Genomic DNA, 57671 nt, shown 5'->3' with positions numbered 1-57671 from the left:
TTTTTGTTATCCTACAAATTCGTCGAGTGTCGCAATCAAAATCCCGATTTCAGGTTTCGTGATTTGAGCGTTCGCCCCGACGGCCTCACCCTTATGTTTCAAGTCGTCTGAGATGAGCGACGAGAAGATGATGATTGGGAGGGACGCGTAAAGGTCCATTTCTCGAAGACGCTTTGTTAAATGGAGTCCATCCATTTGTGGCATCTCGATGTCCGTGATGAGAAGGTCGCACTCTACGCCATCTTTTTCGAACGCATCGAGCGCCTCTTTCCCATTGTTGAAAACGGTCGTGTTGAAGTAACCCGCATCATCCAACGTATCGAGAATGAGTGAGCGTAGCATTTCCGAATCTTCAGCAATCCAAATGTTTTTATTCGAACGTTCGCGAGCCCCGAGGCGTTTGACCGATTCGCGGGCCATGATATCTTTACGAGAAAGTTCGAGTGCGATTCGTTCATAATCAAGTAAGATGATCATTTGGTCACCTGTTTTGACGACACCATTCGTGATGCCTTGGACGCCGCGTGCAAGATCGGAAGGCGTATCAATCTGCTCCCATGAGATGCGTTTGATTTCCGTCACCTGGTCGACGCGAAGAACTGATTTTTCCCCGTTAAACTCACAGACAATCAATCGATCGTCACTTCCGACCTCACGCGGATGATTAATGACCATCGGAAGGTCGATGACGGTCATGACTTCGCCCCGTAATTCAATCAGTCCCATAATTGCCTCTGGTGTGCCCGGAAGAGGTGTCAATGGAAGCATCGTGATGATTTCACGTACTTTCATGACGTTGATACCGAATAAAAACGGTCCAGCTTGGAAGATGACGATTTCAAGTTCGTTCGTTCCAGCCTCTAGTAAAATATTATGATCAGTGCTCAATGGTTGTCCCTCCTATTTCACGTACTCTCTCCTTTACTATCGGTTTCAGATCATCAAATCTATAGTGAAAAGTTGTTGAACTCTCGTCAGAATTCACAAAAAGTTTCATAGTAACCGTTTACATCTCATAAACTGAATCGTTATAGTTGTCCAATGCAAAAAAATCTGCTTACAATGGGGTTGGCAACGAGATATTACAGCTTACTCAGGAGGCAGATAGAGATGATGAGTATGAACACATATCCATATTTATTGAATGGTCAATGGCAGGAATCATCAAGTCAGGAAACGATTGAACTCGTTTCACCATATAAAGACGAAGTCGTTGGTCGCGTTCAGGCGATGTCACGCGATGAAGTCGATACAGCCATCCATGGCGCAAAACGTGCACAACATGAATGGGCGGCGCTTCCGGTCAACAAGCGCGCTGAATTGTTGTATGCATGGGCAGAGAAACTCGAAGAACGCGTCGATGAGATTGGTCAAATCATCATGCAAGAAGTCGGGAAAAACTTGAACGATGCGAAAAAAGAAGTCGTTCGCACAGCTGAAATCATCCGTTACACAGCGGAAGAAGGCATTCGTTTCAATGGTGGATTCATGCAAGGTGATTCGTTCCCTGGTGGTTCGAAAAACAAGATGGCCATCATCAAGAAAGAGGCGCTTGGTGTCGTGCTCGCGATTTCACCGTTCAACTACCCGGTCAACTTGGCAGCGGCAAAAATTGCACCTGCTCTCGTCACAGGTAATGCGGTCGTCTTCAAACCAGCGACTCAAGGTGCAATCAGCGGAATCAAGATGGTCGAAGCCCTTCATGACGCAGGACTTCCAAAAGGTCTCTTGAATCTCGTGACAGGACGCGGTTCGGTCATCGGGGACTACTTGACGTCTCACCCAGGAATCGACATGATCACATTCACAGGTGGAACAGGTACAGGTCAACATTTGTCACAACAAGCGTCAATGGTACCGGTCGTGCTCGAACTCGGTGGGAAAGATCCGGCACTCGTCCTTGAGGATGCGGATTTGACACTTGCGGCAGATCAAATTGTCAGTGGTGCATTCTCGTACTCAGGTCAACGTTGTACAGCCATCAAACGCGTCTTCGTTCTCGAAGACCAAGCGGATGAGCTCGTTGGCATGTTGAAAGAACGCGTCGCGAAACTCTCGGTCGGTTCGCCTGAAGAGAACAGCTTCATCGTTCCTTTAGTCGATGCGAAAACGACAGATTACGTTCAAGGTTTGATTGACGATGCGGTCAACAAAAAGGCGACGGTCGTTCATGGAAATGAGCGTGAAGGAAACCTCATTTATCCGACATTGCTCGATCATGTGACGACAGACATGCGTGTCGCATGGGAAGAACCGTTCGGACCAGTCCTTCCTGTCATTCGCGTGAAATCACTCGAAGAGATGATTGAACTCACGAACGAATCTGAGTTCGGTCTTCAAGCGAGTGTCTTCACACAAAATGTGAATAGCGCCTTTACAGTCGCTGACAAGTTAGAAGTCGGTACGGTTCAAGTGAACGGACGTACGGAACGTGGTCCAGACCACTTCCCGTTCATCGGCGTGAAACAATCGGGACTTGGCGTTCAAGGAATCGGACGTAGCCTCGAGACGATGACACGCGATAAAGTGACGGTTATCAACTTATAATATTCACCATTCGTGAGGGGGAGATGTCCCCCTCTTTTTTGTTTGATTGAAAACGCATCTTTCAGACGGGTATAATGGAGAAAGACAGGAAGAAGGGGTGGTGATGACGTGGCGGACTGGATTTCAAGCCAACTGGCAAGACTCGATATTCCGACACCGTTCGAAGTTGGAAACGTGAACGTATATATCGTTGAACATATGAATCGCTTTTTTATGGTCGACTGTGGACCAGATACAGAAGAAGCGTGGACTTCATTGAATCGGCAACTTGATGAGCTTGAACTATCGTTGTCTGACATCGACTTTTTATTTTTGACGCATCATCATGCCGACCATGCGGGGCAGGCGTGGCGACTTCGTGATGCATCGATTCCGGTGTATGGGCACGAGAAGCTCGTTCGATACTTAGAACAAACCCCGAATTTTTTAAAACGGGGCAACCACTTTTTACATGAACTAGCCCTCTCATTTGGAGCACCGGCACCACTCGTGGAAAAATTGCCAGACTATCGGGAAGCGTTACGTTGGATTGGGCCGACGACCGTCACCATGACGTTCAGTGACGGACAAGCTTTGACACCGGACGGGGCGTGGCAGACGATTCATTTGCCGGGACATGCGAGTGACCAACTTGGATTGATTGGTCCTGGCGGCGTTTTGATTGCAGGAGATCACTTGATTGATAAGGTCGAACCAAATCCACTCATCGAACAGCCGTATGAGGGTGAAGGGTTTGCCTCACCGGTTATTCTCTATATCGATTCACTTAAAAAGTTGCGTGGAATCGATTTGAAACTTGTCGTCAGTGGACATGGTGAACCGATTCATCATCCGAACGATTTGATTGAGAGCCGAATCCGACAACGGTATGAACGCAGTGAACAATTGCTTGCTGAATGGGAAGATGGACTTAGTGTCTTTGATTGGTCGATGAAATTATATGGAAGAAAGATGCGAAGTGGTATGCCACTCGTCTTTAGCGAGGTGTTCGCACGACTCAGTTTACTCGAAGAGCGTGGCGACATCGAGAGACGCCGGGATGACCAAAAATGGATTTATACAAAGAAAGAAGCGATGTCATGAAACGGGTAGTCATTACAGGTGCGTCAAGCGGACTCGGTGCCGCATTGGCGCATTCTTTTTATGAAAAAGGATATAGCGTGTTATTGATTGGAAGAAATGAAGAACGTTTGAAAACAATTGCGACCACGTGTGAGGGAGAATGGATGCGCGCGGACGTCACGAAGGCGGATGCTCTTGTCGATGATGTGATCGAGCGATTTGGGAAGTTTGACATTTGGGTCAATAATGCAGGAATGGCTGAATTTGATTTCGTGACCGATCAATCGACTGATGTGATGGAAGAGACGATGCATGTGAATGCCGTCGCTCCGATGTTGTTATCGAGGAACGCTGCCCGAGTGTTAGGACGTGGAGGTGTCATCATCAACATCTGTTCGCAAGCTGCAAAAGTTCCGACACCGAAATCAGCCGTATACGCAGGATCGAAAGCGGCACTTCTTCAGTTTTCGAACGCCCTTCGACTCGAATTGAAGCCACATGGGATTCATGTCATGACTGTCAATCCGGGGCCGATTGCCACGCCATTCTTTAATCGGGCCGATAAGAGTGGTACATATGCCCAAAGCGTTAAGGGAATCATGCTCGATCCGAAACGATTGGCCGACGCGATTGTCAGAGGGAGTTTGACGCGCAAACGCGAGATCAATTCACCGTGGTGGATGAACATCGGGGCGAATGTGTACGCAATCTGCCCAAGTATGTTCGAAATGCTCGCAAAACGGGGATTTGAGAAAAAGTAAAAAGGGGGAGAACGATGAAGAAATGGAGAGTATTGTTCGTAACGTTTATGCTCACATTCGTTGCAGCATGTGGGAATGAAGAGGCGGTTGAGTTTTCGGACTCATTCGATGATGCGGTTGAGTCAGCGAGCGGGTCGACCGTCAATCTATATATGTGGGGTGGGGACGAGGGAATTAACAGCTATATTGATGACTACGTGGCACCCCGGCTTGAGGAATCTTACGATGTCGAATTAAATCGTGTCGCGATGGATACGGCTGAATTCGTTCGTCAGCTATCGCTCGACAAAAAAGCGGACAGACAGGTCGGAACAATCGACGTCGTCTGGATTAACGGCGATAATTTCCGAAATGCGAAAGAAGCAGGACTCCTTCGGGATGGACTGATGGAGCGTGTCCCAAACGCTACATTATTAAATGAAACGGCTCAACAATCAGATGCCGGTACACCGACAGATGACTTGGAACTCGCTTGGGGAAATGTACAGTTTATCTTGCATTACGATGCAGCGAAAGTAGACAATCCTCCTGAATCGTTTGAGGAATTACGTCGCTGGACCGAAGACAATCCAGGTCGTTTCACGTATCCTGAAGTCACAGATTTCACCGGAAATGCTTTTGTCCGCCATCTTTTATTTGAGCGCTACGGTGAAGAATTGAACAAAAATGCGACCGTTGAAGAGTCGTTCTGGGATGATTTGAAAGCGTGGTCCCCGAATTTATGGAAAGAAGGACAGACGTATCCGAAGACGCTTGAACAACTCGATCAACTCTATGCATCTGGTGAAGTGTGGATGACGATGGGCTTCAATGAACGCCGGGCTGAAGCGGAAGTGAAGGAAGGCATTTTCCCGAAAGAGACACGTGCACTTCTCTTAGATCACTCGATTGCCTCGACGCACTTCTTGGCCATCCCTTTCAATGCACCAAATCCAGATGGGGCGCTCGTCCTCATTCAAGAACTGTTATCGCCTGAAGCTCAGCTCGTGAAACAAGGTCCTGATTACTGGGGAGATGGGACATCACTCGATTTGACAAAACTTGACGCTAACGACCAACAAGCCTTCGAAGAGCTAGGAGACGGCGTGACGTATCCGAATCCGGAACAGTTGCTCGAACGTTCAATTCCAGATTACGGGCCGAACATCATTGATGCCGTACGCGAGGAGTGGCCGCGTGTTGCGAAGTAGTGTCGCGTTAACGATTCTCGTATCTTTTTTGCCGCTCGCTGCCCTCCTTTTTCTAGGAATGGAGGCGCTAGGGACGGATTGGGGCGCACTGCTGACGGACGAAACGTGGCGAGATAGTTTGTTCACGACGCTTTATGTCGTCAGTGTGTCAACCATCCTATCACTCTTCTTCGGAACGTGGGTTGCACGAACGGTTGTAAAACAAAGATGGCGATTCACATCGACTGTCTTGAAAATCCCAATGTTCGTCCCTCACATCGCAGCGGCGTATTTGTTTTGGCTATTATTTAGTGGGTCCAATGGTTTTTTGGGGATTGAGGCGAACGAGCGAGATTATGTGACGGTCATCCTGACATACGTATGGAAGGAGACACCGTTCGTCTTTTTAATGATGCTCGGGACATATGAACAATTGAATCGGGGTTACGTAGAAACGGCGAAGACGCTCCAACTTTCTCCCTATGCACAATTCAAACATGCAGAGTTCCCGTTCTTGATTAAACCGTTGCTCGACTCGACCTGGATTTTAATTGCTTTCATCTCATTTGCGTATGAGGTTCCGGCACTGCTCGGTGTGACCTATCCAAAACTAATCGGTGTCCTCGCTTACGAACGACTCTCTACGGGACTCTATTTGGAGGCAACAGAACCATATGCTGTCGCCCTTATTTGGACATGTCTTGTCGGTTTCGGTGTATTCGTGTCTTACGTGATGACCGCATCTGTTCGTCGACGAATTGAACGGGGGGTGAGGCGATGATTCGTCAAGCATTCCTCCTACTTATTGTGTTACTCCCGTTCGTCAGTTTATTTTTAGTCGCTCCGTCATTGGAAATCGGAAATATTGAGTCCGTTGTTCATACGGTTGGATTAACCATTATTCTATCTGGCATCAATGTTTGGCTCGCAACGACATTTGCCTGGTGGCTCTTATGGACAGAATCGAGATGGAAAAGTGTCATAGAATGGCTCGTGTTTTTACCGTTGTTCATTCCGATGCTTGCCACACTGTTTGGGCTTTACCTGATCTTAGCTGAAGTTGGACTAATCGGGACGTATGTCGGAGTCATACTTGCCTTGCTCGTCGTGACGATTCCATATTCAATCCGTCTCGCTTATAACGGAATGGCGGTCATCGGTCGTCCACTTTTAGAACAGGCCCGACTATTGCCAATGAGTCGACGAGTCGTCTATGTACTATATCCGCTCTTCTCTAGAACGATGCGAACTATCGCGTTATTCACGACCGTCATTTTACTCAGTCAATTCGCACTCATTCAGCTGATCGGTGCAGGATTGATCCCGACGGTGACGACAGAATTGTATCAATCTTATGCGGGAAACAATAGGAGTCTCGCGCTCTCGAACACATGGATGCTCATTTTATTCCCCGTAGTCATCTATTTCCTGCTTTCCGGATGGAATCGATGGATGTTGCGTATGCTGAAAGGACGTCTGTAATGAGTTTGAATGTACACGATTTACGTAAACAATTTGGATCAAGACAAATACTAGACGGTGTCGATTTTAAAGTCGCACCTCACGACATTCACGCAATCGTCGGGGTGAGCGGCTCAGGGAAATCGACAATTCTCCGAATCATCGCAGGCCTCGAGACGGCTGATGGAGGTGATGTATGGTGGAATCATCGCTCCTTAAACAACATTCCTGCCCATAAACGTCGCGTGACGATGCTATCGCAGACTGCATTGTTGTTCCCACATCTGACGGTAGGAGAGAACGTCACACTCGCGACACGTGGGCGTTCACGTAAACAAGCAGAACATTGGTTACAAGTCGTTCGCCTCGCTGACCGGTACGATGCTGAAATACACGAACTATCGGGTGGCGAACAGCAACGCGTGAGCCTTGCCCGGGCTCTAGCAGCAGAACCGGAACTTCTGTTATTGGATGAACCGTTCACAAACCTTGACCCGAAGCTAAAACTTGATTTGCAACGTTTCATCCGTGACTTAGTCAAAGAGCTCGGCCTCACGGCAGTATTGGTCACCCATGACCGAGAAGAGGCCATGCTCATGGCAGATCGAGTGACACTGCTTGAAGCTGGCAAGGTGACGCAGACAGGGACCGCAGAGGAGTTATATGACTCCGCACCTGGATTCGGAGACTTTGTCATGCTCGATGGCAAACTTCGACCATTGTCCGAGGTGGAAATATCCGAAACGATTGGTGAACCGGTACAATTGATGAAGAAAATTTATCGGTTCGGTCAGTGCTTTGGAGAATATCATTTCGAGGATGGGCGGTCGGTCATGTTACCGACGCATGAATGGTTCGTTATCGGAATGACATATCGAATCAAACGAAAGGAGGAATACCATGCTTGATACGTACGGGAGTCGTTACGTCCAACCTGTCATTGAACGGGGGGCGAATCGACTGCTCAAATGGAACTTTACACCGAATGAAGTAACCATTTTAGGCGGAATCATAGGGGTTTCGACAGGAATCTTTATTTATAATGACATGCACTGGACGGCCGTTATCTTATTGTGGCTATCTGGTTTGTTTGATGTCTTGGATGGAACGATGGCACGAAAATCCAAAACGACTGGTTTTGGAACGGTGCTCGACCTCGTCTTAGACCGGTTCGTCGAATTATCGGTCGTGATTGCCCTCGCACTTCGCTATCCGGAATATATGCCAATCTTTCTCATATTGATTGGATCATTTGTCATTGCGATGACGCTATTTTTGGCTGTTGGTGCAAGTAGTTCAAGGCGATCAGAGAAGACATTTTATTATCAGCCTGGAATCATTGAACGAACGGAATGCTTCATCTTGTTCACATTGATGATTCTCTTCCCGAACTGGGTCGGTGTGATTGCGCTTATCTTTTTAGTACTTGAAGTGATGACAATCACGCAACGATTCATCGAGGCGCGGAGAATTTTGCGATGAAACCAGTATTGATGTTGGCAGGACTCGGTCACGGTCAGCTTGAAATTTTGGACCGTCTTGATGAGATTCGAGAGCATTACGAAGTTCAATTCATCGGAGAACGTCAGACGGTGTATACAGGTGCCTTCCCACAAGTGATTGCCGGGCTCATGAACTCCGCGACAGTCCAATTGACACGACTTGAACCGGTCGCAGAACGGGTTATCTCAATTGACCCTCATCAGCAAACCGTTCAAACGGAACAGGGCTTGTTTCACTACGATCAACTTGTGCTGGCGACTGGTGCAAAGAGTAGAGGCATTGGGACACCGCTTAAACCGATGTCACAAGCTTTACTTGACCGTATCGATTCGAGTCAGGTAGTGACGATTGTCGGTGGGGGCAAGGCCGGTGTAGAATTGGCGTTTACGTGCGCAAAAGCGAAAGACGTGACGCTGTATGCGAAAAAGATTTTGCGAGACGTGCCGCTTCATAGACAGAAGCAAATTGAACGTCTTTTAGTCAAATCAGGCATTATGGTCGTGAAACAACAGCTTCAAGATGACGCATCGGAGGGGCTCCTGCTAGATGCGACGGGCGTTGTTCCAGTAGATTGGTGGGCTGAATCCGGGCTTGCAAAACCTGACAATTTTATAGAGACGGATGAATATTTGCGTCATCATCAGTTTACGAATATATATGTAACAGGAGATATGGCATCCTGCTTAAATGGAGGCGTCCGATGCTGTTTTGTCGCCAAGCACTTACTCGGTGAGACGAGTCAACCATTTCGAAGACGTCAATCGATGAATATACTATTGACGACACCAGGTCGTGCCTTGCTTACATTTGGACAGTTCACGTGGCATGGACGTCTTCCATATTATGTGAAGCGTTTCATTGACTCGCGATATGTTCGGCACTACAAGTAGTCGGAGGTCTAAAGCGTCATTCGCTCGGCAAATAGCCAATCACTTCATTCGATTCTGATTCAACGAGCACTTGTGGAATCTCGACCGTGCGCTGTGAATCAGAAGGGAACGTGACGAGCCAGGCCCTTGACCCTTCAAAGTGTGAATCAATTAATTCAAAACGATCGTCGACTGTGATGGATTGAATCGTGGCCTGTTTGCCATCTTCATCGGTTGGTAGCCAATCCATATTGTTTAGATATTCAATTGCATGATTTATGATGACCTTCTCATCATCCGGTGGTATAGGTGATGAGGTGGATGATTGTGTACAGTCGACTAACATGAAGATAGTGAAACAAAGTGCGGTAAAAAGGCGAGTTCGAATCATGATCATTCTCCTTTCCTGTTTGGTTATTTCTTACAGTATAGACGAGGATGACATAAGCGTGTACAAAAAAATCCTGCAGCCGATAGGTCTGCAGGAATCAGGTTATGCTTGAATCGTATCGAGGAATGAACGAATTTGCATCTCCGTCTTGGCGTTTGCCGAATGGAGGTGTTCTTGTTTTACCCCGTCTTTATAATAGAGAAGTGAAGGGATGCCGCGAACTTCTTGAGCATCAGATAATTCTGGTAGTTCGTCGCGGTCGACGACATGCCAGTTAAACTGTGGATAGTCTTTGACGAGCTCGTCGACATACATGTCGAGACGTTTGCAGTCCGGGCACCATGACGTGGTGAAGACTACCATTCCATGATCTTTTGTGGCTTCGTCAAATTGTTTTGATGAATGAATCGGTTGCATAGACAACTCTCCTTTCTTCTATCTATTTTGTCGGGTTTTAAACGAGTCGTCAACAGATTGGCATTCTCGAATTCTTAGAAGAATGTGATACACTTATAAAAATAGCATGATAAGGAAAAGGTGATGGATATGGCGTTACGTCACGCATTGCTCGGGTTATTGACCCACCAGCCTGCGACCGGGTATGCCCTGAACGCGACGTTCAAGGCGCAGATGATTCATTTTTGGAACGCACACCATACACAGATTTATCGGGAACTGTTAAAGATGGAAGAAGATGACCTCGTCTCAGCGGAGCATATTTCGCAACAGGAGTTGCCAGATAAGAAAATCTACTCGATCACGGACCAAGGACGTGAGGAGTTGATTAACTGGCTACGTCAACCGACATCGTTTCAACCAAAAATGAAAGATGAGAACCTTTTGCGAGTCAGTTTGCTTCAGTTGCTTCCAGTCGAAGAAGCGGTCCGATATATCGAAGAGACAAAAGCCCATCACGAACAAGTTGCCCAACAAATTCGAATGTTCCAGGAAGAACATCAATCTGATGAAGATACGCTCGGTTATTTATTGACGAGTGAATACGCGATTCGGATGATGGAAAACTATGCCGGATGGGCAAACTGGGCAATCGAACAGATTAAAGCGCGTAATGAAAAACAGGGACCTGAAACAGTTCAGGTCACGTGTTTTGTATAAGAATGAATTGGCAGACGGGCGAGTAGTCGGTCAAGCGCTTCTTCATCGATTTCAGTCTCGTACGCGCGAATCGTCTCGTTCAATTGCTTCACTGAAGAGGCACCCGGTAAGACGACGTCACAGAACCGCTTAGCGGCTTCGAGTGCATACGCCTGAATCGGATTAGGCATCATCGCCAATTCACTGGCAAGTTCCTCTTTTCGCCACGCCTCAAATCCTTTATCCCCGAGTCGTGTCTCCCATTCATCCGTCAGTAATCCTTTGGCAAGAACACCACGTCCAACGATTGGAATCGACAAATCAAGCGTCTCTGGTCGTCGGTCAAGAAGGGAATACGGCGTCATGAGCACATCGAGAGCTCCAGAAGCGATCCAATGTTTGATGACGTTCGGTCGAATGGACGAGAGTCCGATTTGTCGGATGAGACCGTCACGCTTTTGTTTTTGAGCCCATTCAATCGTTGCGTCGAGATCGTCCTCGAGCGTACCACCGTGAATATAATATAAATCTAGATAATCGGTTTGTAATCGTTCGAGCGATCCGTGTAACGCTTCCTCTAAGTACGACGGATTAGGATTCCAACGCATCCCGTCTTCAGTCAGTTCGTTTCCACCTTTACTCGCTAAAAAGAGTTGTTTTCGTTCCTGACCTAGCGTTTCCCCGATTACGCGCTCGACAGCTTGTCGTGCATAGACATCTGCTGTATCAATATGACGAATCCCTGATTGAATGGCCATCTCCAGGATTTTCTTCGCCTCAATCTCCCCATGTTTCAAAATCGTCATCGTTCCGAGTCCGAGTTCACTCATATGGATTCCTCCTTGTTCGAAATGTTGGTTTGACTCATAATCAGAGTATATCGAAAAGTGAGGAGTAATCATATGGAAGAAAAAACGATTGAGCGGGAAGTCATCTACGAAGGTAAGATTTTCGATGTGGAAAAGCATGTCGTCTCCCTTCCGAATGGAAACACGTCTGTGCGCGAACTCGTCTATCACAATGGTGCTGTTGCCGTGCTCGTCATCGATGAATCGGACAAAATTGTCATGGTAGAGCAGTATCGAAAAGCGTTTGAATCGATGTCGCTTGAAATCCCAGCAGGCAAACTTGAAAAAGGGGAAGAACCGGTATCGAGTGCCGAACGTGAGTTAGCTGAAGAAACCGGATATACGGCGGAGTCGCTCGAAAAGATTTTCTCTTTCTACGGAGCCCCGGGTTTTTGCAGTGAGCGAGTCGATGTGTTTGTCGCGAAAGGATTATCAGCGGGTGAGATGAACCTTGACGAAGATGAGTTTTTAAACGTGAAACGATATTCTTTTGAAGAGGCGGTTGATTTGTTAGACAGAGGTGTCATCACCGATGCGAAGACAATCATGGCGATTCAGTGGTGGCAATTGTCTAGATTAAAATAATTCTAATCTGAAATTTTATATGGTAAACTTACATAGTAATGATTTTAAATTGAAAATTGATTAAAACTTCGGTATGCTTTGTGTAGTGAACTATGTAAAGAGGGGGCGCCTTATGGAAACGCGAATTGAACGAATTAAACAGCAATTGAGCGCCAAAGGATATAAATTGACACCGCAACGTGAATCGACGGTTCGCATCTTACTTGAGAATGAGAGTGACCATTTGAGTGCCGAGAACGTCTTTATGCTCGTCAAGAGCATCGCACCAGAGATTGGACTCGCAACGGTGTATCGCACACTTGAGTTATTGACTGAACTCGGTGTTGTCGACAAAGTCAACTTCGGTGACGGGGTCGCACGCTTTGACTTGCGCCCAGAAGGAGCGAATCATTCGCACCACCATCTCGTCTGTGTCGAATGCGGCTCGGTCGAAGAAATCATGGAAGACTTGCTCGTCGATGTCGAGAAAAAAGTCGAGAGCAAATACGAATTTCTCATTAAAGACCATCGCTTGACGTTTCACGGCATCTGTAAAGTATGCCAAGCAAAAGGCGTCACGCTCGAAGGTCATAAAGCAGTGATTAACGGTTAACAGATGAAGGACAGACGGCCCAATCGGGTCATCTGTCCTTTTTTCAATGTGTGATGTATCGTTCAAGAACTCTTGAAATCCCGTCTTCATTGTTTGATGTCGTGACTTCACTCGCTATATCAATCAATGCATCGACGGCATTTCCCATGGCAATCCCGACTCCTGCGTATTCAATGATCGAACGGTCGTTATGACCATATCCGAAAGCGATGATCTGTTCACGGTCAATCGACAATTCTTCAAAGACGTGACGAAGCGCTTTCGCTTTATCGATTCCTAAATCGGTGAATTCGTAATACATCGCTGCCGTAAACATGCTTGTGACAGAATCAGCAAATGGGTCTGCCATAGCAGGTGCGACTTCTTGTAAATAATCAGGTTGAGCTGCGACAAGGATTTTATGGACAGGGAACTCGATGATGTCTCTTAAATTCGGCTCTTCGCGTAGTTGGAATCGTCCGCCTCTCGACTCGTATTCGATGATGTTAACGAGTTGTCCGTTCACCTCAATCATTCCGGCAAATACATCTTTTACATACATATAGGTTTCATCGTTAATCATCGGAATGACGTCGAAATTCTCTAAATGCTTTAAAATCGAGCGAACATCCTCGATTTGCATCGCTTGTTCAAACAACGTATCACCTGTCGTAGCGTCCGTGACACAAGCTCCATTTGAAGAAACGATCAGCCCATTGTACTCGTGTAGTCTCAACTCTTTAGCATATGGCAACATCCCGCGCTTCGGACGGCCAGAGGCAAGAACGACTTTGACACCTTGTCGTTGTAATGCCATGAGCGTGCGCTTCGTTTGTTCGGTAATCAATTTTTGGTCATTCAACAGCGTTCCGTCTAAATCAAGTAAAATAGCCTGAATCATATTGTTCGCTCCTTTTCAAATTAGATGGTCAACTCTATTTTATTTCCTTCTGGGTCGAGACAGACACTTTCGTAATAGCCGTCCCCGGTCGTCCGTGGTCCGTCTACATGTGTATACCCGTCGAGTCGAAGACGCTCTGTCCACACATCTACCGCTTGTTTACTTCCGAGTGAGAAAGCGATGTGTGCATACCCAATCATTTCATTCGTTTGTATCTCAAGATCTGGTCGGTGCATCAATTCGATTCGGCAACTTGAATCAGGAAACGTCAAAAAGTACGATTCGAAGCGCTTCGATGGATTCTCATATTTCTCATTCGATTGGGCGTTGAAGTAGGTCTCATAAAACATGCGCATCTTCTCAAGATTTTCGACCCAAAGCGCAATATGCTCGATACTCATGTAGACTCCTCCTATGTTGTTCGTCTAATCCTTTGATTCAATCGCTCTGTACTAAAAAGCATCCCCATCATGATCATGACTGTCACGAGTGGCAGGAAGCCAAGTGACGTTTAAGAGACGAGCAATCCAAACAATGGGGGTAAGAACGTACTTCCGGTATAAGCGAATGCCATTTGATAACCCATCAATCGTTTCGATTGTGCTGAGCCAAACCGGTTCGGTGTATCGTGAAGCATACTCGGATAAATCGGAGCCAATCCGAATCCAATCAAGATCAAGCCGACTAACATCGTCGCGGATGTCGGAATAAAAAAGAAGATACTACCGAGAAGGGCAAGCGATTGTCCCATCCGAATCATCTGTTTGTTTGTGAAACGAAATGAGAGAAACCCGCTTACGAAACGACCTAATGTGATGCTTCCGTAGTAAATCGATACCCATGCCGCAGCTGTCGCAATGGAGAATTGTTTCATCTGTACAAAGTAACTGCTTGTCCATAAGCCGATCAATGCTTCGACCCCACAATAAAGTAAAAATGTGGCCAACGCATAGGACACTCCAGTCGGTAACTTGCGATCGAGCGTCGTGACGGCTGTTTCTTGATGCTGTGAAATTGACTGACCTTTCTGTTTCCAGAGTGGGAAGGACAGCAATAACACGAGGGCCAAACCGAACTGAACTGCAGCGATGATCAAATAGCCATCACGCCATCCATTCTCTGTCAACACTCCCGCCATGACGAGTGGTCCACCGGTTGCGCCAATCCCCCAAAAACAGTGTAACCAATTCATATGATGTGCTTCGTAGTGCTCTGCAACGTAATGATTGAGTGCGGCATCGACGGCACCTGCCCCTAAACCAAGCGGAATGGCTAATGCGAACAGCCAACCAATTGAAGGCGCCCAATAGAAACCGAACAGACAGAGCGCGGTCAGTAGTGTTGAACCGAAAGTGACTTGTTTCGTGTCAAAGTGCTCTAATAGTTTGCCGCTGAGTAAACTCGACAGAATCGTTCCGCCAGCAATCGTCATGAAAATCCATCCGGCCATCGATAATGGGGCTGAAAACTCTTGATGCATGAGTGGCCAACCGACACCGAGCAGGGCATCCGGGAGACCGAGGCTGATAAACGCGATATAAATTACGGCCAATAATAAAATCGTCATACGTCACCTCGTTGTATGGTTTCGAGCGTCAATTCAATGCCGAGCCGGGCCAGTCCTGAAAAATAATCTTCCTCCCATTGCCCGATTCGAAGGACGGGGATGTGACGGGATGGGAGATATCGTTCGCACGCATGGTTAATGTGAAGCAAATCATCTTGAACGAGATCGACATCTGAGAAAATGAATGCATGGGGGTTGAGTGTCGCAGCAAACGTAGCGACGAGACGTCCCAATGCATCAATTTCTTCTTTCTTCAGAACGTTTGGTCCATAAGGCTTGTCTTTAATACGGTCATAAAACGATGCATCATCATAAAGCGGAAGAAATGAAACTTCTCCACTAAACCCGGATTGTCCACGAGCGACGTGTCCATCAAACAAGATACCAGCACCAGGACCATTCTTCCCGAGACCGAGATAGACGATGGACTGATATGTTGTCGTCTCATCTCGTTTAGAAAATCCATAAACGGCGGCATTCATATCATTTTCAATGACGACGGGAAGTCCTGTTCGTTCCATCAACCAGTGTTTTAAATCTAGGTGTGCAAGCGACGGGTATTCTGGGGCGAAAACAATCCGACCCATGTCTACAGCAGCAGCAACTCCGACAGAAATCGCTCCGATTTTTGTCTTGTCCTCAATAAACGGATCGACTAGTTCTCCTAACGCTTCTAAATGACTGTCGGTGACTAGGGACACTCCATCTTCTACAATCTGATGTTGACAGTCAATCAAGCGGTAGCGAATCTCTCTCGCTTCAATATGTAACGTCAAACAGTGACGGAATTCAGGATTATACCCATAACTTTTTGCAGGGCGCCCACCTTCTGGCGCCTTCTGACCATGTTCGATGACTTCCCCGCGTACAATCATGTCATCGATCATCTTTTTGACGGTAGGGAATGAAACGTATGTGACTTTACTCAATTCAGAGATTGTCGATACGTTGTGCAGAACCATCAGCTTTCGGATATCGACTAGTAATTCATGTTGTAGATCTTTCAACACAACCACACTCCAGTCTACTTTTTAAATTATTTTAATAAGTCATTCGTAGTATACTGCCTCTTTTTGAAATATGCCAGAAAAATAAGAAATTAAGATGCATGTATATCACATCAACGTTCACAAAAAAGTGAATAAAAAATGAGGTCAGACATCTTCACAACGGTTTACATAAGTGATATGCTGTAAGCGTATTCAGGTGAAATGAGGAAGGAGGAGGGTATGATGCGTTCGCATATCGAGTCATTTCTTCAGTACATGACGGTTGAAAAGCGGATGTCCGCTAACACGAGACAGGCGTATGCGAGCGACTTGACGCAGTACGCATCAACCTTAAACCAGTTGGGGGTGAAAGATTGGAACGACGTGACACGTTCTCATATCGTTAAGCATATCGAAGAACTGTCACAGGCGGGACGTGCTTCGTCCTCTTTGAGACGAGCTGTCAGTTCAATCCGGATGTTCCATCATCATCTAAAAATGACCGGGGTCACGACAACCGATCCATCTCTGTATCTAGAGACGCCGAAAGCAGAAAAGCAACTTCCGGATACTTGGTCGCAAGCGGAAGTCGAGCGTCTCTTAGATAGCGTCCCGACATCCGACCCCCTCTCACTTCGGGACCGTGCGATGCTCGAGTTGCTTTACGGGACCGGAATGCGGGTCAGTGAACTTTTAGGTCTTGATTTGGATGATTTGCAGTTCGAATTGGGGTATCTACAATGTGAAGGGAAAGGCGAGCGCGCTCGAATCATTCCGGTTTCGTCGGTCGCGCAAGGGTTTGTTGAGCGATATATTCAACAAGCTCGAAACGGACTCGGCGGCAGAGAGACCGAAGCGCATGCCAAGCTTGCTGGAATTGATAAGGAGATCACACCTCACGTTCTCCGTCATTCCTTTGCGACACACTTGCTCGAGAACGGCGCAGACTTACGTGCCATTCAACAAATGCTCGGTCATGCGGATTTAGCGACGACGCAAGTGTATACACACGTCAATAAGTCGCGGCTACATGATGTGTATCGCAAGCATCACCCTCGTGCCTAGACATTGAAAAGGAGGAATTTTTTGTGAAGAAGTTTAAACGTATTTTTTTAGTGGTCATGGACTCGGTCGGTATTGGTGAAGCACCGGATGCTGAACAGTTCGGTGACAAAGGGGCCGATACGCTCGGACATATCGCTCGTGAACATAACGGATTAAACATGCCGAATATGGGAAAACTCGGACTCGCGAACATTAAACCGATTCAAGGAATCGACGTGTCGGAGACGCCAAGTGCATATGGTCGTATGGAAGAAATCTCGGCTGGTAAAGATACGATGACAGGGCACTGGGAAATCATGGGTCTTCATATCGAGACGCCGTTCCGCGTTTTTGAAGAATTCCCGGACGATTTGATTCATCGTCTAGAAGAGTTCAGTGGCCGTAAAGTCATCGGAAACAAGCCGGCATCAGGTACGGCCATTCTAGATGAGCTCGGTGAAGAACATGTCGAGACAGGCGCGCTCATCGTTTATACATCAGCAGACTCGGTTCTACAGATCGCCGCGCACGAAGAGATTGTGCCAATCGACGAGTTGTACCGGATTTGTGAATACGCGCGTGAGATTACACGTGAAGACCCGTATATGCTCGGTCGCATTATCGCCCGTCCGTTCATGGGCACACCGGGTGCATGGGTACGTACGGCAAATCGTCATGACTACGCACTCAAACCTTTCGGTAAGACAGTCATGAATACGCTCGAAGAGGCTGGGAAAGATGTCATTGCTCTCGGGAAAATCAGTGATATCTACGACGGTGAAGGTGTGACGAAAGCGGTCCGTACGAAATCGAATATGGACGGGATGGACAAGTTGGTCGAATCACTCGAAGAAGATTTCGAAGGGCTTTGCTTCTTGAACTTGGTCGACTTTGACGCATTGTTCGGTCATCGTCGCGATCCAGAAGGCTACGCCGTCGCGCTTGAAGAATATGATGCCCGTCTACCTGAAGTGATGGAACGTCTCCGTGAAGACGACTTGCTCATCATCACGGCGGACCACGGGAATGACCCAGTACATGCTGGGACAGACCACACGCGTGAATACGTACCGCTCATCGTGCATCACACTGGAGCGAAAGCAGTTGATCTAGGTATTCGAGGTACGTTCGCAGATATCGGTGCGACAGTAGCTGACAACTTTGACGTTGCGGCACCATCAAACGGAAAGAGTTTCTTAAACGAAATTTGAGGAGGCAATATTCATGGTAAATTGGAACGAAACAAAAGCGTTTTTGCAGGAGCGTATGGGCGATACACCAGAAATCGGACTTATTCTCGGGTCAGGTCTTGGGGTCCTCGCGGACGAAATTGAGAATCCGGTTGCAATCCCTTATGAAGAGATTCCACACTTCCCAGTATCAACCGTCGAAGGACATGCAGGACAACTCGTGTTCGGGGAACTTGAAGGAAAACGCGTCGTCGCGATGCAAGGACGGTTCCACTTCTATGAAGGATACTCGATGGAACAGGTGACATTCCCTGTTCGTGTCCTCAAATTGATTGGTGTCGAAATACTCATCGTCACGAATGCAGCGGGCGCGTGTAACGAGTCGTTCAACCCTGGTGATTTGATGATCATCACGGATCACATCAACTTCTTCGGGACAAGCCCACTCATCGGGAAGAATGCGAGTGAATTCGGGACTCGCTTCCCAGATATGTCAGAAGCGTACGATAAAGAACTCGTGAAATTGACAGAACGCGTCGCTTCAGACCTCGGTCTCACTGTTCAAAAAGGGGTTTACTTCGGAAACACAGGTCCAACATACGAAACTCCAGCAGAAGTAAAAATGGCACGTCTTCTCGGTGGTGACGTCGTCGGGATGTCGACGGTACCAGAAGTCATCGTCGCGCGTCACTCGGATATGCGCGTCCTCGGGATTTCGTGTGTATCGAACATGGCGGCAGGGATTTTAGATCAACCACTTAACCATGAAGAAGTCATTGAGACGACAGAACGTGTCCGTCAAGACTTCCTTTCACTCGTGCGCGGCACGATTAAAAGCATGTAAGTAACTTATTTCTAGGAGGACGACAGTTATGCGTATGGTCGATTTGATTTTGAAAAAACGTAACGGTGGAGAATTGAACGAAGAGGAGATTCGCTTCGTCGTCGAAGGGTTCACGAACGAAACAATTCCTGACTATCAGATGTCGGCATTGTCGATGGCCATCTACTTCAACGGGATGACTGAAAACGAGACGGCAGCCTTGACGATGGAAATGGTGAAGTCTGGTGATACAATCGATCTTTCGAACATCGAAGGGAAGAAAGTCGATAAGCACTCAACGGGTGGCGTCGGTGACAAGATCAGCTTGATCGTCGCACCACTCGTTGCGTCAATCGGGATCCCGGTTGCAAAAATGAGTGGTCGTGGACTTGGGCATACGGGTGGTACGATCGATAAACTCGAATCGTTCCCAGGTTTTAACGTCGAATTGACAGAAGAACAATTCACGAAACAAGTAAATGATATTAAGATGTCGATTATCGGTCAGACGGGGAACTTGACGCCAGCTGACAAACGTCTTTATGCGCTACGTGATGTGACGGCTACCGTTGAGTCAATTCCACTCATCGCGAGTTCAATCATGTCGAAAAAGATTGCAGCTGGAGCTGACAGTATCGTCCTCGACGTCAAGACGGGTTCTGGTGCGTTCATGAAGTCGTTCGATGATGCGAAAGCACTCGCAGAAGAGATGGTCGCAATCGGGAAGAACGTCGGTCGTAAGACGGTCGCTGTCATCACAGATATGGACCAACCGCTCGGCTTTGAAATCGGGAACGCGAACGAAGTAAAAGAAGCGATTGAAGTTCTTTCAGGTAAAGAAGTAGAAGACTTGAAAACAATCGCGCTCACGATTGCAGGTCATATGGCTGTCCTCGGTGATTTCTATCCAACGTTTGACGAAGCATATGCAGACCTTGAAAAACGAATTGCTGACGGTCACGCCCTCGAGGTGTTCCGTAAGTTCGTCGAAGCACAAGGTGGGGACGCGTCGCTCGTCGATGACGTGACAAAATTACCACAAGCTTCATACGAGACGACATTCGTCGCAAAAGAAGCGGGTTATGTCGAGTCGATCATCGCAGACGAAGTCGGTGTCGCAGCGATGCTTCTCGGAGCAGGTCGTGCGACGAAAGAAGACAAAATCGACTTCGCGGCAGGCATCACGCTCGAGAAGAAAGTTGGCGACCGTGTCGAGGCGGGCGATGTGATTGCCGTACTCCGCTCGAACATGGAAGACATGTCTTCGGCTGTCGAACGTTTAGATCACGCGTATACAATTGGTGCGACGAAACCAGAAGCTCGCCCACTCGTTCACGCTGTCATCCAATAAGGCAGAACGTCTGTTTCCACAAAAAAAGTGGAGACAGACGTGTTTTTTTGATAAGATGGGTAATGTGAGTGTAAAACAGCAGGATACATATTCAAATAAAGGGGTTGCTTGAAACATGAAAAAAGGTTCTATGAAACTTGAAAATGGCGAAATGATTGAATTTGATTTATTCCACAACGAGGCACCAATCACGGTCGAAAACTTCGAAAAACTTGCGAACAGCGAGTTCTACAACGGATTAACATTCCACCGTGTCATTCCTGGATTCGTCAGCCAAGGCGGTTGCCCGGATGGTACTGGAATGGGTGGCGCTGGTTATACGATTCCATGTGAGACATCGACTTCTTTCCCACACAAACACGAAGCGGGATCACTCTCGATGGCACACGCAGGACGTAACACAGGGTCTTCACAGTTCTTCATCGTCCATGAGCCACAACCACACTTGGATGGCGTCCATACAGTTTTCGGTAAAGTGACATCTGGTCTTGAACATGCCGTCAAACTTCGTCAAGGAACGAAGATGGCAGAAGTGAAGGTTTGGGACGAGAATTGATTTTTGCCTGAAGGTTATGGCACAATGAACCATGTCTCTCACGTCTTCACATCGTGAAACTTGAATGACTAAAGGTGGTGAACCCAGCGATGCTGGTCAAATATAAACGTTCTTATGAAAAGACGGCGATGGGTCTACTCGCATTCTCATGCAGTGACAAATCTCCGCTTAGCTTGCTTGAACTCGTCCGATCGTATGACGAGGAAGAGTCGAAGTTCCTCTATTTGTGGAAAGTCGGTGAAGACTTCGTCGGCATCATTGGAATGGAGCAGCAAGGAACGACGATGGTCATCGACCATATCGCCTTGTCGCCATCATTCCGTGGCGAGAAACGTTCTTACGAGCTTCTAGACGAGGTGAGAAACGTACTTCCACTTGATTTGACGTTAACCGGTACAGGCAAGACGGGCGATTTATTGGATAAATGGAATCAATTAGTCGTCTGATGACAAAAACCCCCGTAATCACGATTGTGATTATGGGGGTTTTGCATATTGCATGGAGTAAATCAAAAACCCGTTATAATGAGGTGGATTCATGAATCGAGTAACAATCGATGAACTGATCAATCGATTGGAGCAAGTGCTCAGGCAAGAACGAACGCGAGAAGAAATTTCTGACTGGGCATATCAGTGGATGGAACAGTATGAAAATATAGATGGATTTGATTGGACAGCTTCTGACGAGGTGGTTTGGTCCTGCTTACAAACGATAGTTGGCATGGATTTACTTGAAACCCCTTCTGAATATTTACATGATCGGAGCAATCTCGAGAGTTGGGTGACGGCGTTTAAGAAGGTGAACTACTCGCCACTTATTTGCTTCGCAAATTGAAGGGGGAGCTTCTTGGGAAGACCGTGCTCTTACCAGCCACGATTGTTTACCAAGCTCGTCGGGTGGTTCCCACCCTGAAGGAATTCGTTTTAGTTTGCCAACATCAACAGATTGATGCTCGCGTTGATGTCTCGGTCATGATGCGCGCCACAGGCACACGTCCATTCACGCACGTCCATCGCCTTCTTCTCGCCTTTCACGCCACAAGAAGAACAGATCTGCGTCGATGCGTACCAGGGGTCTGCCTTGATAAGCGTCCGTCCGTAGAAGTTTGATTTGTACTCGAGTTGCCGGACGAACTCGTACCAACTGACGTCCCCGATGGACTTCGCGACCTTGTGGTTTTGCATCATATCCTTCGATTTCAATGTCTCCACGACGATGACTTGGTTCTCGTCAACGATCCGTCTCGACAGCTTGTGAAGGAAATCCTTGCGTTGGTTGGCGATTCTTTCGTGTTTCTTGGCTAAGATCAGCTTAGCTTTTTCACGGTTCTTGCTCCCGATCTTCTTTCGTGACAAAGCGCGCTGCGCCTTCTTGACCTTCGCTTCGGATTTACGAAGGAAACGTGGGTTTTCGATTTTCTCCGACAGCATCGCGTCGTTCGTCATGACGGCGAAGTGTTCCAGACCGAGATCGATCCCGACCTTGTTCTCGGCTGGGATCCGTGGTTCATCGTCCTGTTTGACGAGGATGGAGACGAAGAACTTGCCCGTCTTGGTCATCGAGACCGTCGCCGACCGGATGACGCCCTCGAATGAACGATGTTGGGTGAACTTTACGAAGCCGATTTTAGGAAGTCTCACCTTGCCGTCCTCGATGCGGATCGTGCCATGCTGGTTGTTCGTCGTGTAGGAGGCACGCGACCGTCGTCTCGATTTGAAGGCCGGGAAGCCGCCCGTCCCGGCGAAGAACTTCGCGAACGCGGTGTCGAGGTTCAGCTTCGCATTCGCGAGCGCGAGACTGTCCGCCTCGGCGAGGAACGGGAACAGGGGCTTGTAGGAGGCGGGTGTCGCCGGTTTCCGTCTCGTTCCGCTCCCCGTTTTCGCCTCCTCGCGGATGGCGATGCGGTCCTCGAGCAGCTTGTTGTAGATGAACCGGGCGCAGCCGATCGTCTTGATGAGGAACTCGGCCTGTGCCGGCGTCGGGTGGAGCCTGTATGTATAGCCTTTCAGCATGTCCGTCCCTTCTCCCTCCAGAAGATCGTGATGTGTCTTCCTCATCCGTTACCCGCGGAGGGGGAGGGAGAATCTGACGGAATCACGAACTTTTGTTCGTCATATCTGTCACAGGAGGAGAAGACTATTGGACCGGGCGATTCATCTCCCGCCTACGCTGGGCTACGCCCCGGGACGCTTAGAGGAGGGAGAATTTTCGCCTAATTTAGTTAAAAAAGATCATCATTGATTATGAAAAGGAGACGTCTTGAATCTTGACGTCAACTTCTTGCACGTTGCCTTTTTAAAAGTGCTAGCTCCCGTTCTGTGATGACCTCACTCCGGTCACGGTGCAGATGCTTGTGGACCAATTCCTCGAACGACAGGTCCGTCGATGGGAATGTCGGTTTTAGTGATTCGACCGTGTCACGAACATCCTGTTGTAAGGGGAGCTTCGTGTGTAACGGCCATTCATCAAGCTGTGCGATGAAGGAGTCGACATCCAGACCGAGCTCATGTAAATAGGGGGAAGCGATGTCCATCTTTCGACGTAAGAGTCGCAAGCTCTTTTTCGCGCCGATGAGATTGTCTCGTCGTAGATGATAGTGAATGACGGCGTATTGGATGAGTGCCGCATAGCCGTGATGACGACGTCCGTCTGCCTGCCACGCTTCTTCTAATACCTCATGACATTCGAAATAATCAGCATGACATTCAAAAAGCAACGTATAATGAATAAAAGGGGTCATGAATCATTTTTCTCCTTTCGTGTCCACGGTGTTATAAAACATGTTATACTAAAGCGCAAAAATGTAAAATGGCAGGTGTCTCTATGGAAGCCTATAACGTTAAAATCGATACGTTCGAAGGTCCACTCGACCTGTTGCTCCATTTGATCGGAAAAATGGAGATTGATATCGTCGACATTTCCGTGGCAGAAGTCACTGACCAGTATGTCGGCTATATTCGCACGATGCAAAAATTTGAACTCGACGTGGCCAGTGAATACTTGGTCATGGCGGCGACGTTGCTCCAGTTAAAGAGCAAGCAGTTGTTACCGCCTGTTCAGGTCGAGGATGAGGATGTTCCAGACTTCAGCGAAGAACCGACACGTGAGGGACTCATTCGTCAATTGATTGAATACAAAGCATATAAAGAAGCAGTCGTTTTTATGCGTGAACAGGAAGAACATCGTCTTGAGCTTTACACACGACCGGGAGAAGATTTGACGAACTACATGTCAGAGGAAGTGTCGAAGTACGACGGACCGCTGAACTTCTCAGACCTTCTTCATGCCTATTCTAAAATGATTGAACGGAAACGTTGGAAAGAACGACGCAAAAAGACGATTAAACGGGAAGAGCGAACGCTCGAGGAACAGATGACGAGACTTCATGAGCACGTTTCTTCTACGCGACAGACATCGTTTTTCGCCTTCTTTGTAGAACGACCGAACGTCTCAGATCTCGTCGTGACGTTTATGGCGCTTCTTGAGCTGATCAAGCTACGGGTCGTCGAAACGAAACAACTTGACCAAGACATTCAAATCTCGTTCATCGAATCATCAAAGAAAGGGGATGAAGCGGTTGCTGTCCTATGAAACGATTATCGAAGGATTGCTATTCGTCGTCGGGGACGAAGGGATGGAAGTCCGAGCGCTCGCAGAGACGCTCGACATCTCAGAGGCTGCTGCGCGAGAACAGCTCAGTAAGTTAGAAGCCTCGTTTAAAACATCGAACCGACCGTTCCAACTCATGGAATCGGCAGGTGTGTACAAACTTGTGACCGTTCCAGACGTGTCTCCCTACATTCAAAAATATGTCGGGACGATGGCGGAGCAGGCACTTTCACGCGCGGCGATGGAGACGCTCGTCATTATCGCCTATAAGCAGCCGGTCACGCGGGCGGACATCGAAGAGGTTCGCGGTGTCAAAGTGGAGCGAGTCATTCATACACTATTATCAAAAGGGTTAATCGAATCAGCCGGTCGTGCTAAAACAATTGGTCGTGCCAAGTTATATCGGACGACAGAGCATTTCCTCGACCACTTTGGATTTAATTCGCTCGAGGAATTACCACCATTAACATTTGAGGATGAACTGACAGACGAAGGCGATTTGTTCTTCGGTCAGGAATCACCGAAGCAAGAAGAGAGATTGGAGAAGGATTAATCATATGGAACGTTTGCAAAAAGTAATCGCACAAGCGGGGGTCGCCTCGCGTCGTAAAGCGGAAGAAATGATTTTGGATGGTCGCGTCCGCGTCAACGGAAAAGTGGTACGTGAACTCGGGACGAAAGTCGGACCGAAGTCAGAGATTGAGGTCGATGGCGTCAAAATCGAGCAAGAAGAGCATGTCTACTACGTGCTTTATAAACCGAGCGGCTATGTGTCGACGGTAGAAGACGATAAAGGACGTAAAGTGATCACGGATCTCGTGCCACCAGGGGCACGTGTTTTCCCGGTCGGACGTCTTGACTATAACACGACAGGACTCATCATCTTGACGAATGATGGAGAGTTCTCGAACATGATGACGCATCCGAAATATAAAATTCAAAAGCGCTATGTGGCAAAAGTGAAGAACATCCCTTCTTACTTGGCAATCAAGCAACTGGAGTCAGGTGTTCAGCTCGATGACGGATTCAAAACGGGTAGTGCGAAAGTGAAGATGAAGTCTGTCGACCAGAAAAAGAACACGGCCATCCTTGAGATCGTCATCTCGGAAGGACACAATCGTCAAATCCGTCGCATGGTCGAAGCTATCGGTTCTGAGGTCATCAAACTGAAGCGTGAACAGTTCGGTTTCTTGACGCTCGACGGTCTCAATACCGGCGACTGGCGTGAACTTTCACACAAAGAGATCAGCAAGCTTCGTGAACTCGCGAATCCGACGGTTCCACCTAAACCACGAGGCAAAAAGAAGAAAAAATAACAACAAAAAATCGTCCTGAAATAGGATGATTTTTTTGATTGTGTAAATTGTGTGACAAAAAAATGAAAAAAGTCTGTTAATGTGCGTTTTTAATGTTTTTTCAGTACAATAGCAACTGAAGGATGGTGTGAAAACGATGACAAAAGATCACGACCGCATGGAACAAGCGGTCGCGAAAAAGAAAAAGAGGTCATTTTGGCGCTTGATGATTATGACGGTCGTTCTCTTTGCGGGAGCCATCACCGTCATGCAATTGTTCGACCAAGCTGGTAATGACGGACGCATCGAGGCAGGGGACGAGGCACCGAACTTCAAACTCGTCACACTCGACGGTACGACCCTTTATGAACGTGACACATACGAAGGAAAAGGAATGCTTCTTAACTTCTGGGGTACGTTCTGTGAACCTTGTAAGAAAGAAATGCCAGTCGTACAAGAAAATTACGCAACCCTCCAAGACATGGGTGTCGATTTTTGGGCGGTGAACGTCGGTGAGACCCCGCTACGCGTCGATAACTTCGTGAACGACCTCGGTGTCGGTCTCGATTATCCGATCTTGATGGACACGAAGAGTGAAGTCGAGAAAGCCTATGGCATTTATAACTTACCTGTCACATTCGTCATCGATGGTGAAGGAAACGTAATTGAAAAATATGAAGGTGAACTCACGAAAGAAAAATTGATGGAGCTAGCCGAGAAGTCATTGTAAGCGAACGGGGGACGCACAGATGCTAGATATGAAATACGAAGGCGCTGATTTACGGTCGAAGCGTCGTCCTAAATCGGTCATTGACCGGGTGTGGAACTTCTTCGCATCGGTCAAAGTGGGATTGTGGTTGATTGCGCTGATTATTGTCGGCTCGGCAATCGGGACGATTTTCCCTCAAGAAATGTACATCCCACAACAGTTACCTCCAGAGCAATATTACTTGGAGGAATATGGGACGCCAGGTTCGATTTATTATGCACTTGGATTCCACAACCTATATACGTCATGGTGGTATATCGGTCTCATCGTCATGTTGACGCTCTCGCTCATCGTTGTATCGATTGACCGTGGCGTCCCGCTCTATAAAGCGCTCAAGAATCAGCCGGTTAGACGGACAGAGCGCTTTATGAAAGGACAACGCCTCTTCGGACAAGGCGAAGGAACAGACACTCAAATCGATGAAATGGAAGCTTCGCTCAAGAAAAAACGGTACAGTGTCAAACGGGACGGAGATGCCTTGTTGGCTGAAAAACACCGTTTCGGTCGTTGGGGTCCATACGTGAACCACGTCGGTCTCGTCATCTTCTTTCTCGGGGCGATGCTCCGCGTTTTCCCGGCATTCCACACGGATACACTCGAGTGGATTCGCGAAGGAGATACGGTCTCACTAGAGGCGACAGATGGGGAATACTATTTACGGAACGACCAGTTCATTCTTGAAATGTATGACCCGGAGAACAATGAGGAAGATGCGAAGTTCGCAGCTGCCATTGAAAAAGCCGGAGCCGTTCCAAAAAACTATGAGACGGAACTGACATTATTTAAGAAGACGGGAACGAACGAGGACGGATCGCCGCAACTCGAACAAGTCGATGTCGGTTCGACAAAAGTCAACCACCCGTTTAAGTTTGAAAAATATGAAGTGTATCAAGAGCAATATTCAAGTCGTCCGGAATTCTTGTCGATGTCGTTCATGCTTGCCGATAAACAGACAGGTGACGAGTATGGACCGTTTAAAGTCGACCTCGAGAATCCGGAAAAGTCGTATGACTTAGACGGGGTCACGGTCACGTTGAAAGACTTGTATCCTGATTTTGAGGTGAAGGATGGACAACCGAACACGAAATCACCACGTGCACTGAATCCGGCCTTCTTCTTCAATGTTGAATCACCAGAAGGAGAAATGGAATCAAACTTGATTGGTATTCGTCTCAACGTCGCCGATGAAGAAAACCGGTACGAGGTGAAATTTGCGGGCACAGAAATGGCAAGCACGAGCGGTCTTCGAGTGAAGAGTGACTCGACGTACCCGATTCTGATTGTCGGTGCGACCATCTTTATGATTGGAATTGTGATGGGTATGTATTGGCCTCACCGCCGTGTCTGGATTCGTCGTCATGAAGATGAGGTACTCGTCGCAGGCTTTACGAATAAAAACCCGTCCTCGCTCCGTCGAGAGGTTTCGCCATTATTAGAACAGGCCGGTTTACCGATGTGGGAAGATCAGGCGAGATTTACTTCGAAGTCGGAGAACGAGTCAACAGATGAAAGAGGGGAATCTTGATGGAATGGATTGAATGGAGCAGCCGAATGCTGTTTATCGCATTCTTCCTTTACGCGATCTCAACGGTTCTCTTTACGATTGCCGTTAGTGGTATGCGTAAGGATCGAAACGTCAACCGTGTCGCCTATGGGAAGTATGCCTTCATCTTGGCAATTATCGGATTTATCGCCCAAATGACATATTTCTTTATGCGTTGGGCAGGTGTCGGCTATGCGCCGGTATCAAACTTATATGAATATACGACGTTCTTCGGCATGATGATGGTGCTCGGGTTCCTCGTCGTATACGGGATTTATAAAAATGATGTACTCGGTTTGTTCGCGATGCCAGTGGCGTTACTCGTCATTGCTTTCGCCTCGATGTTCTCGAGTGAGGTCGCACCGCTCATTCCGGCACTCAACAGTGTCTGGTTAAAAATCCACGTCACGACGGCAGCGCTCGGACAAGGAATTTTGGCCATCAGTTTTGCGTCAGGTCTCATTTTCTTATTGAATGAGACATCGATGAAAGAACAGTCTAAATCACGGACGTGGCTTGAAGTGACGATGTTCGTTCTCATGTGTACACTCGGGTTCATCATCGTGTCGATGCTCTTCAAAGGAATCGGTGCCGGTGGAGTCGTCGAATTTACGAATGACCGCGGTCAAGTCGAGACGTATGAATACTTCATGCCAATCCTATTCGTACCAGAAGGGGCACAGCTCTTGTCAGGAGCGAGCGGTTTGTCACTTGAGTTGCCGAATTGGATCAATACACTCAAGTTGAACACGCTCATCTGGTCGGTTATCGGTGGTGTCGTGATTTATGCGTTGCTCCGTTTCGTCATTTTGCGAAAACGCATTGCTGAAGCGCTTCAACCGCTTGCGAAAAAGGTCGACCTCGACCTTGCTGATGAGATCAGCTATCGCTCGGTCGCAATCGGATTGCCGGTCTTCATCCTCGGCGGTCTCATCTTTGCGATGATTTGGGCACAGATTGCATGGAACCGCTTCTGGGGTTGGGATCCAAAAGAAGTATGGGCCCTCATTACGATGCTCATTTATATTTATTACTTGCATATGCGCATCCAGCGCGGGTGGACCGGAACGAAAGCGGCTTGGTTATGTGTCGGTGGATTTGCCATCATCATGTTCAACCTCGTCTTCGTCAACTTGGTCATCGCCGGTCTACATTCATATGCATGACGCGAAAGAAGTCACAATTGTGACTTCTTTTTCATTTGGTCCATCAAATCATCGTTGTGAAGCGAAATAATAGAGTGGTATAGTTATGGCAGGGAGTGGAATGTTCACAATTGTGCAACATTCGCTACAACTCGTAATGGGTCTTAGGAGGGTTTCTGGTATGGCTGAGAAAACGAAGATTTTAGTAGTCGACGACGAAGAGAGAATTCGCCGACTTTTGAAAATGTACTTAGAACGTGAACAGTATGTGATTGAAGAAGCGGTCAATGGAGAAGAGGCACTCTCTCTCGCTCTTGAAAACGAATACGACGTCATCTTACTTGATTTGATGATGCCGAAAATGGACGGAGTCGAAGTGTGTACAGAACTCCGGAAAACGAAAGCGACACCGGTCATCATGCTTACAGCTAAAGGTGAAGAGATTGATCGTGTCCAAGGATTTGAAGTCGGGGCGGACGATTACATTGTGAAACCGTTCAGTCCGCGTGAGGTCGTTCTGCGCGTCAAGGCACTCCTTCGTCGTTCTGGCTCGACTAAGTTTATGCAGACGAGTGAGAAATCAAAAGATTTGATCGTGTTCCCGCACTTGACGATTGACAATGATGCGCACCGTGTCACGGTCGACGGAGAAGAGATTGCCCTTACACCGAAAGAATATGAATTGCTGTTCTTCCTTGCGAAGCAGGTCGATAAAGTCTTTTCTCGTGAGCAGTTGTTGAAAGAAGTATGGAACTATGAATTTTTCGGAGACCTTCGGACCGTTGATACGCATGTGAAACGTCTTCGTGAGAAATTGAATCGTGTCTCACCAGATGCGGCTCATATGATCACGACTGTATGGGGTGTCGGGTACAAGTTCGAAGCTGCTAGTGAATGATGATTCGTCGAAACAGCATCGTCACGAAACTGTGGCTGACGATTCTCGTTTTGGTCAGTGTCATCTTATTCATCGTCTCGGTATTGATGCTTGAATTTTTCAACTCTTTTCACATCGACCAAGAACGTGGTCATCTCGCCAAGCTTGGCGGACAGGTCCAGTCGGTGTTGTTGAATGAAGGTGACACGTCCCAGACGATTGATCAAATCATTGAAGTATATGGTGCGAACTATATTTTAGAAAACGGGACCACGCGTTCAAATTTCGGGAATCAAGTGGACGGGCTGATGGTTGAACTTGAACGTCAAGATTGGGAAACCTATCAGGCAGTCGGGGAGACGGCCATCGGTAATTTCTCTTCTTTCGACGATCAAGCTGCTCTTGCCTACCGGACGACGTTTTCGTTATCGACCGGACAATATACACTCTACTTACTTGAACCACTCGATGCGATTTCGAGTGCAAATGCTGGTGCACGAACAATCATTTTTTGGACTGTTGCTTCTGCCATCATCGTGACGACCGTGTTCGCCTTCTTCTTGTCGACGCGTATCACGGCGCCGCTCCGAGCGATGCGGGATGCGGTCAATAAGACGGGGAAAGGACAATTTGACTTGCGTCTTGAGACGAAGACTCGAGACGAAATTGGAGAACTTGCCGCCTCGTTCAACGCGATGAGCAGTCAACTGGCGAAATATGTCGATGCGTTAGACCGGGAACGTCTGCAACTAGCTTCGATTCTTCGTTCGATGGCGGACGGTGTCATCACGCTCGACCGTCACGCAAACGTGATCGTCACTAATCCACAAGCTAGTCCGTTGCTTCAAGACGGTCAGCCGCATGAAGTCGTACTGTCACTGTATGAAGAAGTGATGGAAGGGACGGCTGAGAAGACGATTGAAGTGAAACAAGATGACCGTTACTATACGTTGACGGTCACGCCGCTCATCGGGGAGGATGATTTCGAAGGAGCTGTCGTCGTCATTCGCGACACATCTGAAAGCCACCGTCTCGATAAGATGCGGACCGATTTCGTGGCGAATATTAGCCATGAACTTCGGACACCGCTCGTGACGCTACAAGGTTATTCAGAGGCAATCATCGACGGGATGACAGAAAGTGACGAGGCGACGAAAGAGTTTGCGTCAATCATTTATGACGAATCTCTTCGACTTGCGCGACTTGTCAACGACTTACTTGATTTGGCCCGCATCGAATCGGGTAAAGAAACGATGCAATTCAGTTCGTTCGACATCGGTGATTTCTTGCCACGTGTCATGAGAAAGTTCAATCAAATGGCATCTGAAAAAAAGATTCGATTACAGACGGACGTACCGCATCGACAGATTGAAGCAGACGGTGACCGACTCGAGCAAGTATTCACGAACTTGATCGGCAACGCGATTGCCCATACCGATTCAGGAGAGATTCGAATTGAGGCGACCGAGATGCCTGATGGGTTGCAGATTCGACTGTCCGACACAGGACACGGGATTCCGAAAGAGGACTTGCCGTTCGTGTTTGAGCGATTCTATAAAGCTGACAAAGCACGGACGAGCGGGTCGAAGACCGGTACCGGGATTGGTTTAGCCATCGTGAAAAATGTGATCGATGCCCACCATGGAACGGTCAGCGTATCGAGCACACTCGGTGTCGGAACGACGTTTGACATTTACTTACCATTTGAACAACCACATATCTCATAATGGTGACTCGTCTGAGTCACCATTTGTGGCATTTTAAGGGGGAAGCCGAATGAAGCGATATACACGCACGGGCGACACGGGTGAAACATCACTGATTGGTAGCCGCGTCGACAAACATCATCCTCAAATCGAAGCGATGGGGCATCTTGATGAATTAAACAGTCACATCGGATTAGCGATTGCGCAACAGACCGACGAGTCGCTCCGGGAACAGCTGACGAAGATTCAGCACGACTTATTTGACCTCGGTTCGGAGCTGATGTATACGGACGCGCCCCCGAAAACGGTCGATTTGTCGATTGTGACGGAACTTGAACAATGGATGGACGAATGGGAAAAATCATGTCCAGAACTTGTGCGTTTCATCTTACCGGGAGGAAGTGTCGCAGCAGCGAGCCTGCATGTGGCACGATCCGTTTGCCGTCGTGTCGAACGAGATTTGACCGCACTCGGTGTCGCCGACCGACAACTTCCATATTTTAACCGATTGAGTGACTATCTTTTCACGGTCGCACGGTATGCGAATGTTGTCGCAGGCGTACCGGACCAAGAATATGCACGCGGCGCTGCCGTGTTTCAACCAAAACGAAAAAAGGAGTGATCGGCTGATGAAAGGAATCGAACAGTTCCAACATCAATTGCACTATTCGGTCTATCCGACCAAAAAATTTAAAAACGACGACTTGCCTCGTCTCGTTTGCGGCCCCGCTGTCTCAGGACACGGTGGCAGACCGGGCACTGCTTCCATTCATTATGGAAAAATCGACAGAAGCTTATCCATCAATTGAGTTATTTCACACACCGCTAGAAGATTTATATGATACAAACTTGTATGCAGGCGCATCAAAAATTGGGAAAGAGCATGTCATTCAATTTCAACTCGAAGTCGTTAATGACAATCTTGTCGGTGAAGACGTCTTGAGTCAGGCCATTCAATTACTGGAGGAAGTGTTACTTCGTCCGAATGTCTATGATGGCGCGTTCCAACCGCTCATCGTAGAGCAAGAACGCCGATTGCAGCGTCAGCGAATCGAGTCAGTTTATGATGACAAGATGCGTTTCGCTCAACAGCGTCTGCAAGAGATGCTCGGAGGCGAGCTCGCCATCCCGTCTCTCGGTACGCTCGAACAACTCGATCACGTCACGCCGAAATCACTTTTCAATGCTTATCAATCGATGATTCAGAACGATCGTGTCGACATTTATGTCGTCGGCGATGTCGACCGTCAACAAGTCGAACAGGCATTTAACCCGCTCGAATCGCTCGGGACGCGTCAGCCGAGACGTCTGCCCGAACCGAGCCGTGGTGAGTTCAAACGCTTAGAAGAGCATCAAGACATCAAGCAAAGTAAACTTCATCTCGCCTACGCGATTGACGTCGACCCGCGGACAGAAGATGCCATCCGTATGCAAGTCGTGAACGGATTATTCGGTGGGTTCCCGCACTCGAAGCTGTTCATGAACGTCCGTGAAAAAGAAAGTTTGGCCTACTATGCCGCGTCACAATACAGTTCGCTCAGTCGGAAACTGTTCGTGTATGCGGGAATCGATGCATCAAATCAACAAAAGACCGAACACATTATCGAAGAGCAGTTAATAGCACTGCAGGCGGGTGAGTTCGAAGACGAGACGTTACAACAGACGAAAGAAATGTTGTTCCACCAACGTCGCCAACTCGGAGACAGCCCTCGTCAGTTGATTGGATGGATGAGTGGTGCAGACATACGCCCGTTTTCACTCGACGAAGAGATGGCAATCATCGAGAGTACGACACGCGACCACGTCATCGCGCTTGCGAATGAGATTTCGCTCGAAGCAGTTTACTGTCTGAAAGGAGGAGAAGCATGAAACTAGATTTCCCAAACGTCGGAGAGACTTTACATCACCACGTTCTCGACAATGGCCTCTCCGTGTATTTGCTGAAGAAGACTGGATATGAGAAAACGTTCGCGACGTTCACGACGAAATATGGTTCGATTGACCGTCGCTTCAAATTAGAGGATTGGGTAGAGGTGCCGGACGGAATCGCACATTTCTTAGAGCATAAGATGTTCGAAAAAGAGGATGGCGATGTCTTCCAACAGTTCGGTCGCCAAGGGGCGTCAGCGAATGCCTTCACCTCATTCACGCGGACGGCATACTTGTTCGGGGCGACATCGAACGTGCCGGAAAACGTTCAAACGCTACTCAATTTCGTTCAGGAACCATATTTCACGAAAGAGTCAGTCGAGAAAGAAAAGGGCATCATCGGTCAAGAGATTCAGATGTATCAAGATAATCCGGGATGGCGTCTTTATTTCGGATTGATCGAAGCGATGTATGAGACGCATCCCGTCAAAATCGATATCGCCGGAACAATCGAATCGATCTCAAAAATCACGGCAGAAGATTTGTATACGTGTCATCAGGCATTCTACCATCCGAGCAACATGGCGTTGTTCGTCGTCGGGAACATCGAACCGGATGAGATGCTTGAATTGATTCGTGACAATCAGGCAGCTAAATCATTTGACGCGCCACCTTTAAGCGCACGTGAGACGGTGGAAGAGCCAACCACGGTTCGTCTGTCAGAACGGGTCATTGAGATGGATGTCTCGGTTCCGAAAGTGATGATTGGCTATAAAGATGTCCCACAAGCTGGAGAAGCCGGTCTCAAACAAGAGTTGACGGTGGAGCTCCTCATGCACGCGCTCTTTGATACGACAGCCCCCCTCTACACGGAACTGTATGCAGAAGGATTAATTGATGATGCATTCTCATTTGATTATACGTCAGAAGAGACGTTCGCCTTCGCCGCACTATCGATGGAAACGTCCCATGTCGATGCCTTTGTCGAACGTGTCACGGGTGCGTTGGAGCGCCCACTTCATCTTGATCAAGAGACGCTCAATCGTAAGAAGCGGATGATGCAGGGACAATTTTTAAAAGCACTGAATTCGCCAGAGTTTACCGCCAACCAGTTCTCACGGTATGCACTCAATGACGGGAACTTGTTCGAGATTCCGAATTTGATTGATGCGATCACATTAGATGAACTTCACGAAGCATACGTACGATTGTTCCGAAGTGAGCAACGAACGGTGTGCGTTGTCAAAAAGCCATGAAGACGTTGATTGTCGGAGCGAGCGGCGCGATTGGACGTGCCGTCTCGCTCGCTTTTCGTGAGGATGAGCTTTTGCTACATGCGAATCGAGGTCGTGAGACACTTACTCGAATGATGAAGACTGAGAAGCTACAGGCTGAACTGATTATATGTGACTTATCGGACCGAGCAGAAGTAGAGAAATGGGTGTCGTCAATCGATACCGTTGATCGAATCGTCTACGTCGCTGGTCACGCGCTACACGGTCTCGTCGTCGACCAATCGGTAGATGAGCTGGATCGACTTTACGAGGTGCATGTACGCGCCATGGTTCGATTGATTCAGTCAGTTGTTGCGCGTAAACCGTATGACCATTCACTAGATATTGTCGTCGTCTCAAGCGTTTGGGGTGAAGTCGGGGCAGCAGCCGAAGTGTTCTATTCTACGGTCAAAGCGGCACAACTCGGTTTCGTCAAAGCGTTTGCGCGTGAAGCAGGACCGTTCAATGTTCGAATCAATGCGGTCACACCAGGGTGGATTGATACGCCGATGAATGATACGGTAGAAGAGTCGAAACAAACCGTGATGGATGACATTCCGCTTGGGCGTCTTGGTACCACTGAAGACGTGGCGAAGACGATCCGATTTTTATGCTCATCGGATGCTTCATATATGACCGGCACAGTATTACGCATTGATGGCGGTTGGCAATGATCTCATCAAGATGCATAAACGAGTTCTTTTCAATTCTTCTAAAATAATTTAAAATAGGCAAGGTAGCGAATTTGCTCGAAAGGATGGTTCGGGATGGAACATAAATTCGAAGAGTGGTATCTCGAATATGAATTGTGTCAAAATCGACCGGGTATCCTCGGAGACATCGCGTCTCTCATGGGAATGCTTCAAATCTCCATCGTCACCATTAATGGAGTCGACCTGCAACGTCGTGGCATGCTGCTCAAAGCTCCGGCCGCAGATCATGTCCATCGACTCGAGCATATTTTAAAACGTATGGAAGCCATCGCAGTCATCAAATTGCGCCGCCCGAAATTACGGGACCGGATAGCGATTCGACATGGTCGTTACATCGACCACGACAGCGATGATAAGAAAACGTTCCGTTTCGTCCGAGAAGACTTAGGGATTCTTGTTGATTTCGTAGCAGAACTGATGAAAGAAGAACGTCATCTATTGATTGGCGTACGGGGGAACCCGCGCGTTGGGAAAACAGAATCCATCGTCGCAGCCAGTGTGTGTGCGAATAAACGGTGGTTGTTCTTGTCATCGACCCTCATGAAACAGACGGTCCGAACCTCTTTGTTTGAAGAAGAGCGGGAAGGCGATCATGTATACATAATCGATGGAGCGGTCTCTACGCGTACGATGGACGAGCGACATCGTCAACTGATCCGTGAGGTCATGCGGTTGCCTGCCGTGAAGGTCATTGAACACCCTGACCTTTATGTCCGAAACACCGATTGCGTGTACGAAGACTTTGATTATATTATTGAATTGAGAAACAATCCGGATGAGACGATTATCATCCCACAAGAAACGCATCGTGAGTCAGAATGGTTTGAATAATTATGTGAATGGAAGGTGTGGACCCCTGTGACAGAACTAGGGACTTTTTTGAAACAAAAGCGTGAGGAGAGCGGATTGACGCTCGACCAAATCCAGCAGACGACGAAGATTCAAAAGCGCTATATCATCGCGATCGAGGAAGGTGATTACAAAAATCTCCCTGGCTCTTTCTATGCACGGGCGTTCATTAAAACGTATGCGGAGTCACTCGGTCTCGATGTGGACGAATTGTATGAGACTTACGCAAAAGATCTACCAAAAATCGAAGCACAGCCATCCGTTCAACTTTCTCGTAAAAAGACGTATTCCAAAGCGTCCGAGTCGACGAGTCGAGTGTCGAGATGGGTTCCGAAAGTACTTCTCGCCCTTACCGTCTTTTTGCTCATTACAGCAATCTATTTTGCCGTGAGAAGCATCGACTTTGGTGGACAAGACGCAAGTCCGGCTGAACCACCGAGTTCAAATGTCACACTCGACCAGAACGAGGATGTCCCAGCGGATGAACCTGCAGAGGAAGAACCGGTATCAGAGGAGCCTGCTGAGGAAGAACCGCCAGCGGAATCTGGTCCGATTGCGGTAACGGAATCGAACGGGGCGGACATCACATATGAGCTCGCTACGAGCGATAAACTATCGACCGAGATTTATGTGAAAGAATCGCCAGCCTCATATGTCGGTGTTCGTGATACATCACTTGAAGGTCCGTTCCTTGCGCCTGAATATCCGAACCAATCGAAACAGAATCCGATTGTCATTGAAGATGCTGAAACGGACACGTTACGAATCCGGATCGGACTCATCGCAGGTGTTGAGAAAATCGTCGTCAATGGTCGCGAGCTCGAGCTTCAAGAGTCTCCGGTCACACAAAATATATTTGTAAAGAGAGTCGACGCAGAATAAGTCGACTCTCCTTCTAAGAGGAGGCGTTCTACATGAACCTACCTAACCGATTGACGATGTTACGCGTGGTGTTGATTCCCGTATTCGTCGTCTTACTCGCTGTTGATTTTGATTGGGGAAACATTGCCTTTTTAGGTGCTGAGATCCCGCTACACCAATTTATAGCTGGTGTCATCTTTACTATTGCGGCCATTACAGACTGGTTGGACGGTCATTTGGCGCGAAAACACAACTTGGTCACAAACTTCGGGAAATTCATGGACCCGCTCGCAGACAAACTACTCGTGACAGCGGCGCTCGTACTGCTCGTCGAGATGGACCTCGTGGCTGCATGGGTCGTTGTCGTGATTCTTTCTCGTGAGTTTGCGGTCACGGGTCTTCGACTTGTCGCTGCCGACGAAGGGATTGTCGTCGCAGCAGGTAAGTCAGGCAAAGCCAAAACATGGGTGCAACTGTTCGCCATCATTTTCCTCCTATTCGGTAACCCGATTTTCAGTTATGTCGGCATCCCGTTTGGGGAATGGGCGATGTGGTTGGCACTCGCACTCACGATTTACTCAGGTGCCGAGTATTTCGCACAAAACTACAAGATTATTGTGAAGTCGATGTAAGTCGACAAAGACGAGTTGGTTGATCTAGCTCGTCTTTTTTTTGAAGTCGAGGAGGAAATAAGATGAAGCGAGCCGAAATCATTGCGGTAGGAAGCGAGTTGCTCTTAGGAGAAATCGTCAATACGAATGCGAGTTACATATCGGAACAACTGTCGAAATACGGTGTCTCGGTCTTGTATCATCAAGTTGTCGGGGATAACGCGGAACGAATGCGGGAGACGTTCGAGATTGCGCGTCGTCGTTCAGACCTTGTCATCGTTACGGGTGGACTTGGACCGACGGCAGATGATGTCACGAAGACAGTCTTGTCTGATTTGCTCGAACGCCCGATTGTTCGAGACGAAGAGGCGTTTCACACGATTCAACAATTTCTTCAGTCACGTAACCGTGAGATGAATGAAGGGGACGCTCGTCAGGCGGACGTCTTGTCAGGTGCGGACGTTTTACAAAATCCGGTCGGTCTGGCTCCAGGTATGTGGATTGAAGGGGAGACGACGTGGATGCTACTTCCTGGTGTGCCACGCGAGATGCGGGCGCTCATCGATGCGACGTTTCCGAAAAAGTTTTCAGGCGCTACGCTCGTCTCAGAATCGTTACGATTTTATGAAATTGGAGAATCGGCACTTGATGATGCCGTCAAAGACTTGTTGAACGGGTCTAACCCGACTGTCGCACCTTATGCTGAGACAGGAGAAGCGAGACTTCGAATCAGTGCTCGGGCGGTAGATGATACGGCTGCACGACTGATGATTGAAGAAATGAAAGATCAAATCTTACGACGTGTCGGTTCGTATTATTTCGGGTCAGATGATGAAACGATTGCCTCATACCTCGTGCAATCCTTGACACGTCATCACCAAACACTGGCAATTGCTGAGTCATTGACAGGAGGAGAAGTCCAATCGATGATCACATCGACGCCAGGAGCATCGGCTGTCTTTTTAGGGGGAGTCGTTACCTATTCAGATGAGCTAAAAAATAGGTATTTAGGGGTCGCTCTTGATACAATTGAACAGCACTCAGTCGTCTCAAAAGAAGTTGCTTATGAGATGGTAGATGGATTAGTTAAGCAAACGAATGCGGACTACGCGCTCTCGTTCACCGGTGAAGCTGGACCAACCTCAAATTCAGGGCGCCCCGTCGGTACGGTCTACATCGGGGTGAAAACACCGGATGGAATCGAGGTCATCGAACGTGTTTATCCGCATCAAGAACGTAACGTCATTCGGCTGCGGGCTGCAAAAGATGGACTATGGGCCCTCATACAACGAATTAAAAAAGGCGAATAAATGTTCGTAAAAAACTTGTGTATCGCTATATGTTCACGTATAATGAAAGTATCAATTAAAGGAGGCTCATTTATCTATGAGTGATCGTAAACAAGCGTTAGAAATGGCATTGCGCCAAATTGAGAAACAATTCGGTAAAGGCTCGATTATGCGCCTTGGTGAAAATACAGACCAGCAAGTATCGGTCATCCCTTCTGGGTCGATTGCCCTCGACGTCGCACTTGGTGCGGGTGGATATCCACGCGGTCGTGTTATTGAAGTGTACGGACCAGAATCTTCAGGTAAGACGACTGTTGCCCTTCATGCGATTGCAGAAGTTCAAAAACGTGGCGGTCAAGCTGCGTTCGTCGATGCCGAGCATGCGCTCGATCCAAAGTATGCTAAAAATCTTGGCGTCAACATCGATGAGTTGCTGCTCTCTCAGCCAGATACAGGGGAACAGGCGCTCGAGATTGCTGAAGCGCTCGTACGCTCGGGAGCAGTTGATATCCTCGTCGTCGACTCGGTTGCGGCACTCGTACCGAAAGCCGAAATCGAAGGGGAGATGGGAGACTCGCATGTCGGTCTTCAAGCTCGTTTGATGTCTCAGGCACTTCGTAAATTGTCTGGTGCAACGAACAAATCGAAAACAATCGTCATCTTCATCAACCAAATTCGTGAGAAAATTGGAATCATGTTTGGTAACCCGGAAACGACACCTGGTGGTCGTGCCTTGAAGTTCTACTCTTCAGTACGCCTCGAAGTACGTCGTGCAGAAACGCTCAAACAAGGTCAAGATATGGTCGGGAACCGTACGAAGATCAAGATTGTAAAAAATAAGATTGCACCACCATTCAAGACGGCGGAAGTCGACATCATGTACGGTGAAGGGATTTCACGTGAAGGGGAACTCATCGACATCGGTGCAGACCTCGATATCGTTCAAAAGAGCGGTGCATGGTACTCGTTCAACGAGGAGCGTCTCGGTCAAGGTCGTGAAAATGCGAAACAATACATGAAAGAAAATCCAGCCATCGCGGCCGAAGTGGAACGTCAAATTCGTGACCACTACGGCTTGAACGGAGAAAAAACAGTCACAGTTGAAGGTGAAGACGACGAAGTTCTCTCACTTCTTGATGACGAATAAGCACAAGGTGAATATTTTTTTAGTATAATTTTTAGGCAATTGGTAGTTCTATCCTGTCCGTGCATTGCATTCTCTCTCTTAAATAAGTACAATAAAGTTATGCGCGGGCTTGCCTGCGTTACTCACTTATTAAAAAAATAAAATAACCTTGCGAAAGGGAGGTGAACATGATGGAATGGCTATACTGGCTTATTCTGATCCTCCTTTTGCCGATAGCTTTTGTTGCAGGTTTTTTTGTGCGTAAATCGATCGCCGAAGCGAAGATTCAAGGTGCCGAGACGGAAGCGACTAAGATTGTAGAACAAGCAAAACAACAATCGGAAGCGATGCAAAAAGAAGCACGGCTTGAAGTAAAAGAAGAGATGATTCAACTTCGCAATGAGACGGAACAAGAATTGCGTGAACGTCGCGAAGACCAGAAAGTGAAAGAGAATCGCCTCGTTCAAAAAGAAGAGCTTCTCGACCGCAAAGCAGATATGCTCGAGCGGAAAGAAGATTCGCTAGATGAACAGGAGCGCGGGCTCGAAAAACGCAAACGTGAAGCAGAAATGCTCGAAAGCAAAGTGGAGGACTTATACGAAGAGGCACGCCAAGAACTTGTACGCGTGGCAGCCCTCTCGAAAGATGAAGCACGTACCATCATCATGGACGAAGCGAAGCAGGAAGCGCTTCACGATGCTGCTCTCCTTCAAAAAGAAATCGAGCAAAAAGCAAAACAAGAAGCGGATAAAAAAGCGAAACACCTCTTATCTCTCACGATGCAACGATACGCTGCTGAACATGTCGCGGAGACGACGGTATCTGTCGTCAACTTACCGAGTGATGAGATGAAAGGTCGCATCATCGGGCGTGAAGGACGTAACATCCGTACGCTCGAGACGTTGACTGGAATTGACCTCATCATCGATGACACGCCAGAAGCGGTCATTTTGTCAGGTTTCGATCCGGTTCGCCGTGAAATCGCCAAAATGACGCTTGAAAAACTCGTTCAAGATGGTCGGATTCACCCGGCTCGCATTGAAGAGATGGTGGAAAAGTCTCGTCGTGAAGTGGATGAACGCATTCGTGAGTACGGAGAAGAAGCAACTTTCGAAGCCGGTATTCACGGACTCCATCCAGACCTCGTCAAGACACTCGGTCGCATGCGCTATCGTACGAGTTATGGACAGAACGTCTTGTCCCACTCGGTCGAGGTGGCACATCTTGCCGGGATGATGGCAGCCGAACTCGGGGAAGATGTCACACTCGCGAAGCGAGCTGGACTCTTGCACGATATCGGAAAAGCGATCGACCACGAAGTTGAGGGCAGTCACGTCGAAATCGGAGTAGAGCTTGCAACGAAGTACAAGGAACATCCGGTCGTCATCAACTCGATTGCTTCCCACCACGGGGACGTCGAGGCGACATCGACGATTGCAGTACTAGTCGCAGCAGCTGACGCCTTGTCGGCAGCTCGCCCTGGAGCTCGTCAAGAGACGCTAGAAAGCTACATTCGCCGTCTTGAACGACTCGAGTCAATCTGTGAGTCGTTTGAAGGTGTCGAGAAATCGTATGCGATTCAAGCGGGACGTGAAGTTCGAATTATCGTTCGCCCTGACGTCGTCGACGATGTCGTCGCCGGTAAGATGGCACGCGATATTTGTAAACGAATCGAGGATGAACTCGATTATCCTGGACAAATTAAAGTGACGGTTATTCGTGAAACACGTTCCGTCGATTATGCGAAGTAAACGAAGCGGAGAATTTCTCCGCTTTTTCTGTTTGAGGGAGGATTTTATATGAAAATTTTATTTATCGGTGATGTCGTCGGGAAACCCGGTCGAGATATTTTGAGCAATCAGATTGGTCGTTTGAAAGACAAATACAACCCGACGTTCATGCTCGTCAACGGTGAGAATGCGGCAAACGGTCGTGGTCTCACAAAAAAGATTTATCAACAGTTTTTAGAACTCGGCTTCCATGGGGTGACGATGGGGAACCATACGTGGGATAACCGTGACATCTTTGATTGGATCGACGATGCCGACCGGATCGTCCGTCCAGCAAACTATCCGGACGGGACACCTGGAGTCGGGATGATGAAGTTAAAACAAAATGGAAAGAAATTGGCCGTCATCAACGTCATGGGCAATGTCTTCTTGCCATCCCTTGACTGTCCGTTCCGTACCGTCGATCGTCTCGTTGAAGAAGTGCGTGACGAGGTAGACGCCATCTTCGTCGATGTCCATGCCGAGGCGACAAGTGAAAAGATTGCGATGGGGTATCACCTTGATGGGCGTGCCCAAGCCGTAGTCGGGACGCATACGCACGTACAGACGGCAGATGAACGTGTCTTGCCGAACGGGACAGCGTATATCACCGACGTCGGGATGACGGGTCCACTTGACGGGGTACTCGGGATGGATGCATCCGTTGTTTTAAAAAAATTTATGACACAACTCCCAGTTCGGTTTGAAGTTGCCGAGGGACGGGAACAACTTAATGGAGTTTTCATTACAATCGATGATCAGACGAAACGAGCGACAAAAATCGAACGAATACACCTAGATGATCAGACCGTCTGGTTTGATTGAACAACCTACCCGAGGGGGAAACAAGAATGGACGTACTCAAAGTTTCGGCAAAATCGAACCCTAACTCCGTTGCGGGTGCTTTAGCGGGTGTGCTACGTGAAAAAGGAACGTGTGAGATACAGGCGATTGGGGCAGGTGCGCTGAATCAGTCCATCAAAGCCGTCGCGATCGCCAGAGGCTTCGTCGCGCCAAGCGGTCTCGATTTGATTTGCATTCCAGCCTTTACCGATATTATGATTGACGGAGAGGAACGTACTGCCATCAAGCTCATCATTGAGCCACGATGAGCGGTCGGGACATAGGTCCTATTCTTGTGAAGAGGAGCCATCGGCGCGGATGGCTCCTCTTTTTTTGTGGAAAATGGACGTTCCGTCTTCTCAGTTTCGTCATTTTATGACAAGATGATAAAGAACGTATCGTTCGATTATAAGAGACAAGAGGGGGACGTTTTCAATGGAACAACTCGTGTCAACCACAGAGAAGGAAACAACGACACCAGTAATGAAAGCGATTCAAAAACACACGGCCGGTTTTGGGGCAAAACTGGTCGACGTACCAGTTCCGACGCCAGGACCTGGAGAAGTACTCATTCAAGTCAAAGCGACATCGATTTGCGGGACCGATGTTCATATCTATGAGTGGGATGAGTGGTCACAAAGCCGTGTCAAACCACCGTATGTATTCGGTCATGAGTTTTCGGGAGAAGTCGTGGCACTCGGGGAAGGGACGAAACGCATCAAAATCGGACAGACCGTATCCGCTGAGACGCATATCGTCTGTCATCAGTGTAAACAATGTTTGCGTGGACAATATCACATCTGTAAAAATACAAAAATCATCGGTGTGGACACGCAAGGTTGTTTTGCAGAGTATGTCGTTATGCCTGAAGAGAACCTATGGGTGAACCCGGAGTCGATGCCAGCGAAACTCGCCTCGATTCAAGAACCGCTCGGAAACGCGGTACACACGGTGCTAGCGAGTGACGTGTCTGCCAAATCGGTCGCCATCGTCGGATGTGGACCAATCGGACTTATGGCTGTAGGTGTCGCTAAAGCAGCTGGTGCGAGTCGCGTCTATGCGATTGACGTCAATCCATATCGCTTAAAGCTCGCAGAAGAGATGGGGGCCGATGTCGTCATCAATAGCTTAGAAGAGAATCCGCTCGAATTGATCGAGCGTGAGACCGACGGAGACGGAATCGATGTCGTCTGCGAGATGAGCGGTCATCCGATTGCGATCGATCAGGCGTTCAAGATGGTCACGGCAGGTGGGGATGTCAATGTCTTGTCACTTCCGGCTCGTCCGGTCGCCATCGACCTCACGCGTGATGTTGTCTTTAAAGGTGTCCGTGTTCAAGGTATCACAGGACGGAAGATGTACGAAACGTGGGGCCAAGTCTCGACGATGCTCGCGACAGGTCAGTTGAATGTCGAACCGATCATTACGCACGTTTTCAAGCTCGAAGAATTCGAAAAAGGATTCGAACTCATGCGGGCAGGGAAATGTGGGAAGGTCGTCTTAATACCTTAAAGGGGGAAACAACATGGCATTTGAGCATATTACAGAAGCAATCAATGAGATGAAAGAACAGGGGACGTTCCGTAAGCTCGTCCCACTCGAATCGGCACAAGGGAACGAAGTGACAATCGACGGGAAGTCACTCGTCCAGCTATCATCAAACAACTATCTCGGACTAGCGAACCATCCACGTTTGAAGCAGGCAGCGATTGAAGCGGTCGAACAGTACGGTGCGGGAACAGGATCGGTCCGGACGATTGCCGGTACGTTCGAGATGCACGAAGCATTTGAGCGCGAACTCGCAGAGTTCAAGCACACGGAAGCATCGCTCGTCTTCCAATCAGGATTCGCGACGAACCTCGGGGTCTTGTCTGCACTTCTCGGACCGGAAGATGTCGTCATCAGTGACGCACTCAACCATGCGTCGATTATCGACGGGATTCGTCTTACGAAAGCAGCGCGACGCATTTATAAGCACGTCGACCTTGAAGACTTGGAGAAGGCATTAAAAGAAACACAAGATTATCGGACACGTCTCGTCGTAACGGACGGTGTGTTCTCGATGGACGGGAACATCGCACCACTTCCGGCGATTGTCGAACTTGCAGAGAAATATGATGCTGCGGTCATGGTTGATGATGCTCACGCATCCGGCGTTCTCGGGAAGAACGGTCGCGGAACGGTCAACCACTTCGGTTTGGACGGTCGTGTCGCGTTACAGGTCGGAACGCTTTCAAAAGCAATCGGTGTCTTGGGCGGGTATGTTGCCTGTTCACAAGACGTACGCGATTACTTGATCCACAAAGGTCGTCCGTTTCTCTTCTCGACATCACATCCACCGGCAGTTGTAGCGGCGAACCGTGAAGCAATCCGTGTCATGAAAGAGGAAGAAGAGTTGTTCGACAAGCTATGGGCGAACACGGATTTTTTCAAGAACGGACTACGCGACCTTGGCTTCGATATCGGACATGCGACAACACCGATCACTCCGGTCATGCTTGGTGAAGAAACACTTGCGCATACGTTCTCGGACAAACTTAAAGAGCATGGTGTATTCGCACAGAGTATCGCTTTCCCAACAGTCGAGCGTGGGAAAGCACGCATCCGGACCATCGTCACAGCGGAGCATACAAGAGATGACCTCGAACGCGCACTCGAGGCGTTCAAAACGGTAGCGGAAGAGTTGAATGTGACACTTCACGCATAAACGGGGACTGCAGACAATCTGTCTGCAGTTTTTTGATGGATTTGTACGTAAAATCGAGTATATTCAGATAGAGCATAGATAGAGTAAGCCGAAAACGTATTCTTAATATTTCAATTACCGTAATTTGATTTAAACAGTACATATCAGAAATGAGGATAGGCTATGTTTCAACAAGGGATATTTCAAGTGGGAATGGTGTTAAATCGAGAGACGTTTTCGATTCTAACCATTTCACCACCATTCATCATAAATGTGATTTTTAGTGTCTTGATTGTGATATATGTCTTGTACTTTCGGAGTGAGGGTTGGAAAGAGAAATTGTGGAACGTTGTATTAATGTGCTACGCGCTCTTATTCATCTCTGTCTATATAGTAGCCTGGTTTGTGAGGTTGAAATACAACCTTACACCGAGTTTCGATGAATCGTTTGCCCTTGAATCCTTTCCAGGATGGAAAGCTTTTCTTATGCAAATGATTGAGAACAACATAGGAGAACCAAATTTGACAGCGAATGCGATTACGTTTGGTGCATTGTTGTTCTACTCTCGGCAGTTAAAAAGTAGAATTATGTGGGTGTTAAGATTACTTGCAATGATTCCTGTCAGTTTGTTTTTCATCATGTATATTCCGCAATTCCTTAGTTGGTTATTCCGATAAAAAAGAAGCAAGGCGCATTGCCTTGCTTAAATCATGAGTATCCCTCTAAATCCTCGAGCGGCATAATAAGAATCTGCACCATTGTGATAGACAAAAGTGTGATCATAACGGCGGTCGCAGAACAGGGCGCCGCCTTTTTGACGAATCTCATTCGGTGTCAGAATCCAACTCGATGTCTTCAAATCGAATTGACCGAGCGTTTGTAAATGTCGGTATGTTTTTTCGTCGAGAAGGGTTATGCCCATCTGTTCAGATAAGACGACCGCGCTTCCGACGGGCTTATTCTTTTTACGTGCCTCAAGAGCGGGTTCGTCATAACAGAGGCTTCGTCGACCGCTCGGACTCTCGACTGAACAGTCGCAAAAAGCGAGATCTCCGTTAGCTAGACGAATCACGTCGGGTTCGCCTCCTGTCTGTTCCATTAAGGAGAGTGTAACCAACTTGTCCTGATTAACTTGAATTCGTTCCAATACGTCTGACCAGATGAGGTCAGGATGACGTTCAACGTTTTCGGTAAAGCGAGACTCTAACGTATTTAATAACTCGAGAGTTTCTTCGTGTGAAAGCTTCGACATGGGAATCACTCCGATCATTTGTTTCTTCTAGTATACGATATGAATCGCTACAGTTTGTCTTATCCATTGTGAGAAAGGGGAATCCAAATTGAATTTTGATGAAATAAACGTTGAGCATCTAAAGGTGAACTCATTTCAGATAATGGATCTGTTCACATTGAAAACAGACTATTTGAGTCGATTGCCTGTCGGTTCGTATCGAGTCACAGATTACTGTGAACTTGACGTGATTGTCACTAAGTCACAATTAGGACGACTTCGGTACGTTGATTTGACCTTGCCGTTGGGCGTGTATATAGAGGGTCGACTTCTCTTTTTGTATGATCCGTATCGTCGTGAGATCTATTCAACACATGAACAAGTCGATTATCCAAATAAACAAAATATCTCGACTGTTGATTTCTTATGTGCTCATAGTCGCGACTTTCACGACCCTGATTCGTATTCACTAAAGAGTGAAGACCTGTATAAACTACCATCGGATAGTCATTGGAGGGAATTTGGGTTGCCGAAAGTAAAGTCATCTGCAACATTCCTCTTGCGACTAGTCAAATCACTGAACGTCTCTTCATTTCAGACAGTTTTAAAGAAGAGTCGATTTCTAACTGATCTCAAGGGATGGGCAGATGTGACAAAGTGTGAATACAGTGTCGAACATTACGGAAAATGGATGTGGTCGAATGAGTATATGATGACCTGTCATCTTCCAAACGTATCTGAAGGTGAACTTCTTCAATTGATTACGATGATTGAGGAGAGTGATGAGTTGGAAGATTTTCGATTTTTGATTGAGACCGAGGCAAGCATTCTGTCACTATTTATTTTAGGAAATCTGAAACGTGGCGATGCTGTCGGAGTGTTTCAATACGAAATTAACTAAGAGGGGGGATGGCAATGAAGTTCGAGGATTTATTCTTCTATGACGGGATGACGCACGTGTTTGATTATCAACATGATGTAGGATCGAGCCGCCTGACCTTTCAATTACAGTTACTCGATCACCAGAGTAAGCGAAACACGAGATTCCGTGAACGGGTCGAAGTTGGTGGAGTTCATCCGCAACGGGAAGTAATCAATGTGAAACTATGTTTTGAAGACGTCATCTATATGGAGGTCATTCAAGAATCATTTGCGGATGGAATCATGGATGAAGTGACGGATGAGTTCGAGGGGAGGCAAATCAAACGATTCGAGCAATCTGGATACTTAGATTTTTTAAAACAGACGCGTTTCTCATTTTGGGAAGTGATACATGATGACTCAACAATCTTCACGCACTATCGCATTTGTGGGCTGAACTCAGTTCTAGAAATCATCACACTTTCGGAACCGATCATTGCATCTGTGATTTCACTCGATTGTCATCGAAAAGGAAGTCCAACTATGTATTTTGGTGGAAAGTTCTATAAGTAAGGCGCCCTCTCTTTAAGAAGGCGCCTGTTGTTTATACAGATGATACGGTTAACATGGACTGTTCAGTTAATCGTCCGATCCAAATCAACGGAAGGGTCAAAAGTGCTCCGAGAAGGTAAATCGAATCAATCGGTAGTCCGTCGGCGAGAAGACCGAACAGCAAACTCCCTACACTGAATGCGAGTGCGTATCCCGTTTGTTGCACACTATATACGTAAGGGAGCTGTGTAGCCGGTATCTGTTCTTGAATGACGGTGTTCGTCTGGATGATGCGGATTTGTGTAGCTGCGCCTTGAATCACTAACGCCAAAATTGCAAACGCGAGATGTGCAGACATACCGAATAAAATGGCGGCGACAATGGATAAGATAGCGGTAGATGGTAACGATGGCGCTCGTCGAGACCGATAAAGATAGGCACTCGCCGCAATCATACTGATCAAAAATGCTGCGTTGAGCATCCCCCACCAGCCCGTATCGACTTGTAGATGTCGTTTGAGATAGACGAGAAGCAATGCCGAAATCCAGAGCGTGCTGACAAATGATTCATACGTCACAAACCATGTCACACGACGGGCGAATGGTGACGTTCTTACATAAGTAAGACTAGCGCGTAAGGTAATCGATTCATCCGTTCCATCATCGACGCTGTCTTCCGTAAGCGATTGATTGAAGTAAATCGTCACAATCGTGGAAAGGACGAAAAGAACGAGGGAAACGACTAACGCGAGAGCGCTCGAGGTGAAAGAGACGAGCATCGTCCCGAGCGGCCACATGGCGAGCTGGATGAACTGATTGGAACCTTGCACGAGGCTGTTCGCTTGTTGACGATTCGTCGTCAATCTTGGGATGAATGATGCTTGGATGGGACGTGCGAATCCATCGAGGAAAGCGATCAACACGACAAGACCGAGAACTAGAATCGAATCCGTGAAGAGAACGAGAACAAGGGTAACCGTCTTCATCAGTTGTGACAGGACGAGCGTTTTCCCTAGCGAGTAGCGGCTGAGGATACGGGCGAAAAAGAGTCCGCTGAGTGTCATACCGGCAGTCACGGCAATCGGGAAGCTGGCCGCCATGAGAGCGGAACCGGTTTGTTGATACAACGAGGCAATGAGCGCGACGATGTATAGGACATCGCCAATATTGGCGAGCCATTGGCTAACGAGCAGTGTATAAAACGATTTCATCACAAATCTCCTCCGAATCTATTCAATTGGGTGGGTTCGACGAATCGTTTTTACACATTTTCACCTCTTCATAAAATGATATAAAAATAATTATACAAAATTTGATTAATTCTGTAAACTTGTCATATGGTCGCAATTGTTAATATTAGGAGGGTGAAATGATTCAACAAGCTTTGAAACTCGTAGGTAAAAAGAAGTTGGAGTGGGTTACAACACGAGTACCTGCTCTTGAAGCAGATCAAGTTTTGATTGAAACCATCGCTACCGCCATTAGTGTTGGGGCAGAGCTACCTCAATATGACGAAACGGATTTAACTGATTCGAGTCCGAACTATCCCCGTAAAGTGGGATATGAGAGTTATGGAAGGGTTGTAGATAAGGGGGAGGATGTCACGACACTCCATGTTGGCGACCGGGTGATTGCTTTTTATGGACAACAAACATACGGGATCGTCTCTGCACAGAAAGCGTTTTATGTTCCACCGGAAGTGGATTATAAAACGGCGTTGCTAGCGATTTTGTCATGTGATGCAGCGAAAGGGGTTAGAAAATTAGCACCATCCTCTACCGATTCGGTCATTGTTTCTGGATTGGGGACGATGGGCTTACTCGCAACATATTACTTAAGAAATTATTATGGTGTGAAGAAGATTGATGCAATCGAGCCAGATTCGAATCGAAGAGAATTAGCTTATCGGTTTGGAGTTGAACAGGTATACGCCCCGAACGAGGTGAAGGACAGCCACTACCATTATGGCATGGAGTGTTCTGCTAGAAACGAAGGGTTCATGAACCTTCAACAGGCAGTAATGCCGAATGGGTCTATCTGTATCTTATCAGACGGTAATCAAGAAGAACTGGTGCTTCAACCGCAATTCTATGAAAAAGAGTTACATATCGTCGGATCAAGTGACGGTTGGGACTATAGAGAACATTTCAAGTGGTTTTTTGAAGCGAGTTGGCAAACCTCATACATACAAGAGATTTTTGAGTTAGACATTGATCAATCTAGCTTAATTGCTACGTTTGAAAGACTAAGTGCACATGTCATCAACCCAATTAAGATTGCAGTGACATATAAAAAAGAAAATACATCATTTGATGACTGAGAAGGATGGATCCATATGCTTGAATATAAATTAAATAACGATATCACACTGAGAATGTTTAATGTAAACGACGCAGACGCGCTGTTTGACCTGACGATGGCATCGAAGCCTTATCTCCGAGAGTGGCTCGGTTGGCTTGACTACATTGAAACAGTAGAAGACTCGAAGCGAAACATAGAAGGACGAATTAAAGGACTGATTGAGACGGGTGGATTCCCAAAATCATTCGCTGTGATCTATAAAGGCGTGCTTGCCGGGACAATCGGATTTAACGAAATCGATCGTGGGATTCAATGTGGCACAATTGGTTACTGGCTCGGACAAGAATTTCAGGGGAAAGGCATCATGAGTCGAGCGCTGGAGACCATCATCGAGTACGGGTTCCGAGATTTGAAATTAAATAAGATTGAGATTCGAGTCGCGACTGAAAATGTAAAAAGCCGCGCACTCCCGGAACGACTTGGCTTTAGGGAAGAAGGGGTCATTCGAGATGCAGAATGGCTGTATGACCGTTACGTTGATCATGTTGTTTATGGGTTGTTGCAGGATGAATGGAGAGGAAATAATGACTGACGTGAATCAAGAATTTGTTAGGGCGATTTATGAAACGGTGATCAGAGAAGGAATCGATGAATATAAAGAAATGTATGAGACGGTAGAAGTGGATTCAAACATGGATGCGTTTTGGAATTTATATCAAAACTCTAATCCAGATGAAAAGGAAATCTTATTAAAGATGATGGAACAAATCATGATTGATACAGTCTCTCATATGCTAGGGATTATTGACGGAAGTTCCACACTAAATGATAGCGAGCTCGAGCCTAAGTTATTGCTAGACTCACAAGATACAGAGAATGAATTGCAGGATTCATTCTTAGAATTGGTCGAATTGAACTTGGATGGCAATGACGAGGAGAATAGAAGATAAGATATTATATTGAGTTATATGATGATTCTAACGATCAATTTGAAGTGGCTTCGTATTTTCCACTAGATTCTTGAGTTACATGACAAAGACCCGCCCTTCACGAGAGGGCGGGTCTTTCGTCTGAGTCGAACAATTCAGTACCGAATTCTTCATACGCCTGTTCATATCGACGTAAGGAAGATTCTTTGTGCATACAGGTGACGTTCATTCGCTCAGATGGCGTCATATCGGTCGCATACGTTTTTAACACATGGGCGTTTCGGAGCATTGACGGGGTGACCGATCGTGCGAGCCCGCTCCGTTCATTTAGCTGTCGCATCATCTTCGTGATCATGACAATCGTTAGTTGTTTCGGCTGATTTTTCGCATATACCCAGCGGAATGTCATCCTTGCGAAATCGAATGAGACGAAGACCGGGTCTTCCGAGTACCAGCGTGGTCGCACCGGTGTCGGTATGTCGGCTAGGTAGTTCATGAGTAACGATTGGTCTTCTTGCGAGAGCTTCAACGTGAACTGGTTCCCGAGACGGTCATACACGTCAAAGGTATGATCAGCCAGATGCAGATCGTTCATACGCAAACGAATGATGTGATGGACACGCAAGCCATATTTATAGAAGAGCGTCACAATCAGTTCGTTCCGATTGACGAGATATGGGTGGGCTTGCAACTGATTCTCGCTCAAGCCCCTCGTCGAACGAATCGTATGAACAAGACGATCGAATTCAGACTCGAGTGCGATTTGGTCGATGGACAACGTATGTGCCGGCTGTGAGTAGGCAAGCATCTTCTTCCGAAGCGGATTTAAAAAGTGGGTCAGGCTATTGATGACCGTGACGATTCGAGCGACGGTCGCCTGTTGATAGTGCTTCTCTTCGATTAAAAAGTCATTCACAAACGTCTTCCACGATTCGATGGGGACGTCTAACCAGTCCGTCGGTTCGTTCAGTTCGACATTGTGGTCGTGAAAGTATTTATGCACGTCAATCAAGTCGTAGCGATATCGTTTTAGCGTCGAGGGTTGACGGCCGCTTGCTCCGAGATGATACAAGTACGTTTCGATAAATTCCGGGAGCGGATAGTCTTTTCTACGTTTCGTCATGGTCGAGCCTCCTTCTTCTTTTATCCTACCACAAACGGACGTTCTCTATACGTTGATTCGTGGTAAGATGAAAGGTGAGACTTTATGGAATGAGGGATTACATGATAGAACGTGAAAAAGTTGTCATCGTCGGCTGTCAGTTACCGAATGTCGATGATTGGACATATGAACAGTCGATGGGCGAGCTCGTCGAACTCGTGGATACGGCGCAAGGTGAAGTCGTCGCACGACTCGACCAGAAACGTCAACAAGTCGACCGTCGTACCTTTATCGGGAAAGGGAAAATTGAAGAGCTCGCGATGCTCGTCGAACAGTTCGAGCCGGATTTGTTAATCTTTAACGCCGAGTTGACACCGGCGCAGTCGAAGAACATTCGCATCGCCTTGAACGACCCGGATGAGATGAAGCTGATTGACCGTACGCAGCTCATCTTAGACATCTTTGCGAGCCGTGCGCAATCGCGCGAAGGGAAATTGCAGGTCGAACTCGCGCAGATGAACTATTTACTACCACGTCTCATCGGGCAAGGGACACAGCTCTCGCGACTCGGTGGTGGAATCGGGACTCGTGGACCGGGTGAGACAAAACTTGAGTCGGACCGTCGCCACATCAAGCGTCGCATCGATGAGATTACAAAGCAACTCGAAGGAACGGTCGCACACCGGGATCGCTACCGGGAACGTCGGAAAGAAAATCGCGTCTTCCAGGTCGCGCTCGTCGGGTATACGAATGCTGGGAAGTCGACAATCTTTAACCGATTGACGGATGCAGATACGTATGAACAGGATGAGTTGTTCGCAACACTTGACCCGTTGACGCGTGAACTTGAACTTCCACGTGGTGGAAAAGTGTTGATTACCGATACGGTCGGATTTATTCGTGACTTGCCGACGAAACTCGTTGCCGCTTTCCGTTCGACTTTGGAAGAAGTGGTCGGTGCCGATTTGATCCTCCACGTCATCGATGCATCGAACCCACATTATTTGAACCAAATCGATACGACGAATGCGGTATTGGAAGAACTCGGTGCGAGTGAGGTCCCACAACTCGAGGTATATAATAAGAAAGACCGCCTCACGGAAGACTTCGTCGGTGGACCGCTGTTGATTTCGGCAATCGCATCAGAAGACATCGAGCAGTTGACTGGTGCACTCGAAGATAAAATCTCGGATATTTTAACAAAAGTCCACGTCGTCTTACCGGTGACGGCTTTTGAACATTACCACCCAGCCAAGGAGGCGATGTACCGTCTTGAAGAAAAATTCTTGGATGATGGTTCTGTCGAGTTGGTAGGCTATATGAGAGAAGACACGCGTCTATATGCGACGCTAAAACAATTTGAGGTGTAAGTATGTGGCAAGAAAAGATTGAACATTATGATGCACTCGCGCCGTATGTGAAAAAGGCCGAGGCACGAGTGAAACCATTTTTTGAGAAGATTGAAGAGACGGCTGAGTTCAACCAGTATCGTGTTCTCGAATCGTTTAAAAAGCATAAAGTATCGGATTTCCATTTTAATCCGACGACAGGGTATGGATATGATGATCTCGGTCGTGACACGCTCGAGTCGATTTATGCAGATGTGTTCGGAGCAGAGCTCGCATTATGCCGTCCGCAAATCATCTCGGGTACGCATGCGATCGGGATTGCCTTGTTCGGTGTCCTCCTACCAGGTGACGAATTGCTGTATATCACAGGGAAGCCATACGACACGCTCGAGGAAATCGTCGGTATCCGTGGGGACGGTCGCGGCTCTTTAAAAGAGCTTGGTGTCCATTACGATACTGTCGAGTTAAAAGAGGAACGTGAAATCGACATCGACCGCGTCATCGAACGAATTCGTCCAGAAACGAAACTCGTCGGGATTCAGCGCTCGAAAGGATATGCGAATCGTCGCAGTATTCCAGTCGAAGAAATCAAAATCGCCATCGAACGCATCAAAGCGGCGCATCCGCATGTGTATGTGTTTGTTGACAATTGCTACGGTGAATTTGTCGAGACAATCGAACCGACTCACGTCGGTGCAGACTTGATGGCGGGTTCCTTGATCAAGAACCCAGGAGGCGGGTTGGCGAAGACGGGAGGGTATATCGCAGGGACGAAAGAACTGATTGAACGTTGTTCGTTCCGGATGACGACTCCAGGTATCGGGAGTGAAGCTGGACCATCGCTCTATTCGCTTCAAGAAATGTATCAAGGCTTTTATATGGCTCCTCATACTGTCGCACAGGCATTGAAAGGGGCACACTTGACGGCAAGCCTTTTATCGTTGATTGGGTTTGAGACTGACCCACACTATTCGACTCTGAGAACGGACTTGATTCAATCGGTGACGTTCCGCGACCGTGAGAAGATGATCGCGTTTTGTCAAAGCATCCAAATGGCATCGCCGGTAAACGCTCATGCATTACCCGTTCCGGCCTATATGCCTGGATATGAGGATGATGTCATCATGGCAGCAGGGACGTTCATTCAAGGTTCATCGATCGAGCTGTCAGCGGATGGCCCACTTCGAGCGCCATACACAGCGTATGTTCAAGGTGGTCTGACGTATGCGCATGTGAAAGTCGCGCTTATGTTGGCGTTGAGCCAATTACACGATAAAGGACTGGTCGAATTTAACGACCAAAATCAACAAGCACATTTGTAACCGTTCTGTCATGTTAACTTTCTTAACATCTATTGACAGGATTGTTGTCATGTATTATTCTCACATTGTGAGACAGAAAAGGAGGGGTAAGGATGGCTGATCAATTTCGTCGCTCCAACCCGTTGTTTCCGATTGGAATCGTCCAAGATCTGACGCAACTGACTGGTAGACAGATTCGGTATTATGAAGAACAGGGTCTGATTTCGCCTAGTCGGACGGAATCGAAACGACGGCTTTATTCCTTTAATGATGTCGAACGTCTACTCGCAATCAAGGATTACATTGACCAAGGCTTTAATTTGGCGGCAATTCGCCACATGTTAGAGCAAGAAGGTGAAAAAGAAGCAGAAACGTCTGCTCCGACCGCACCGGTCAATGAAGCACCAAAGGTTTCGGAAAAAGAGTTACATCATTTGTTGAAAACACAGCTTCAAGAAGCCGGTCGTTTCAATAAGACGTCGCTCATTCAAGGCGAGCTTTCACGTTTTTATCGATAACGCCGCACACATCAACCATTACACAATGTGAGAGGGGACATTTTACCATGGCCAGAAAAACGTTCACAAAAGAAGACATTAAACGCATCGCACAAGAGGAAGACGTACGCTTTATTCGTCTTCAATTCACGGATATCCTCGGAACAATCAAAAACGTCGAGGTGCCGATCAGCCAATTGGACAAAGCACTTGATAACAAGATGATGTTTGACGGATCGTCAATCGAAGGATTCGTCCGCATCGAGGAATCAGACATGTACTTATATCCAGACCTCAACACATGGGTTGTCTTCCCGTGGACAGATGGCAGCGGAAAAGTCGCTCGCTTAATTTGTGATATTTATAACCCAGACGGTACACCATTCAGTGGTGACCCGCGCGGTACACTCAAGCGTAACCTTGAGAAAATGCAAAAACTTGGCTTCTCAGCGTTCAACGTTGGACCAGAGCCAGAGTTCTTCTTGTTCAAGAAAGACGCATCAGGTCGTCCGACACTTGAACTCAACGACCAAGGTGGATACTTCGACTTGGCACCAGTTGACCTCGGTGAAAACTGCCGTAAAGAAATCGTCATCGAACTTGAAAACATGGGCTTTGAAATCGAAGCATCACACCACGAAGTTGCACCAGGACAACACGAAATCGACTTCAAATACGCAGATGCTGTCACAACGGCAGATAACATCCAAACGTTCAAGCTCGTTGTTAAGACGATTGCTGCGAAGTATGGTCTTCACGCGACATTCATGCCAAAACCACTCTTTGGAGTGAACGGTTCAGGAATGCACGCGAACATGTCACTCTTCAAAGGCGACACAAACGTCTTCTACGATCCAAATGGCGACATGGAACTTTCAGACACAGCTCGCGCGTTCACAGCTGGTATCTTGGAGCACGCTCGTGCGTTCACAGCAGTATGTAACCCGACTGTGAACTCTTACAAGCGTCTCGTACCTGGTTACGAAGCACCTTGCTACGTTGCATGGAGCGCACGCAACCGTTCACCACTTGTACGTGTACCAGCAGCACGTGGTCTCTCGACTCGTATCGAAGTACGTTCGGTTGACCCAGCAGCGAACCCGTACCTCGCACTTGCTGCTCTCTTGGCTTCAGGTCTTGACGGAATCGAAAAAGATTTGAATGCACCAAAACCAATCGACAGCAACATCTACGTGATGGACAAGCCAGAGCGTGTAGCAAACGGAATCGACGATCTCCCGGCAACGCTCTTCGATGCACTCGAAGTCCTTCGTGCGGACAAAGTCGTGATGGAATCACTCGGTGAGCACATCGGCGAACACTTCCTCGAATTGAAAGAAATCGAGTGGGATATGTTCCGTATGCAAGTCACGGAGTGGGAACGCGATCAGTACATGACGCTCTACTAATAGAAGAGATATGCAAAAAGAG

63 protein-coding genes are annotated in these 57671 nt (G+C 47.6%); 50 read left to right on the top strand and 13 right to left on the bottom strand.

The genetic code is table 11. The annotated features are described in order from the left end of the window. Positions 1–6: 6 nt before the first annotated feature. Positions 7–888, bottom strand: coding sequence for a chemotaxis protein CheV (locus tag ON063_RS01625; protein ID WP_274664010.1), 882 nt, complete (start codon positions 886–888; stop codon positions 7–9). A 222-nt stretch (positions 889–1110) separates the two neighbouring features. Between ON063_RS01625 and ON063_RS01620 the strand changes: the two genes are divergently transcribed. From ON063_RS01620 to ON063_RS01580, 9 genes are all read left to right on the top strand, one after another. Next, positions 1111–2547 carry an NADP-dependent glyceraldehyde-3-phosphate dehydrogenase gene (locus ON063_RS01620; RefSeq protein ID WP_274664009.1) on the top strand — a complete coding sequence of 479 codons (1437 nt, stop codon included), beginning with the start codon at positions 1111–1113 and terminating at the stop codon, positions 2545–2547. 108 nt (positions 2548–2655) lie between these two features. Further along, positions 2656–3630 (top strand): MBL fold metallo-hydrolase, encoded by a 975-nt coding sequence (locus ON063_RS01615; RefSeq protein WP_274664008.1) that lies wholly within the window; start codon positions 2656–2658, stop codon positions 3628–3630. Beyond that, positions 3627–4370, top strand: a complete 744-nt coding sequence (locus tag ON063_RS01610) for an SDR family NAD(P)-dependent oxidoreductase (protein ID WP_274664007.1) — start codon at positions 3627–3629, stop codon at positions 4368–4370. Before ON063_RS01615 ends, ON063_RS01610 begins: the two co-directional genes overlap by 4 nt. 14 nt (positions 4371–4384) lie before the next feature. Beyond that, positions 4385–5560, top strand: coding sequence for an ABC transporter substrate-binding protein (locus ON063_RS01605; RefSeq protein ID WP_274664006.1), 1176 nt, complete (start codon positions 4385–4387; stop codon positions 5558–5560). Then, positions 5547–6320 (top strand): ABC transporter permease, encoded by a 774-nt coding sequence (locus tag ON063_RS01600; RefSeq protein WP_274664005.1) that lies wholly within the window; start codon positions 5547–5549, stop codon positions 6318–6320. Before ON063_RS01605 ends, ON063_RS01600 begins: the two co-directional genes overlap by 14 nt. Then, entirely contained in the window at positions 6317–7021 is a 705-nt protein-coding gene (locus ON063_RS01595; protein ID WP_274664004.1) for an ABC transporter permease, read from the top strand. The genes ON063_RS01600 and ON063_RS01595 overlap by 4 nt, the downstream gene beginning before the upstream one ends. Continuing rightward, positions 7021–7908, top strand: coding sequence for an ABC transporter ATP-binding protein (locus tag ON063_RS01590; RefSeq protein WP_274664003.1), 888 nt, complete (start codon positions 7021–7023; stop codon positions 7906–7908). The genes ON063_RS01595 and ON063_RS01590 overlap by 1 nt, the downstream gene beginning before the upstream one ends. Next, positions 7901–8482, top strand: a complete 582-nt coding sequence (locus ON063_RS01585; protein ID WP_214692829.1) for a CDP-alcohol phosphatidyltransferase family protein — start codon at positions 7901–7903, stop codon at positions 8480–8482. The genes ON063_RS01590 and ON063_RS01585 overlap by 8 nt, the downstream gene beginning before the upstream one ends. Beyond that, entirely contained in the window at positions 8479–9393 is a 915-nt protein-coding gene (locus ON063_RS01580; protein ID WP_274664002.1) for an FAD-dependent oxidoreductase, read from the top strand. The genes ON063_RS01585 and ON063_RS01580 overlap by 4 nt, the downstream gene beginning before the upstream one ends. A gap of 16 nt (positions 9394–9409) precedes the next feature. Here ON063_RS01580 and ON063_RS01575 read toward each other — a convergent pair whose 3' ends face one another. After that, positions 9410–9763: a hypothetical protein gene (locus ON063_RS01575; protein ID WP_274664001.1), complete on the bottom strand. Its 354-nt coding sequence runs from the start codon at positions 9761–9763 to the stop codon at positions 9410–9412. A 102-nt stretch (positions 9764–9865) separates the two neighbouring features. Further along, positions 9866–10180 (bottom strand): thioredoxin family protein, encoded by a 315-nt coding sequence (locus tag ON063_RS01570; protein WP_274664000.1) that lies wholly within the window; start codon positions 10178–10180, stop codon positions 9866–9868. Between the two features lie 129 nt (positions 10181–10309). On the opposite strand from ON063_RS01570, the gene ON063_RS01565 reads away from it, so the two are divergent. Continuing rightward, complete coding sequence (locus ON063_RS01565) at positions 10310–10879, top strand: PadR family transcriptional regulator (RefSeq protein ID WP_274663999.1); 570 nt, start codon at positions 10310–10312, stop codon at positions 10877–10879. Here ON063_RS01565 and ON063_RS01560 read toward each other — a convergent pair. After that, a complete protein-coding gene (locus ON063_RS01560; protein WP_274663998.1) occupies positions 10858–11688 on the bottom strand; it encodes an aldo/keto reductase in 831 nt (276 codons plus the stop codon). The genes ON063_RS01565 and ON063_RS01560 overlap by 22 nt on opposite strands. A gap of 72 nt (positions 11689–11760) precedes the next feature. Here ON063_RS01560 and ON063_RS01555 point away from each other — a divergent pair, with 72 nt between their 5' ends. Beyond that, positions 11761–12291 carry an NUDIX hydrolase gene (locus ON063_RS01555; RefSeq protein ID WP_214692812.1) on the top strand — a complete coding sequence of 177 codons (531 nt, stop codon included), beginning with the start codon at positions 11761–11763 and terminating at the stop codon, positions 12289–12291. A gap of 112 nt (positions 12292–12403) precedes the next feature. Next, complete coding sequence (fur, locus tag ON063_RS01550) at positions 12404–12883, top strand: ferric iron uptake transcriptional regulator (RefSeq protein ID WP_012726507.1); 480 nt, start codon at positions 12404–12406, stop codon at positions 12881–12883. 43 nt (positions 12884–12926) lie between these two features. On the opposite strand, the gene ON063_RS01545 is transcribed toward fur, so the two are convergent. The 4 genes from ON063_RS01545 to ON063_RS01530 form a co-directional block, all read right to left on the bottom strand. Then, positions 12927–13763 (bottom strand): Cof-type HAD-IIB family hydrolase, encoded by an 837-nt coding sequence (locus tag ON063_RS01545; RefSeq protein WP_274663997.1) that lies wholly within the window; start codon positions 13761–13763, stop codon positions 12927–12929. Positions 13764–13783: 20 nt separating this feature from the next. Next, entirely contained in the window at positions 13784–14164 is a 381-nt protein-coding gene (locus ON063_RS01540) for a VOC family protein (RefSeq protein ID WP_274663996.1), read from the bottom strand. Positions 14165–14274: 110 nt separating this feature from the next. After that, on the bottom strand, positions 14275–15330 hold the full coding sequence (locus tag ON063_RS01535; RefSeq protein ID WP_342454998.1) for an MFS transporter: 1056 nt from the start codon (positions 15328–15330) through the stop codon (positions 14275–14277). Beyond that, positions 15327–16337 (bottom strand): ROK family protein, encoded by a 1011-nt coding sequence (locus ON063_RS01530; RefSeq protein WP_274663995.1) that lies wholly within the window; start codon positions 16335–16337, stop codon positions 15327–15329. The genes ON063_RS01535 and ON063_RS01530 overlap by 4 nt, the downstream gene beginning before the upstream one ends. A 225-nt stretch (positions 16338–16562) precedes the next feature. On the opposite strand from ON063_RS01530, the gene ON063_RS01525 reads away from it, so the two are divergent. From ON063_RS01525 to ON063_RS01495, 7 genes are all read left to right on the top strand, one after another. Continuing rightward, positions 16563–17384: a tyrosine-type recombinase/integrase gene (locus ON063_RS01525; RefSeq protein WP_274663994.1), complete on the top strand. Its 822-nt coding sequence runs from the start codon at positions 16563–16565 to the stop codon at positions 17382–17384. 23 nt (positions 17385–17407) lie between these two features. Further along, positions 17408–18574 carry a phosphopentomutase gene (deoB, locus tag ON063_RS01520; RefSeq protein WP_274663993.1) on the top strand — a complete coding sequence of 389 codons (1167 nt, stop codon included), beginning with the start codon at positions 17408–17410 and terminating at the stop codon, positions 18572–18574. A gap of 13 nt (positions 18575–18587) precedes the next feature. Then, positions 18588–19397 (top strand): purine-nucleoside phosphorylase, encoded by an 810-nt coding sequence (locus tag ON063_RS01515; RefSeq protein ID WP_274663992.1) that lies wholly within the window; start codon positions 18588–18590, stop codon positions 19395–19397. A gap of 28 nt (positions 19398–19425) precedes the next feature. Further along, positions 19426–20727: a pyrimidine-nucleoside phosphorylase gene (locus ON063_RS01510; RefSeq protein ID WP_074033239.1), complete on the top strand. Its 1302-nt coding sequence runs from the start codon at positions 19426–19428 to the stop codon at positions 20725–20727. Between the two features lie 115 nt (positions 20728–20842). Continuing rightward, positions 20843–21283, top strand: coding sequence for a peptidylprolyl isomerase (locus ON063_RS01505; protein WP_274663991.1), 441 nt, complete (start codon positions 20843–20845; stop codon positions 21281–21283). An 89-nt stretch (positions 21284–21372) separates the two neighbouring features. Beyond that, complete coding sequence (locus ON063_RS01500) at positions 21373–21729, top strand: GCN5 family acetyltransferase (RefSeq protein WP_031423428.1); 357 nt, start codon at positions 21373–21375, stop codon at positions 21727–21729. 91 nt (positions 21730–21820) lie between these two features. Further along, positions 21821–22117 (top strand): hypothetical protein, encoded by a 297-nt coding sequence (locus ON063_RS01495; protein WP_274663990.1) that lies wholly within the window; start codon positions 21821–21823, stop codon positions 22115–22117. Between the two features lie 89 nt (positions 22118–22206). On the opposite strand, the gene tnpB is transcribed toward ON063_RS01495, so the two are convergent. Together tnpB and ON063_RS01485 are read right to left on the bottom strand one after the other, a co-directional pair. After that, the gene (gene tnpB, locus ON063_RS01490) at positions 22207–23295 is read right to left on the bottom strand and encodes an IS200/IS605 family element RNA-guided endonuclease TnpB (protein ID WP_274663989.1); all 1089 of its coding nucleotides are present in this window, start codon (positions 23293–23295) and stop codon (positions 22207–22209) included. A gap of 260 nt (positions 23296–23555) precedes the next feature. Beyond that, positions 23556–24023, bottom strand: a complete 468-nt coding sequence (locus ON063_RS01485; protein WP_214692805.1) for a DUF309 domain-containing protein — start codon at positions 24021–24023, stop codon at positions 23556–23558. 83 nt (positions 24024–24106) lie between these two features. Here ON063_RS01485 and ON063_RS01480 point away from each other — a divergent pair, with 83 nt between their 5' ends. The 22 genes from ON063_RS01480 to ON063_RS01370 all read left to right on the top strand — a co-directional run bounded on the left by ON063_RS01480 (position 24107) and on the right by ON063_RS01370 (position 46138). Beyond that, positions 24107–24874, top strand: a complete 768-nt coding sequence (locus ON063_RS01480) for a segregation/condensation protein A (protein ID WP_214692804.1) — start codon at positions 24107–24109, stop codon at positions 24872–24874. Beyond that, positions 24852–25445, top strand: a complete 594-nt coding sequence (gene scpB / locus ON063_RS01475; protein ID WP_074033229.1) for an SMC-Scp complex subunit ScpB — start codon at positions 24852–24854, stop codon at positions 25443–25445. Before ON063_RS01480 ends, scpB begins: the two co-directional genes overlap by 23 nt. 4 nt (positions 25446–25449) lie before the next feature. Beyond that, positions 25450–26208: a pseudouridine synthase gene (locus ON063_RS01470; protein WP_074033228.1), complete on the top strand. Its 759-nt coding sequence runs from the start codon at positions 25450–25452 to the stop codon at positions 26206–26208. A gap of 136 nt (positions 26209–26344) precedes the next feature. Beyond that, a complete protein-coding gene (locus ON063_RS01465; protein WP_274663988.1) occupies positions 26345–26917 on the top strand; it encodes a redoxin domain-containing protein in 573 nt (190 codons plus the stop codon). Between the two features lie 19 nt (positions 26918–26936). Further along, positions 26937–28481, top strand: a complete 1545-nt coding sequence (gene resB / locus ON063_RS01460) for a cytochrome c biogenesis protein ResB (RefSeq protein ID WP_274663987.1) — start codon at positions 26937–26939, stop codon at positions 28479–28481. Further along, complete coding sequence (gene ccsB / locus ON063_RS01455; protein WP_214692798.1) at positions 28481–29665, top strand: c-type cytochrome biogenesis protein CcsB; 1185 nt, start codon at positions 28481–28483, stop codon at positions 29663–29665. Before resB ends, ccsB begins: the two co-directional genes overlap by 1 nt. 160 nt (positions 29666–29825) lie before the next feature. Beyond that, positions 29826–30542, top strand: a complete 717-nt coding sequence (locus ON063_RS01450) for a response regulator transcription factor (RefSeq protein WP_274663986.1) — start codon at positions 29826–29828, stop codon at positions 30540–30542. After that, complete coding sequence (locus ON063_RS01445) at positions 30542–32248, top strand: sensor histidine kinase (protein WP_274663985.1); 1707 nt, start codon at positions 30542–30544, stop codon at positions 32246–32248. Before ON063_RS01450 ends, ON063_RS01445 begins: the two co-directional genes overlap by 1 nt. 49 nt (positions 32249–32297) lie before the next feature. Beyond that, positions 32298–32849, top strand: coding sequence for a cob(I)yrinic acid a,c-diamide adenosyltransferase (locus ON063_RS01440; RefSeq protein WP_074033223.1), 552 nt, complete (start codon positions 32298–32300; stop codon positions 32847–32849). Between the two features lie 32 nt (positions 32850–32881). Continuing rightward, complete coding sequence (gene yfmF / locus ON063_RS01430; RefSeq protein WP_446719116.1) at positions 32882–34096, top strand: EF-P 5-aminopentanol modification-associated protein YfmF; 1215 nt, start codon at positions 32882–32884, stop codon at positions 34094–34096. Beyond that, entirely contained in the window at positions 34093–35352 is a 1260-nt protein-coding gene (yfmH, locus tag ON063_RS01425) for an EF-P 5-aminopentanol modification-associated protein YfmH (RefSeq protein WP_274663982.1), read from the top strand. The genes yfmF and yfmH overlap by 4 nt, the downstream gene beginning before the upstream one ends. Next, positions 35331–36044 carry an elongation factor P 5-aminopentanone reductase gene (gene ymfI, locus ON063_RS01420; protein ID WP_274663981.1) on the top strand — a complete coding sequence of 238 codons (714 nt, stop codon included), beginning with the start codon at positions 35331–35333 and terminating at the stop codon, positions 36042–36044. The genes yfmH and ymfI overlap by 22 nt, the downstream gene beginning before the upstream one ends. 93 nt (positions 36045–36137) lie before the next feature. Further along, entirely contained in the window at positions 36138–36914 is a 777-nt protein-coding gene (locus ON063_RS01415) for a YmfK family protein (RefSeq protein ID WP_012726484.1), read from the top strand. A 27-nt stretch (positions 36915–36941) separates the two neighbouring features. Then, positions 36942–37814: a helix-turn-helix domain-containing protein gene (locus tag ON063_RS01410; RefSeq protein WP_074033219.1), complete on the top strand. Its 873-nt coding sequence runs from the start codon at positions 36942–36944 to the stop codon at positions 37812–37814. 32 nt (positions 37815–37846) lie between these two features. Next, on the top strand, positions 37847–38425 hold the full coding sequence (pgsA, locus tag ON063_RS01405; protein WP_214692781.1) for a CDP-diacylglycerol--glycerol-3-phosphate 3-phosphatidyltransferase: 579 nt from the start codon (positions 37847–37849) through the stop codon (positions 38423–38425). A gap of 62 nt (positions 38426–38487) precedes the next feature. Further along, positions 38488–39714 carry a competence/damage-inducible protein A gene (locus ON063_RS01400; protein WP_274663980.1) on the top strand — a complete coding sequence of 409 codons (1227 nt, stop codon included), beginning with the start codon at positions 38488–38490 and terminating at the stop codon, positions 39712–39714. A gap of 76 nt (positions 39715–39790) precedes the next feature. Continuing rightward, positions 39791–40840, top strand: coding sequence for a recombinase RecA (recA, locus tag ON063_RS01395; protein ID WP_074033216.1), 1050 nt, complete (start codon positions 39791–39793; stop codon positions 40838–40840). 167 nt (positions 40841–41007) lie between these two features. Continuing rightward, the gene (gene rny, locus ON063_RS01390) at positions 41008–42570 is read left to right on the top strand and encodes a ribonuclease Y (protein WP_214748227.1); all 1563 of its coding nucleotides are present in this window, start codon (positions 41008–41010) and stop codon (positions 42568–42570) included. A gap of 48 nt (positions 42571–42618) precedes the next feature. Next, positions 42619–43413: a TIGR00282 family metallophosphoesterase gene (locus tag ON063_RS01385; RefSeq protein ID WP_214692776.1), complete on the top strand. Its 795-nt coding sequence runs from the start codon at positions 42619–42621 to the stop codon at positions 43411–43413. Positions 43414–43439: 26 nt separating this feature from the next. After that, on the top strand, positions 43440–43700 hold the full coding sequence (locus ON063_RS01380) for a stage V sporulation protein S (RefSeq protein WP_012726477.1): 261 nt from the start codon (positions 43440–43442) through the stop codon (positions 43698–43700). A gap of 166 nt (positions 43701–43866) precedes the next feature. After that, positions 43867–44943 (top strand): L-threonine 3-dehydrogenase, encoded by a 1077-nt coding sequence (gene tdh, locus ON063_RS01375; protein WP_274663979.1) that lies wholly within the window; start codon positions 43867–43869, stop codon positions 44941–44943. Between the two features lie 13 nt (positions 44944–44956). After that, positions 44957–46138, top strand: a complete 1182-nt coding sequence (locus ON063_RS01370) for a glycine C-acetyltransferase (RefSeq protein WP_274663978.1) — start codon at positions 44957–44959, stop codon at positions 46136–46138. A gap of 683 nt (positions 46139–46821) precedes the next feature. Here the strand turns inward: ON063_RS01370 and ON063_RS01365 are convergent. Continuing rightward, on the bottom strand, positions 46822–47370 hold the full coding sequence (locus ON063_RS01365; protein ID WP_274663977.1) for a DUF4256 domain-containing protein: 549 nt from the start codon (positions 47368–47370) through the stop codon (positions 46822–46824). A 142-nt stretch (positions 47371–47512) separates the two neighbouring features. Between ON063_RS01365 and ON063_RS01360 the strand changes: the two genes are divergently transcribed. Then, a complete protein-coding gene (locus ON063_RS01360) occupies positions 47513–48250 on the top strand; it encodes a hypothetical protein (RefSeq protein WP_274663976.1) in 738 nt (245 codons plus the stop codon). A gap of 14 nt (positions 48251–48264) precedes the next feature. After that, a complete protein-coding gene (locus ON063_RS01355; protein ID WP_274663975.1) occupies positions 48265–48783 on the top strand; it encodes a hypothetical protein in 519 nt (172 codons plus the stop codon). 31 nt (positions 48784–48814) lie between these two features. Here ON063_RS01355 and ON063_RS01350 read toward each other — a convergent pair whose 3' ends face one another. After that, on the bottom strand, positions 48815–49972 hold the full coding sequence (locus ON063_RS01350; protein WP_274663974.1) for an MFS transporter: 1158 nt from the start codon (positions 49970–49972) through the stop codon (positions 48815–48817). Between the two features lie 158 nt (positions 49973–50130). Here ON063_RS01350 and ON063_RS01345 point away from each other — a divergent pair, with 158 nt between their 5' ends. Genes ON063_RS01345 through ON063_RS01335 form a run of 3 tightly spaced genes read left to right on the top strand, consistent with a single transcriptional unit; the run spans position 50131 to position 52012 of the window. Beyond that, on the top strand, positions 50131–51081 hold the full coding sequence (locus tag ON063_RS01345; protein WP_274663973.1) for an alcohol dehydrogenase catalytic domain-containing protein: 951 nt from the start codon (positions 50131–50133) through the stop codon (positions 51079–51081). Positions 51082–51096: 15 nt separating this feature from the next. Next, positions 51097–51654 (top strand): GNAT family N-acetyltransferase, encoded by a 558-nt coding sequence (locus tag ON063_RS01340; protein ID WP_274663972.1) that lies wholly within the window; start codon positions 51097–51099, stop codon positions 51652–51654. Continuing rightward, entirely contained in the window at positions 51647–52012 is a 366-nt protein-coding gene (locus ON063_RS01335) for a transposase (RefSeq protein ID WP_274663971.1), read from the top strand. Before ON063_RS01340 ends, ON063_RS01335 begins: the two co-directional genes overlap by 8 nt. A gap of 97 nt (positions 52013–52109) precedes the next feature. On the opposite strand, the gene ON063_RS01330 is transcribed toward ON063_RS01335, so the two are convergent. Continuing rightward, the gene (locus ON063_RS01330) at positions 52110–53114 is read right to left on the bottom strand and encodes a tyrosine-type recombinase/integrase (protein WP_274663970.1); all 1005 of its coding nucleotides are present in this window, start codon (positions 53112–53114) and stop codon (positions 52110–52112) included. A gap of 101 nt (positions 53115–53215) precedes the next feature. On the opposite strand from ON063_RS01330, the gene hflX reads away from it, so the two are divergent. From hflX to glnA, 4 genes are all read left to right on the top strand, one after another. Beyond that, complete coding sequence (hflX, locus tag ON063_RS01325; protein ID WP_274663969.1) at positions 53216–54463, top strand: GTPase HflX; 1248 nt, start codon at positions 53216–53218, stop codon at positions 54461–54463. A gap of 2 nt (positions 54464–54465) precedes the next feature. Beyond that, entirely contained in the window at positions 54466–55764 is a 1299-nt protein-coding gene (locus tag ON063_RS01320) for a methionine gamma-lyase family protein (RefSeq protein ID WP_274663968.1), read from the top strand. A 92-nt stretch (positions 55765–55856) separates the two neighbouring features. Then, positions 55857–56261: a MerR family transcriptional regulator gene (locus tag ON063_RS01315; RefSeq protein ID WP_271304690.1), complete on the top strand. Its 405-nt coding sequence runs from the start codon at positions 55857–55859 to the stop codon at positions 56259–56261. A 47-nt stretch (positions 56262–56308) separates the two neighbouring features. Next, entirely contained in the window at positions 56309–57649 is a 1341-nt protein-coding gene (glnA, locus tag ON063_RS01310; protein WP_214692727.1) for a type I glutamate--ammonia ligase, read from the top strand. The last annotated feature ends 22 nt before the right edge of the window (positions 57650–57671 follow it).

It is taken from the genome of Exiguobacterium sp. B2(2022) (assembly GCF_028823655.1).
Lineage (GTDB): Bacteria > Bacillota > Bacilli > Exiguobacteriales > Exiguobacteriaceae > Exiguobacterium > Exiguobacterium aestuarii_A.
Note: the sequence above shows the minus strand (reverse complement) of the source record. Positions and strands in the feature narration are given on the sequence as shown.

Coding starts and splice junctions, on each gene's coding strand:
- ON063_RS01495 (WP_274663990.1), top strand. CDS start 21,821: ATGAATCGAGTAACAATCGATGAACTGATCAATCGATTGGAGCAAGTG.
- ON063_RS01365 (WP_274663977.1), bottom strand. CDS start 47,370: ATGTCGAAGCTTTCACACGAAGAAACTCTCGAGTTATTAAATACGTTA.
- ON063_RS01500 (WP_031423428.1), top strand. CDS start 21,373: ATGCTGGTCAAATATAAACGTTCTTATGAAAAGACGGCGATGGGTCTA.
- ON063_RS01415 (WP_012726484.1), top strand. CDS start 36,138: ATGGAACATAAATTCGAAGAGTGGTATCTCGAATATGAATTGTGTCAA.
- ON063_RS01565 (WP_274663999.1), top strand. CDS start 10,310: ATGGCGTTACGTCACGCATTGCTCGGGTTATTGACCCACCAGCCTGCG.
- ON063_RS01330 (WP_274663970.1), bottom strand. CDS start 53,114: ATGACGAAACGTAGAAAAGACTATCCGCTCCCGGAATTTATCGAAACG.
- rny (WP_214748227.1), top strand. CDS start 41,008: ATGATGGAATGGCTATACTGGCTTATTCTGATCCTCCTTTTGCCGATA.
- ON063_RS01335 (WP_274663971.1), top strand. CDS start 51,647: ATGACTGACGTGAATCAAGAATTTGTTAGGGCGATTTATGAAACGGTG.
- ON063_RS01610 (WP_274664007.1), top strand. CDS start 3,627: ATGAAACGGGTAGTCATTACAGGTGCGTCAAGCGGACTCGGTGCCGCA.
- pgsA (WP_214692781.1), top strand. CDS start 37,847: ATGAACCTACCTAACCGATTGACGATGTTACGCGTGGTGTTGATTCCC.
- ON063_RS01620 (WP_274664009.1), top strand. CDS start 1,111: ATGATGAGTATGAACACATATCCATATTTATTGAATGGTCAATGGCAG.
- tnpB (WP_274663989.1), bottom strand. CDS start 23,295: ATGCTGAAAGGCTATACATACAGGCTCCACCCGACGCCGGCACAGGCC.
- ON063_RS01570 (WP_274664000.1), bottom strand. CDS start 10,180: ATGCAACCGATTCATTCATCAAAACAATTTGACGAAGCCACAAAAGAT.
- ON063_RS01400 (WP_274663980.1), top strand. CDS start 38,488: ATGAAGCGAGCCGAAATCATTGCGGTAGGAAGCGAGTTGCTCTTAGGA.
- ON063_RS01535 (WP_342454998.1), bottom strand. CDS start 15,330: ATGACGATTTTATTATTGGCCGTAATTTATATCGCGTTTATCAGCCTC.
- recA (WP_074033216.1), top strand. CDS start 39,791: ATGAGTGATCGTAAACAAGCGTTAGAAATGGCATTGCGCCAAATTGAG.
- ON063_RS01515 (WP_274663992.1), top strand. CDS start 18,588: ATGGTAAATTGGAACGAAACAAAAGCGTTTTTGCAGGAGCGTATGGGC.
- ON063_RS01360 (WP_274663976.1), top strand. CDS start 47,513: ATGGATCTGTTCACATTGAAAACAGACTATTTGAGTCGATTGCCTGTC.
- ON063_RS01465 (WP_274663988.1), top strand. CDS start 26,345: ATGACAAAAGATCACGACCGCATGGAACAAGCGGTCGCGAAAAAGAAA.
- ON063_RS01470 (WP_074033228.1), top strand. CDS start 25,450: ATGGAACGTTTGCAAAAAGTAATCGCACAAGCGGGGGTCGCCTCGCGT.
- ON063_RS01385 (WP_214692776.1), top strand. CDS start 42,619: ATGAAAATTTTATTTATCGGTGATGTCGTCGGGAAACCCGGTCGAGAT.
- ON063_RS01580 (WP_274664002.1), top strand. CDS start 8,479: ATGAAACCAGTATTGATGTTGGCAGGACTCGGTCACGGTCAGCTTGAA.
- ON063_RS01480 (WP_214692804.1), top strand. CDS start 24,107: ATGGAAGCCTATAACGTTAAAATCGATACGTTCGAAGGTCCACTCGAC.
- ON063_RS01505 (WP_274663991.1), top strand. CDS start 20,843: ATGAAAAAAGGTTCTATGAAACTTGAAAATGGCGAAATGATTGAATTT.
- ON063_RS01445 (WP_274663985.1), top strand. CDS start 30,542: ATGATTCGTCGAAACAGCATCGTCACGAAACTGTGGCTGACGATTCTC.
- ON063_RS01320 (WP_274663968.1), top strand. CDS start 54,466: ATGTGGCAAGAAAAGATTGAACATTATGATGCACTCGCGCCGTATGTG.
- glnA (WP_214692727.1), top strand. CDS start 56,309: ATGGCCAGAAAAACGTTCACAAAAGAAGACATTAAACGCATCGCACAA.
- ON063_RS01340 (WP_274663972.1), top strand. CDS start 51,097: ATGCTTGAATATAAATTAAATAACGATATCACACTGAGAATGTTTAAT.
- ON063_RS01440 (WP_074033223.1), top strand. CDS start 32,298: ATGAAGCGATATACACGCACGGGCGACACGGGTGAAACATCACTGATT.
- ON063_RS01595 (WP_274664004.1), top strand. CDS start 6,317: ATGATTCGTCAAGCATTCCTCCTACTTATTGTGTTACTCCCGTTCGTC.
- ON063_RS01350 (WP_274663974.1), bottom strand. CDS start 49,972: ATGAAATCGTTTTATACACTGCTCGTTAGCCAATGGCTCGCCAATATT.
- tdh (WP_274663979.1), top strand. CDS start 43,867: ATGGAACAACTCGTGTCAACCACAGAGAAGGAAACAACGACACCAGTA.
- ON063_RS01560 (WP_274663998.1), bottom strand. CDS start 11,688: ATGAGTGAACTCGGACTCGGAACGATGACGATTTTGAAACATGGGGAG.
- fur (WP_012726507.1), top strand. CDS start 12,404: ATGGAAACGCGAATTGAACGAATTAAACAGCAATTGAGCGCCAAAGGA.
- ON063_RS01345 (WP_274663973.1), top strand. CDS start 50,131: ATGATTCAACAAGCTTTGAAACTCGTAGGTAAAAAGAAGTTGGAGTGG.
- ON063_RS01525 (WP_274663994.1), top strand. CDS start 16,563: ATGCGTTCGCATATCGAGTCATTTCTTCAGTACATGACGGTTGAAAAG.
- ON063_RS01450 (WP_274663986.1), top strand. CDS start 29,826: ATGGCTGAGAAAACGAAGATTTTAGTAGTCGACGACGAAGAGAGAATT.
- ON063_RS01585 (WP_214692829.1), top strand. CDS start 7,901: ATGCTTGATACGTACGGGAGTCGTTACGTCCAACCTGTCATTGAACGG.
- yfmH (WP_274663982.1), top strand. CDS start 34,093: ATGAAACTAGATTTCCCAAACGTCGGAGAGACTTTACATCACCACGTT.
- hflX (WP_274663969.1), top strand. CDS start 53,216: ATGATAGAACGTGAAAAAGTTGTCATCGTCGGCTGTCAGTTACCGAAT.
- scpB (WP_074033229.1), top strand. CDS start 24,852: ATGAAGCGGTTGCTGTCCTATGAAACGATTATCGAAGGATTGCTATTC.
- ON063_RS01380 (WP_012726477.1), top strand. CDS start 43,440: ATGGACGTACTCAAAGTTTCGGCAAAATCGAACCCTAACTCCGTTGCG.
- ON063_RS01315 (WP_271304690.1), top strand. CDS start 55,857: ATGGCTGATCAATTTCGTCGCTCCAACCCGTTGTTTCCGATTGGAATC.
- ON063_RS01555 (WP_214692812.1), top strand. CDS start 11,761: ATGGAAGAAAAAACGATTGAGCGGGAAGTCATCTACGAAGGTAAGATT.
- ON063_RS01355 (WP_274663975.1), top strand. CDS start 48,265: ATGAAGTTCGAGGATTTATTCTTCTATGACGGGATGACGCACGTGTTT.
- resB (WP_274663987.1), top strand. CDS start 26,937: ATGCTAGATATGAAATACGAAGGCGCTGATTTACGGTCGAAGCGTCGT.
- ON063_RS01590 (WP_274664003.1), top strand. CDS start 7,021: ATGAGTTTGAATGTACACGATTTACGTAAACAATTTGGATCAAGACAA.
- ON063_RS01485 (WP_214692805.1), bottom strand. CDS start 24,023: ATGACCCCTTTTATTCATTATACGTTGCTTTTTGAATGTCATGCTGAT.
- ON063_RS01545 (WP_274663997.1), bottom strand. CDS start 13,763: ATGATTCAGGCTATTTTACTTGATTTAGACGGAACGCTGTTGAATGAC.
- ON063_RS01370 (WP_274663978.1), top strand. CDS start 44,957: ATGGCATTTGAGCATATTACAGAAGCAATCAATGAGATGAAAGAACAG.
- ON063_RS01575 (WP_274664001.1), bottom strand. CDS start 9,763: ATGATTCGAACTCGCCTTTTTACCGCACTTTGTTTCACTATCTTCATG.
- ON063_RS01510 (WP_074033239.1), top strand. CDS start 19,426: ATGCGTATGGTCGATTTGATTTTGAAAAAACGTAACGGTGGAGAATTG.
- ccsB (WP_214692798.1), top strand. CDS start 28,481: ATGGAATGGATTGAATGGAGCAGCCGAATGCTGTTTATCGCATTCTTC.
- ON063_RS01540 (WP_274663996.1), bottom strand. CDS start 14,164: ATGAGTATCGAGCATATTGCGCTTTGGGTCGAAAATCTTGAGAAGATG.
- ON063_RS01605 (WP_274664006.1), top strand. CDS start 4,385: ATGAAGAAATGGAGAGTATTGTTCGTAACGTTTATGCTCACATTCGTT.